Origin of the sequence: Geomonas ferrireducens, assembly GCF_004917065.1 — a bacterium.
GTDB classification, from domain to species: Bacteria; Desulfobacterota; Desulfuromonadia; order Geobacterales; family Geobacteraceae; genus Geomonas; species Geomonas ferrireducens.
The window spans coordinates 732,821-788,726 of record NZ_SSYA01000003.1; the positions used below are offsets into that span (position 1 = coordinate 732,821).

Annotated in this window: 57 protein-coding genes (1 of these 57 only partly in view); 39 read left to right on the top strand and 18 right to left on the bottom strand. The window is 61.3% G+C overall.

What is annotated here, in order from left to right; translation table 11 throughout:
• Positions 1-134 precede the first annotated feature (134 nt).
• Both E8L22_RS19030 and E8L22_RS19035 read left to right on the top strand, forming a co-directional pair.
• On the top strand, positions 135-413 hold the full coding sequence (locus tag E8L22_RS19030) for a YcgN family cysteine cluster protein (protein WP_136526687.1): 279 nt from the start codon (positions 135-137) through the stop codon (positions 411-413).
• 327 nt (positions 414-740) lie between these two features.
• Positions 741-1,991, top strand: a complete 1,251-nt coding sequence (locus E8L22_RS19035) for a DUF6178 family protein (protein WP_136526688.1) — start codon at positions 741-743, stop codon at positions 1,989-1,991.
• Between the two features lie 292 nt (positions 1,992-2,283).
• On the opposite strand, the gene mtaB is transcribed toward E8L22_RS19035, so the two are convergent.
• From mtaB to E8L22_RS19055, 4 genes are all read right to left on the bottom strand, one after another.
• Positions 2,284-3,576 carry a tRNA (N(6)-L-threonylcarbamoyladenosine(37)-C(2))-methylthiotransferase MtaB gene (gene mtaB, locus E8L22_RS19040; RefSeq protein WP_136526689.1) on the bottom strand — a complete coding sequence of 431 codons (1,293 nt, stop codon included), beginning with the start codon at positions 3,574-3,576 and terminating at the stop codon, positions 2,284-2,286.
• A 345-nt stretch (positions 3,577-3,921) separates the two neighbouring features.
• On the bottom strand, positions 3,922-4,590 hold the full coding sequence (gene cysE / locus E8L22_RS19045; RefSeq protein WP_136526690.1) for a serine O-acetyltransferase: 669 nt from the start codon (positions 4,588-4,590) through the stop codon (positions 3,922-3,924).
• A gap of 402 nt (positions 4,591-4,992) precedes the next feature.
• On the bottom strand, positions 4,993-5,937 hold the full coding sequence (gene miaA, locus E8L22_RS19050) for a tRNA (adenosine(37)-N6)-dimethylallyltransferase MiaA (RefSeq protein WP_136526916.1): 945 nt from the start codon (positions 5,935-5,937) through the stop codon (positions 4,993-4,995).
• On the bottom strand, positions 5,937-7,304 hold the full coding sequence (locus tag E8L22_RS19055; RefSeq protein WP_136526691.1) for a S41 family peptidase: 1,368 nt from the start codon (positions 7,302-7,304) through the stop codon (positions 5,937-5,939). Before E8L22_RS19055 ends, miaA begins: the two co-directional genes overlap by 1 nt.
• Before the next feature lie 480 nt (positions 7,305-7,784).
• Here E8L22_RS19055 and E8L22_RS19060 point away from each other — a divergent pair, with 480 nt between their 5' ends.
• The 7 genes from E8L22_RS19060 to E8L22_RS19090 all read left to right on the top strand — a co-directional run bounded on the left by E8L22_RS19060 (position 7,785) and on the right by E8L22_RS19090 (position 14,877).
• Positions 7,785-8,384 carry a DUF502 domain-containing protein gene (locus E8L22_RS19060; protein WP_136526692.1) on the top strand — a complete coding sequence of 200 codons (600 nt, stop codon included), beginning with the start codon at positions 7,785-7,787 and terminating at the stop codon, positions 8,382-8,384.
• Entirely contained in the window at positions 8,368-8,649 is a 282-nt protein-coding gene (locus tag E8L22_RS19065) for a hypothetical protein (RefSeq protein WP_136526693.1), read from the top strand. Before E8L22_RS19060 ends, E8L22_RS19065 begins: the two co-directional genes overlap by 17 nt.
• Positions 8,650-8,671: 22 nt before the next feature.
• Entirely contained in the window at positions 8,672-9,637 is a 966-nt protein-coding gene (locus E8L22_RS19070; protein ID WP_136526694.1) for a D-2-hydroxyacid dehydrogenase, read from the top strand.
• 382 nt (positions 9,638-10,019) lie between these two features.
• Complete coding sequence (locus E8L22_RS19075) at positions 10,020-10,253, top strand: hypothetical protein (RefSeq protein ID WP_136526695.1); 234 nt, start codon at positions 10,020-10,022, stop codon at positions 10,251-10,253.
• A gap of 117 nt (positions 10,254-10,370) precedes the next feature.
• The gene (locus E8L22_RS19080) at positions 10,371-12,020 is read left to right on the top strand and encodes an AMP-binding protein (RefSeq protein ID WP_136526696.1); all 1,650 of its coding nucleotides are present in this window, start codon (positions 10,371-10,373) and stop codon (positions 12,018-12,020) included.
• A 122-nt stretch (positions 12,021-12,142) separates the two neighbouring features.
• Positions 12,143-13,333, top strand: a complete 1,191-nt coding sequence (locus E8L22_RS19085) for a M24 family metallopeptidase (protein ID WP_136526697.1) — start codon at positions 12,143-12,145, stop codon at positions 13,331-13,333.
• 218 nt (positions 13,334-13,551) lie between these two features.
• Positions 13,552-14,877 carry a citrate (Si)-synthase gene (locus E8L22_RS19090; RefSeq protein ID WP_136526698.1) on the top strand — a complete coding sequence of 442 codons (1,326 nt, stop codon included), beginning with the start codon at positions 13,552-13,554 and terminating at the stop codon, positions 14,875-14,877.
• 215 nt (positions 14,878-15,092) lie between these two features.
• Here the strand turns inward: E8L22_RS19090 and amrA are convergent, their stop codons facing one another.
• Positions 15,093-15,641, bottom strand: a complete 549-nt coding sequence (gene amrA / locus E8L22_RS19095; protein WP_136526699.1) for an AmmeMemoRadiSam system protein A — start codon at positions 15,639-15,641, stop codon at positions 15,093-15,095.
• Between the two features lie 483 nt (positions 15,642-16,124).
• Between amrA and E8L22_RS19100 the strand changes: the two genes are divergently transcribed.
• The 15 genes from E8L22_RS19100 to coaBC all read left to right on the top strand — a co-directional run bounded on the left by E8L22_RS19100 (position 16,125) and on the right by coaBC (position 29,162).
• Positions 16,125-16,334, top strand: a complete 210-nt coding sequence (locus E8L22_RS19100; RefSeq protein WP_129126072.1) for a hypothetical protein — start codon at positions 16,125-16,127, stop codon at positions 16,332-16,334.
• 148 nt (positions 16,335-16,482) lie between these two features.
• Positions 16,483-16,896 (top strand): nucleoside-diphosphate kinase, encoded by a 414-nt coding sequence (gene ndk / locus E8L22_RS19105; RefSeq protein WP_136526700.1) that lies wholly within the window; start codon positions 16,483-16,485, stop codon positions 16,894-16,896.
• Positions 16,897-16,962: 66 nt separating this feature from the next.
• Complete coding sequence (rlmN, locus tag E8L22_RS19110) at positions 16,963-17,997, top strand: 23S rRNA (adenine(2503)-C(2))-methyltransferase RlmN (protein WP_136526701.1); 1,035 nt, start codon at positions 16,963-16,965, stop codon at positions 17,995-17,997.
• A 55-nt stretch (positions 17,998-18,052) separates the two neighbouring features.
• Complete coding sequence (gene mtnP / locus E8L22_RS19115; protein ID WP_136526702.1) at positions 18,053-18,916, top strand: S-methyl-5'-thioadenosine phosphorylase; 864 nt, start codon at positions 18,053-18,055, stop codon at positions 18,914-18,916.
• Positions 18,917-18,999: 83 nt separating this feature from the next.
• Positions 19,000-19,917 (top strand): PfkB family carbohydrate kinase, encoded by a 918-nt coding sequence (locus E8L22_RS19120; protein WP_136526703.1) that lies wholly within the window; start codon positions 19,000-19,002, stop codon positions 19,915-19,917.
• Between the two features lie 102 nt (positions 19,918-20,019).
• A complete protein-coding gene (locus E8L22_RS19125; RefSeq protein WP_136526704.1) occupies positions 20,020-20,772 on the top strand; it encodes a tetratricopeptide repeat protein in 753 nt (250 codons plus the stop codon).
• Position 20,773: 1 nt separating this feature from the next.
• A complete protein-coding gene (locus E8L22_RS19130) occupies positions 20,774-21,613 on the top strand; it encodes a helix-turn-helix domain-containing protein (RefSeq protein WP_136526705.1) in 840 nt (279 codons plus the stop codon).
• A gap of 262 nt (positions 21,614-21,875) precedes the next feature.
• Positions 21,876-22,256 (top strand): response regulator, encoded by a 381-nt coding sequence (locus tag E8L22_RS19135; protein ID WP_012530095.1) that lies wholly within the window; start codon positions 21,876-21,878, stop codon positions 22,254-22,256.
• 31 nt (positions 22,257-22,287) lie between these two features.
• Positions 22,288-22,731: a universal stress protein gene (locus E8L22_RS19140; protein WP_136526706.1), complete on the top strand. Its 444-nt coding sequence runs from the start codon at positions 22,288-22,290 to the stop codon at positions 22,729-22,731.
• An 88-nt stretch (positions 22,732-22,819) separates the two neighbouring features.
• A complete protein-coding gene (locus E8L22_RS19145; protein WP_136526707.1) occupies positions 22,820-24,010 on the top strand; it encodes a hybrid sensor histidine kinase/response regulator in 1,191 nt (396 codons plus the stop codon).
• 72 nt (positions 24,011-24,082) lie between these two features.
• Positions 24,083-24,490 carry a response regulator gene (locus E8L22_RS19150; RefSeq protein ID WP_136526708.1) on the top strand — a complete coding sequence of 136 codons (408 nt, stop codon included), beginning with the start codon at positions 24,083-24,085 and terminating at the stop codon, positions 24,488-24,490.
• A 10-nt stretch (positions 24,491-24,500) separates the two neighbouring features.
• Positions 24,501-26,075 (top strand): NAD(P)/FAD-dependent oxidoreductase, encoded by a 1,575-nt coding sequence (locus E8L22_RS19155; protein WP_136526709.1) that lies wholly within the window; start codon positions 24,501-24,503, stop codon positions 26,073-26,075.
• Between the two features lie 46 nt (positions 26,076-26,121).
• Entirely contained in the window at positions 26,122-27,306 is a 1,185-nt protein-coding gene (locus E8L22_RS19160; protein ID WP_136526710.1) for a 3'-5' exoribonuclease YhaM family protein, read from the top strand.
• 14 nt (positions 27,307-27,320) lie between these two features.
• On the top strand, positions 27,321-27,950 hold the full coding sequence (locus E8L22_RS19165) for an MBL fold metallo-hydrolase (protein ID WP_136526711.1): 630 nt from the start codon (positions 27,321-27,323) through the stop codon (positions 27,948-27,950).
• Between the two features lie 9 nt (positions 27,951-27,959).
• Positions 27,960-29,162 carry a bifunctional phosphopantothenoylcysteine decarboxylase/phosphopantothenate--cysteine ligase CoaBC gene (gene coaBC, locus E8L22_RS19170; RefSeq protein WP_136526712.1) on the top strand — a complete coding sequence of 401 codons (1,203 nt, stop codon included), beginning with the start codon at positions 27,960-27,962 and terminating at the stop codon, positions 29,160-29,162.
• Positions 29,163-29,211: 49 nt separating this feature from the next.
• Here coaBC and E8L22_RS19175 read toward each other — a convergent pair whose 3' ends face one another.
• Entirely contained in the window at positions 29,212-30,120 is a 909-nt protein-coding gene (locus E8L22_RS19175) for a zinc dependent phospholipase C family protein (protein WP_407925357.1), read from the bottom strand.
• A 46-nt stretch (positions 30,121-30,166) separates the two neighbouring features.
• Between E8L22_RS19175 and E8L22_RS19180 the strand changes: the two genes are divergently transcribed.
• Positions 30,167-30,847: a uracil-DNA glycosylase family protein gene (locus E8L22_RS19180; RefSeq protein ID WP_136526714.1), complete on the top strand. Its 681-nt coding sequence runs from the start codon at positions 30,167-30,169 to the stop codon at positions 30,845-30,847.
• Here the strand turns inward: E8L22_RS19180 and E8L22_RS19185 are convergent.
• Positions 30,844-31,257: a hypothetical protein gene (locus tag E8L22_RS19185; protein WP_136526715.1), complete on the bottom strand. Its 414-nt coding sequence runs from the start codon at positions 31,255-31,257 to the stop codon at positions 30,844-30,846. The two genes, E8L22_RS19180 and E8L22_RS19185, sit on opposite strands and share 4 nt — an antisense overlap.
• 151 nt (positions 31,258-31,408) lie before the next feature.
• On the opposite strand from E8L22_RS19185, the gene E8L22_RS19190 reads away from it, so the two are divergent.
• Positions 31,409-31,723: a BON domain-containing protein gene (locus tag E8L22_RS19190; protein ID WP_136526716.1), complete on the top strand. Its 315-nt coding sequence runs from the start codon at positions 31,409-31,411 to the stop codon at positions 31,721-31,723.
• Between the two features lie 47 nt (positions 31,724-31,770).
• Here the strand turns inward: E8L22_RS19190 and E8L22_RS19195 are convergent, their stop codons facing one another.
• The 11 genes from E8L22_RS19195 to treZ all read right to left on the bottom strand — a co-directional run bounded on the left by E8L22_RS19195 (position 31,771) and on the right by treZ (position 41,575).
• Entirely contained in the window at positions 31,771-32,070 is a 300-nt protein-coding gene (locus E8L22_RS19195) for a DUF2795 domain-containing protein (protein ID WP_136526717.1), read from the bottom strand.
• Between the two features lie 119 nt (positions 32,071-32,189).
• Entirely contained in the window at positions 32,190-33,998 is a 1,809-nt protein-coding gene (locus E8L22_RS19200) for a complex I subunit 5 family protein (RefSeq protein ID WP_136526718.1), read from the bottom strand.
• Positions 33,999-34,000: 2 nt separating this feature from the next.
• Positions 34,001-34,345 carry an NADH-quinone oxidoreductase subunit K gene (locus tag E8L22_RS19205; RefSeq protein ID WP_198420191.1) on the bottom strand — a complete coding sequence of 115 codons (345 nt, stop codon included), beginning with the start codon at positions 34,343-34,345 and terminating at the stop codon, positions 34,001-34,003.
• Positions 34,342-35,103 carry an MnhB domain-containing protein gene (locus E8L22_RS19210; protein ID WP_136526720.1) on the bottom strand — a complete coding sequence of 254 codons (762 nt, stop codon included), beginning with the start codon at positions 35,101-35,103 and terminating at the stop codon, positions 34,342-34,344. Before E8L22_RS19210 ends, E8L22_RS19205 begins: the two co-directional genes overlap by 4 nt.
• The gene (locus E8L22_RS19215; protein ID WP_136526721.1) at positions 35,100-35,342 is read right to left on the bottom strand and encodes a Na(+)/H(+) antiporter subunit B; all 243 of its coding nucleotides are present in this window, start codon (positions 35,340-35,342) and stop codon (positions 35,100-35,102) included. Before E8L22_RS19215 ends, E8L22_RS19210 begins: the two co-directional genes overlap by 4 nt.
• On the bottom strand, positions 35,329-35,679 hold the full coding sequence (locus E8L22_RS21435) for a cation:proton antiporter (RefSeq protein ID WP_162604876.1): 351 nt from the start codon (positions 35,677-35,679) through the stop codon (positions 35,329-35,331). The genes E8L22_RS19215 and E8L22_RS21435 overlap by 14 nt, the downstream gene beginning before the upstream one ends.
• A complete protein-coding gene (locus E8L22_RS21440) occupies positions 35,676-35,927 on the bottom strand; it encodes a monovalent cation/H+ antiporter complex subunit F (protein WP_162604877.1) in 252 nt (83 codons plus the stop codon). The genes E8L22_RS21435 and E8L22_RS21440 overlap by 4 nt, the downstream gene beginning before the upstream one ends.
• Complete coding sequence (locus E8L22_RS21445) at positions 35,924-36,409, bottom strand: hypothetical protein (protein ID WP_162604878.1); 486 nt, start codon at positions 36,407-36,409, stop codon at positions 35,924-35,926. The genes E8L22_RS21440 and E8L22_RS21445 overlap by 4 nt, the downstream gene beginning before the upstream one ends.
• Positions 36,402-37,661, bottom strand: a complete 1,260-nt coding sequence (locus E8L22_RS19230) for a cation:proton antiporter (protein WP_136526723.1) — start codon at positions 37,659-37,661, stop codon at positions 36,402-36,404. Before E8L22_RS19230 ends, E8L22_RS21445 begins: the two co-directional genes overlap by 8 nt.
• Positions 37,662-37,664: 3 nt before the next feature.
• On the bottom strand, positions 37,665-39,704 hold the full coding sequence (locus E8L22_RS19235) for an amylo-alpha-1,6-glucosidase (protein WP_136526724.1): 2,040 nt from the start codon (positions 39,702-39,704) through the stop codon (positions 37,665-37,667).
• Positions 39,701-41,575, bottom strand: a complete 1,875-nt coding sequence (gene treZ, locus E8L22_RS19240) for a malto-oligosyltrehalose trehalohydrolase (protein WP_198420192.1) — start codon at positions 41,573-41,575, stop codon at positions 39,701-39,703. The genes E8L22_RS19235 and treZ overlap by 4 nt, the downstream gene beginning before the upstream one ends.
• A gap of 518 nt (positions 41,576-42,093) precedes the next feature.
• Between treZ and E8L22_RS19245 the strand changes: the two genes are divergently transcribed.
• From E8L22_RS19245 to E8L22_RS19310, 13 genes are all read left to right on the top strand, one after another.
• Complete coding sequence (locus tag E8L22_RS19245; RefSeq protein WP_136526725.1) at positions 42,094-43,215, top strand: NAD-dependent epimerase/dehydratase family protein; 1,122 nt, start codon at positions 42,094-42,096, stop codon at positions 43,213-43,215.
• Entirely contained in the window at positions 43,212-45,263 is a 2,052-nt protein-coding gene (locus E8L22_RS19250; RefSeq protein ID WP_136526726.1) for an NAD-dependent epimerase/dehydratase family protein, read from the top strand. The genes E8L22_RS19245 and E8L22_RS19250 overlap by 4 nt, the downstream gene beginning before the upstream one ends.
• Positions 45,263-46,234, top strand: a complete 972-nt coding sequence (locus E8L22_RS19255) for an MDR/zinc-dependent alcohol dehydrogenase-like family protein (protein WP_136526727.1) — start codon at positions 45,263-45,265, stop codon at positions 46,232-46,234. The genes E8L22_RS19250 and E8L22_RS19255 overlap by 1 nt, the downstream gene beginning before the upstream one ends.
• 15 nt (positions 46,235-46,249) lie before the next feature.
• Positions 46,250-47,251: a Gfo/Idh/MocA family protein gene (locus tag E8L22_RS19260; protein WP_136526728.1), complete on the top strand. Its 1,002-nt coding sequence runs from the start codon at positions 46,250-46,252 to the stop codon at positions 47,249-47,251.
• A gap of 325 nt (positions 47,252-47,576) precedes the next feature.
• The gene (locus E8L22_RS19270; RefSeq protein WP_136526729.1) at positions 47,577-48,698 is read left to right on the top strand and encodes a glycosyltransferase family 4 protein; all 1,122 of its coding nucleotides are present in this window, start codon (positions 47,577-47,579) and stop codon (positions 48,696-48,698) included.
• Positions 48,699-48,724: 26 nt separating this feature from the next.
• Positions 48,725-49,822, top strand: coding sequence for a CgeB family protein (locus E8L22_RS19275; RefSeq protein ID WP_136526730.1), 1,098 nt, complete (start codon positions 48,725-48,727; stop codon positions 49,820-49,822).
• A 325-nt stretch (positions 49,823-50,147) separates the two neighbouring features.
• Positions 50,148-51,251: a CgeB family protein gene (locus tag E8L22_RS19280; protein ID WP_136526731.1), complete on the top strand. Its 1,104-nt coding sequence runs from the start codon at positions 50,148-50,150 to the stop codon at positions 51,249-51,251.
• The gene (locus E8L22_RS19285; protein WP_136514355.1) at positions 51,248-52,303 is read left to right on the top strand and encodes a CgeB family protein; all 1,056 of its coding nucleotides are present in this window, start codon (positions 51,248-51,250) and stop codon (positions 52,301-52,303) included. The genes E8L22_RS19280 and E8L22_RS19285 overlap by 4 nt, the downstream gene beginning before the upstream one ends.
• 33 nt (positions 52,304-52,336) lie before the next feature.
• Complete coding sequence (locus E8L22_RS19290; protein WP_136526732.1) at positions 52,337-53,116, top strand: TIGR04290 family methyltransferase; 780 nt, start codon at positions 52,337-52,339, stop codon at positions 53,114-53,116.
• Positions 53,117-53,347: 231 nt separating this feature from the next.
• Positions 53,348-54,160, top strand: a complete 813-nt coding sequence (locus tag E8L22_RS19295; protein ID WP_136526733.1) for a TOBE domain-containing protein — start codon at positions 53,348-53,350, stop codon at positions 54,158-54,160.
• 113 nt (positions 54,161-54,273) lie between these two features.
• Positions 54,274-55,140: a substrate-binding domain-containing protein gene (locus tag E8L22_RS19300; RefSeq protein WP_136526734.1), complete on the top strand. Its 867-nt coding sequence runs from the start codon at positions 54,274-54,276 to the stop codon at positions 55,138-55,140.
• A gap of 3 nt (positions 55,141-55,143) precedes the next feature.
• The gene (locus E8L22_RS19305; protein WP_136526735.1) at positions 55,144-55,842 is read left to right on the top strand and encodes an ABC transporter permease; all 699 of its coding nucleotides are present in this window, start codon (positions 55,144-55,146) and stop codon (positions 55,840-55,842) included.
• Positions 55,839-55,906: the 5' end (the start) of an ABC transporter ATP-binding protein gene (locus E8L22_RS19310; RefSeq protein WP_136526736.1), read on the top strand. Its footprint extends 1,033 nt past the window's final position; the window shows 68 of its 1,101 coding nt (coding positions 1-68); the start codon lies at positions 55,839-55,841; the stop codon falls past the right edge of the window. The genes E8L22_RS19305 and E8L22_RS19310 overlap by 4 nt, the downstream gene beginning before the upstream one ends.

Below are 55,906 nucleotides of genomic sequence, written 5' to 3' on the forward strand. Positions count from 1 at the left end.
AAAATCCTTTGTCTTTTAGGTTTTATCCCGTTCATCCCCTTCATCCCTGTTAAATAGTCTTTGTCTTAGGTTTCTTTGCGACTTTGCGTCTTTGCGTGACAGAGATTGTTGGTTTGAAAGGAAGGGAAGGTAACATGTCGGGGCATGAGATGGACCAGGCGCAGTGGGAGGCTCTGTGCGAGCAGTGCGGGCTCTGCTGCTTTGAGAAGATAGAGGACGAGGACGGCAGGATCCTGTTCACCTCGACTCCCTGCCGGTATCTGGATATAACGACCAGGCGCTGCAAGATCTACAAGAAGCGCTTCAAGGTCTTTCCCGAGTGCGTGCAGCTGACCCCGGAACTCGTAAAAGAGTTGAAGTGGCTGCATCGAAGCTGCGGCTACAAGAAGGCCATGCGCAAAGGAATCCTTTGAACCGATTCGAACAGGGATGAAGGGGATAAAGGGGATAAAGACTTACAACCCTTTTTCACGCAAAGCCGCAAAGACGCAAAGCAAAGACAAGCTTTAGGTTTAAACCAAAATCTTTTGTGTTTGCCGTTTATGCTTTAACCTTGCGACTTTGCGTCTTTGCGTGACAGTGGATTTGGGTCTTGTTTTTATCCCGTTCATCCCCTTCATCCCTGTTAAATAAGCCTTTGTTTTTGTTTTACTTTGCGACTTTGCGTCTTGAGTGAGCGTAGCGAACGGGCGTGAGGCGCTTTTTTGATGCATCTAAAATGATAGGAGTTGTCACCCACTATGTCGGATAAGAACCACGCAGTAACAGTCAGACTTTCGGAAGCTGATTTCCAGGCACTTTCCCTTCAGCAGAAAACCCAGTACCTGAAAACGCAATCCGGCAAGGAAAAGATGGACCTGATCCTCGCCGACTCCGATGCAAGAAGACTCGCCGCCTCTCTGGAGTCGCAGGAGTTCTTCTGGCTCATCAAAGAAGTGGGCGAGGCCGACGCGGTGGAACTCCTGCGTCTTGCTTCGGCGGAGCAGTGTGTCTTCATCCTCGACATGGAACTCTGGGAGGGCTGGACTTTCTCAGAGGATCGCGCCTGCCACTGGCTTACCTACTTCATGGAAGGGGGCGAGCCGCGCGTCCACGAACTGCTGAAGCATCTGGACTTCGAGCTTTTGCAGCTCTTGCTGAGCCGTGAAATCGTGGTGGGCGGTGGTATCGGCGATCAGGACAACGACGAGGAGCGCCTGGCGGATTACGACCACACCTTCGACGGCGTGTTCATGGTGACCTTCAAGAAACCGCAGCACAGTCAGTTGATCGGCTCGTTTCTCTCCATGCTGATCAAGTTGGACAACCCGCTCTATACGGCGCTTATGGAAGGGGTGAAAGGGGATGTCGACCTGGAGATGGAGGAGCAGTGCCAGCGTTTTCGCACCGGAAGGCTGCAGGACCTGGGATTCCCCCCGCTTGACGAGGCGCTATCGATCTACGCCCGCGTGCATCCGGACCATTTCCAGCTGGAGGGAGGGAAAGAGCTTGTCCCGGCAGGGGAGGGGGGGCACTTTCTTCCGGTCGCCGCCGACGAAGGGACGCTCTTCGCACGCGCCTTGAACCGCGCAGACTCGGAGATCGTCTATCAGGAGCTGAATTACCTCGTGAACAGTGCGCTCGTCGCGGAAGGAGAGGCGTTCCACGAGCCGGAGTCGATGCTCGCGGTGATGCACCGGGTGTGCGGCTACCTGAACATCGCGCTGGAGAAGGTCGCTGCCGGTGATGAGGAGGTGGCGGCGCGCATCCTGGTCGAGGAGGAATTGAAGCGGTTGTTTCAGCTTGGCTACAGCATCGTGCTGCAGCTCAAGTTCGCGGCGCGGGACATGGAGAGTGAGGACTACGCCACGGCGAAACTGCTTGCCGGGCTTAAGACGAAGCGTCCGCGCTACTACCGCGGGCTCGATGAGGATGGCATCGACGGTTACCGGGAGTTCCGGGATACCGGCGACGTGCAGCGCGTGGCGGAATTCATCCAGGCACACCACTAAAAACTGTCACCCAAAGACGCAAAGAAAACCAAGACAAAGACTTATTTAACAGGGATGAAGGGGATAAAAGGGGTAAAACCAAGGCAAAATTCTCTGTCACGCAAAGACGCAAAGTCGCAAAGGAAAACCTGAAAAACCTTAACAGGGATAAGGAATAAACCAGAGACAAAAGACTTTGGGGGTAAAACCGAAATTCTTTTGTTTCTGCTTGTCTTTGCGCCTTTGCGGCTTTGCGTGACAAAGGTTTTACGCCTTTATCCCGTTTATCCCCTTCATCCCTGTTTGAATAGGTTTACGCTTTTATCCTGCCTATCAGTTCCCCGCCTTTGGTGCCGGTGATCGCTACGTTCACCTCACGGTTCACCATTTCCTCGCTTCCGTCGATCTGCACGGTCAGGTAATTCCTGGCAAGCCCCCTGCGCCCTCCATCGTCTTTTTGCACAAGTACCTGTAGTTCACGTCCCACGAACTTGGCGGCATACTCTGCCTTCTTCCGCTCGGAGAGGAGCCTTAGTTTCTCGGCGCGCTCCTTGATCACCTTCGGCTGCACCTGGGCGGCCATGGTGGCGGCGGGGGTGCCGGGACGCTGCGAGAATGGGAAAACATGGAGGTAGGCGAGGGGGAGCGACTCGATGAACGCGAAGGTCTCGGCGAACTCCTCGTCCGTCTCCCCGGGGAAGCCCGCGATCACGTCGGAGCCGATGCATACGTCGGGGATGGCTGCGACCAGCGCATCGACGACACTGCGGAAAAGCTTCGTATCGTAGCCGCGGTTCATACGGGACAGCACGCCGTCGGAGCCGCTTTGCAGTGGTAGGTGCAGGTGCGGGCAGACGATTTTCGAAGTGGACATGAACTCGACCATCTCGGCGGGGACCTCGGTCGGCTCCACCGAGCCTACCCGCAGCCTCTGCACCACTCCCTGCTCTTCGGCAAGCTTCATAAGGCCCAAAAGGTCGGTCGGCGGGTCGAGGTCGAGGCCGTATGCGCCGAGATGGATCCCGGTCAGCACGATCTCCCGGAACCCTTTCGCTGCAAACGCGGCCATACCCTCGAGCGCTTCCGGCGGGGCGACGCTGCGCGAAGCGCCGCGCGCATAGGGGACGATGCAGTATGCGCAACGGGCGTCGCAGCCGTTTTGCACCTGCAGGAAGGCACGGGTGTGCTCGGCGAAGCTCTCCAGCGGCGTTCTCTCTTTCGACCTCTCCTTCGATATGTCGCTCACCACCGCCTGCGGCTCGTCCTTCAACCCCTCGATGAAGCCGACGATGTCTTTCTTCTCGGTGTTGCCGAGGATCAGGTTAACGCCGGGGAGTTTCAGAAGATCGTCGCCGGCCATCTGGGCGTAGCAGCCGGTGACCACGACGCGGGCCTCCGGGTTCATGCGGGAGGCGCGTCTGATCAGGCGGCGCGACTCGGCGTCGGTTTTGGCGGTGACGGTGCAGCTGTTGATGACGTAGATATCGGCCTTTTCGGTGAAGGGGACGAAGCTGTACCCTTGCTGCTCGAGGGCCTGGGTCATGGCGGCAGACTCGAACTGGTTGATTTTGCAGCCGAGGGTGGTGATGGCTATCTTCTTGTTCATGCAACCTCAAAATACATATTTAACAGGGATAAAGGGGATGAAGGGGATAAGGCCAAAAAACATTTGTAACGCAAAGGAGCTGAGACGAAAAGAAAAAAAGAACTAATACAGGGATGCAGGGGGGGATGGGATAAACCTAAAAGCTCCTGTCACGCAAAGACGCAAAGTCGCAAAGCATATTAACAGGGATGAAGGGGATGAAGGGGATAAACCAAAGACAAAAGACTTCGGAGGTTAAACCAAAGTCTCTTTAATTTCTGCTTTCTTTGCGCCTTTGCGTCTTTGCGTGACAAAGGTTTTATGCCTTTATCCCGTTCATCCCCTTCATCCCTGTTTGAATCGGTTTTAGCTGAGTTTCTTCTTGAGCGCTTCGTGCTCGGCGGCGAGGGCGTTGTACTTCCTCTCCAGCTCGCGGATCTGGTCGAAGAGGCAGGAGATCGCCTTCGCCTCGGGGTCCGGCATCTTGCCGTGCTCAAGGTCGAGACGGTCCTGCGGCTTTTCGGTGGCCATTACCACGCGCCCGGGTATGCCGACGACGGTGGAGTTGGGGGGGACTTCCTTTACGACGACGGAGTTGGAGCCGACCTTGCTGTCTTTTCCCACTGTGAAGGGGCCGAGGATCTTTGCACCGGAGCCGATGACGACGTTGTCCATCAGGGTGGGGTGACGTTTCACCTTTTCCCAACTGACACCGCCCAAGGTGACGCCGTGGTACAGGGTCACGTTGTCACCGATCTCGGCGGTCTCGCCGATCACGACGCCCATGCCGTGGTCGATGAAGAAGCCTTTGCCGATCTTCGCACCGGGGTGGATCTCGATGCCGGTGAAAAAGCGCCCGAAGTGGGAGGTGAGGCGTCCCAGGAAGTAGCAGTCGTGGACCCAGAACCAGTGTGCCACCCGGTGGAACCAGAGAGCGTGCAGTCCCGGATAACAGAAGATCACCTCGAGCACGCTTCTTGCCGCCGGATCCCTGTCAAAGACTGCCTTTATGTCTGATTTCAACCTTGTGAACATCGGTTCCCTCCCTGGTTTCATGTCTTTTTGTCGTAACATACCACACCGAATACGTCAATAATTAACATGAAACCCGAAGTAAAAAGCAAAACAGAAGCTTAAACCGGTTCACGCAAAGACGCAAAGTCGCAAAGGAAAATCAAAAAAAAGGCTTATTTAACAGGGATGAAGGGGATGAAAGGGATGAAAGGGATAACATCTAAAACAAGATCTGGTGTCACGCAAAGACGCAAAGACGCAAAGGAAAACCTGAAAGACATTTAACAGGGATAAAGTGGCGGAAAGGGATAATCAAGATAAGAAAGGCTTTGGGGGTAAACCAGAATCTTTTGTTTGTGCTTGTCTTTGCGCCTTTGCGTCTTTGCGTGACAAAGGTTTATGCTTTTATCCCGTTTATCCCCTTCATCCTTGTTCAGATCGGTTTTGTTTGAAACGGTTTTGCAGCAGTTCGAGTGCCTCGTTCAGCGGGTCCCCGGCGCCTCCGACCCAGTTGATCTCGGTACCACGGCTTTGCATCTTTTTGAACCAGTTCTCCTGCTTCTTGGCAAAATCGTGGATCGCGGCGTTCAACTTCTGAAACATGTCATTGCGGGAGAGTTCTCCCTTTAGGTACCGGGCGAGGTAGCGATACTCCAGACCGTAAAACTCGAGCCGCTCCCAGCTCGTCCCTGCCTCGTGCAGACGACGCACCTCCTCGACCATCCCGGCTTCCATGCGCTCCTTGAGCCTGCGGGTGATCCGCTCTCTTATCACGGCTCGATCCCAGCGGATACCGATGGTGAACGGCACGATGTCGGGCCACGGCTCACTTGCCTCGCCATTATGCTCGGCGATCTCGATGGCACGCACGAGACGGCTGCGCTCGGTAAGATCTGTGGTGTTGTGCAGGGTGGGGGCGGCGCGGACCAGCCTCTCGGCAAGCTCTTCCATGGAAAGCGGCGCAAGTTCGTCCCTCAGCTCAGGGTTTTCCGGAACCTCGGCCAGGCGGTAGCCGCGCAGCACGCAGTCGAGGTACATGCCGCTCCCACCCACCAGGATCGGCAGTTTGCCGCGTTCTGAGATCTCGGCAAAGCAAGCGAGAAAGTAACGCTGGAACTGGAACAGGTTGAACTCGGAGCCGGGAGGGGCTATGTCGATCAGGTGGTAGGGGATGCCTTCGTACTCGTGCAGGTCCTTGCCGGTGCCCAAGTCCATGCCGCGATAGACCTGGCGCGAATCGGCTGAAATGATCTCACCGTCGAACCTGTCGGCCAACTGCACCCCAAGCCGCGTCTTTCCCGAGGCGGTGGCTCCGAGGATGACCAGCAGGTTGGGGCTGCCGGACGTCTTGCTGCTGCCGGATACCATCAACGGCCGGCGCTCTTTTGCAGGACGTTGACTCCTTTCAGCAGGTCGAGGGCGCGAGCGAGTTGATTGTCCTTTTGCAGAAGCTCTTCATTGCTGAGCTCCGGACTCTTCCCGTTGCTGCGGGAGGGGAGTTGCCGCGGCGCGGTTTTTTTCGGCGGCGCCGGGGCCGGATGCCCCGCCTCGGGGACCTCCTCCATGTGCCCGTCCAGGTCCCGCTCACGGACATCGGCCTCCTTCTCCTTATTGAGCGCCGGTTTTGTGGCGAACTCGACGACGATGTCGGGGGTGATCCCTTTGGCCTGAATGGAGCGCCCGTTCGGGGTGTAGTAACGTGCGGTGGTGAGCTTCAGCCCATCGCCGTTGTTGAGGGTCATCACCGACTGCACGCTTCCCTTGCCGAAGCTCTGCGTACCCATGATCACGGCGCGCTTGTGGTCTTGCAGCGCGCCGGCGACGATCTCGGAGGCGCTCGCGCTGCCACCGTTTATGAGCACCACCATCGGGTAGTTCGGCTCCTTCTTCCCTATCGTGGCGGTTAGCGTGTTGGTCATCCCGGGCTCGCGCCCTCTGGTGCTGACGATGTCGCCGTTGCCGAGCCCCTCGCCGATGAAACGGTCGGCGACACGGTAGGCCTGGTCCACGAGTCCGCCCGGGTTGTAGCGCAGGTCGAGCACGAGACCGGAGAGCGGTCCTCCGTTGTCCGCGGCCAGGGTTTTCAGGGCTCTCTCGAAGTCCTCGCCGGTCCTTTCTTGGAACTCCGCGATACGGACGTAGCCGAAACCTGGCGCAACGAGGCGGGCCTTGAGGCTCTTGGTCTTGATGATGGCGCGGGTGAGGCGGAAGGTGAGCGGCGCTGCGGCCCCCTCTCTCTCTATGGTCAGGGTGACCGTGGTCCCCGGGGTGCCGCGCATCCGGTTGACGCACTCGTTGATGGGGAGATCCTTGGTCGGCTTGCCGTCGATGAGGGCGATGTGATCGCCGGACAGGATGCCTGCCTTGAAGGCCGGGGTGTCCTCGATAGGCGCGTTGACCATGAGCTTGCCGTTACGCATGTCCAGCTCGATCCCCACGCCGCCGAAGGCGCCGGCCATGTGCACTTTCATCTCGGAGAAGTCCGAAGCGGGAAGGTAAACGCTGTGCGGGTCGAGCGCGGCCAGCATCCCGTTGATGGCGCCGGTCATGAGCTTTTTGTCATCGACCTTGTCGACGTAGCTCTCTTTGACGATGTCCACCACTTCCTTGAACATGGCGAGGTATTCCGCCTCGCTGCGGCGGGCACGCTCTTCCTTATCAAGAAGCGGTGCCAGGAAGAAGAGGGAAGCGAGGATGGCGGCGACGGCCGATATGACGAAACCTTTTTTCAGCATCCAGGTGGGCCTTTGCTAGTTTTCGGGATGAAACGGCGACTGTTACTGTAGTTTTTGCGTCGTTAGTTGTCAAGAATTCCGGGGAGGCCAATACATGAGCTACGAAGCGCCGTCCTTGAACCTAGCGTTCCCCCCTTTGCGAAGGGGGCAGGGGGGATTTGCCGTGGCCGGACCATACAAGCGCCTGCTGTTGCTGCGATCACGCACCCTGCAATAGCAAATGACAGATAACGAACAACTTGCCCGTGAGGGAAGCGACTCCGTTCAACCGATTAGAACCAATGGATGACAATCAAATCCCCCCCGTCCCCCCTTCGCAAAGGGGGGAGCTCTAAGGCCACCGTTCTCAGCAAGAAAGAACAGCGATTGCCAGAAACGGTTCTTCCCCGGGATTAAGGAATGAACATCGCTACGGTGGGGAACACCGTTGACATTTCGGCCGCTTTTGTAGCATAACGCAAACGGAAGATAGGAGGCACAATGGAAAAACTCATCAAACATTTCAAGGGGCGCTTCATCACGGGCCTGTTCGTGGTCGTTCCCCTGGGCATCACCATTTTTATTCTGAAGTTCCTGTTCAACTTCGCGGACGGCATCCTCGGGTCGTACCTTGATTCGTTGCTCACCGCCCTGATCAACGACCACACCTATATCCCCGGCCTTGGCATGCTGACCGGGGTGATCGTCATCTACCTTTCCGGGCTTCTCGCCACCAACGTGATGGGAACGAGGATTCTCAGGTGGTGGGACGATCTCTTTTCGCGCATCCCCCTGGTGAAGTCGATCTACGGCTCCAGTAAGCAGCTCACCCAGGTTTTCAAGGACGGCAAGACCTCCTATCGTCGTGCCGTGTTCGTTGAGTGGCCACGAAAGGGGGTGCGTGCCGTCGGCTTCGTGACCGCTGAGGTCGAGCATGACGGCGAGAGGATGGTTGTGGTGTACGTGCCGACCATGCCGAATCCGACCTCCGGATTCGCACTCTTTTTCCATGAGGACGAGGTCGAGGACTGCGGCATGACGGTGGAGGACGCGGTTAAGTTCGTGGTTTCCGGCGGCGTCGTGGTTGAAAAAAACCTTTAACCAAAACCCGGCTCGCGCAAAGACGCAAAGCAAAACAAAGACAACAAAATCTCTGTCACGCAAAGACGCAAAGTCGCAAAGTCGCAAAGTAAAACCCGAAAGCCATTTAACACGGATGAATGGGATGAAAGGGATAAAACCTTTAAAAAAAAGAGACTTTGGGGTTAAACCAGAATCTTTTGTTGTGCTTGTCTTTGCGCCTTTGCGTCTTTGCGTGACAAAGATTTGTGCCTTTATCCCCTTTATCCCCTTTATCCCTGTTTGAATCGGTTTTGAGTGAGGTGGTCATGAAGATCGTGGTGCTGGACGGACACACCCTGAACCCCGGTGACAACCCGTGGGACGAGGTCGCTGCTTTCGGCGAACTCACCGTGCACGACCGCACCCCGGAGCATCTTGTTGCGGAGCGCTCCCGCGGCGCGCAGATCATACTCACCAACAAGACGCCGCTCACGGCAGCTACCCTGGCCCTGCTCCCCGAGCTTAAGCTTATCTGTGTCCTTGCTACCGGCTACAACGTGGTGGATCTGGCGGCCGCGGCGCGGCTTGGCATTCCGGTGGTGAACGTGCCGGAGTACGGCAGCGATTCGGTGGCGCAGCACGCCATCGCCCTGATTTTGGAGCTCACGAACCGGGTGGCGCATTATAGCGAGGCGGTTCACAGGGGGGATTGGACCCGCTCGGCGGACTTCACCCTCGTCGGGGAGCCGCTCACCGAACTCTGCGGCAGGACGATCGGGATCGTCGGGCTCGGACGCATCGGTGCGCGCGTCGCGGCCGTCGCACATGCCCTTGGCATGCAGGTCATCGCGTACAACCCGCGTCACCGTGCCGCACCCGGTGGATTTCCTGTTACATGGGTCGAGCTTCACGAGCTTTTTGGTCGTTCCGACGTGATAAGCCTGCACTGTCCGCTTACCGAGGATAATGCGGGTATGGTGAACGCGGAGCTTCTCTCGCTCATGCAGCGCCACGCGCTTCTTATCAACACCTCGAGGGGCGGGCTTGTAAACGAGGGGGACTTGGCCGATGCCCTGAACCGTGGCGTCATCGCCGGAGCCGCCGTGGACGTTGCCGCCTCAGAGCCGATCCCTGACGACAGCCCGCTTCTCACCGCAAGAAACTGCATCATCACCCCGCACATCGCCTGGGCCACCATGGCCGCCCGCCAAAGGCTCATGGCGACTACGGCGCAAAACATCGCCGCCTTCCTCGAAGGTTCCCCTCAAAACGTCGTGAACCAAAACCTGTAAGCATCTCACGCCCGTTCGCTTTGCTCACTCAAGCCGCAAAGTCGCAAAGATAATCAAAAACGAGGAAACCATTTAACAGGGATGAATGGGATAAAAGGGATGTACCAAGACAAAAGACTTTGGGGTTAAACCAAAATCTTTCGTTTCTGCTTGTCTTTGCGCCTTTGCGCCTTTGCGTGAGAAAGGTTTATGATTTTATCCCCTGTATCCCCTTCATCCCTGTTTGAATAGGCTTCTCCCCAAGGCTATGCGTCTTTGGTGTTTACGGCATAACCGGCTCCTGGTGAAGAGGGCCCGAGTCCTCCCCTCCCGTTTAACTGCCCGTTCGACCGCGTAAAAATGAGGTTTTCCGGCCCGCTCCACACCTTTTGTGGAAAGCGCTGTGGAAAAGACGTTGAAGGAGGGAGAAATGCTTTTTAAATTGGCGGTCTCTGCGTTTTGCCTAAAAAATAATCAGGTTGCTGCGAACGACGTTCCAAACATAGTGCCAATGATTTCAATGACTTACCCTAAAGTGGCGGAGTGGCGATGGAAAATCGTGTCAAGCTTTTTTTGCGCCGGAGTGGTGCCTGTTTCGGGCATGGTCCTTTCCCTGCTCAAACAAGCAGCAGGCTGACGAGCCATAAATCTTGACATGCCGCAGGTGCCTATGTTAATTGGACAAACCTTTTTTTTATAATGACTTTTTTCGGTTTTAACAACCGTTTGATACGGTGAAACACAGGGGGTGCCCATGACGCAAGAGATCAATCTGACAGTCGGAGCTTTGCTGGACGACATAGCGGGCAAATTTCCCGACAACGAGGCGCTGATCTACGTCGAGCGCGGCCTGCGCTACACCTGGCGCGAGTTTAATGAGCGCTGTCGCCAAGTGGCGAAGGGGCTTTTGCGCTTAGGGGTGAAAAAGGGCGATCACCTGGCGATCTGGGCCTACAACGTCCCTGAGTGGGTGACCCTGCAGTTCGCCACCGCGAAAATCGGGGCGGTGCTCGTTACCGTCAATACAAGCTATAAGTCCGCCGAGCTCGAGTACCTCCTTCGGCAGTCCGACTCGCGCGTTCTTTTCATGGTGCAGGGGTTCAAGGATACCAACTACGTCGAAACGCTGTCGAGCGTGGTTCCGGAGCTTGCGACGAGCAAGCCCGGTGAGCTTTCAAACGCGACACTTCCCTGTCTGCAGCACGTCGTCTTCATTGGGGATGGAGCCCCTGACGGGATGATCAACTTCGAGAAGATCGTCGAGCTGGGGCGCGATGTGTCAGACGCCGAACTCGCGGCCGTGGAGGCAACCCTGCACGTGAACGAGGTGATCAACATGCAGTACACCTCGGGCACCACCGGTTTCCCGAAGGGGGTGATGCTGACCCACCACAACGTGATCAACAACGGCTTCAACATCGGTGAGTGCATGCGCTTCACCGAAAATGACCGCCTCTGCATCCCTGTTCCCTTCTTCCACTGCTTCGGCTGCGTTTTAGGGGTCATGGCCTGCGTCACCCACGGCACTACCATGGTCCCGGTGGAGATCTTCGACCCCCTGAAAGTGCTGCAGGCGATTGAGAAGGAGCGCTGCACCGCGGTGCATGGCGTTCCGACCATGTTCATCGCCGAACTCGAACACCCTCGTTTCCAGGAGTTCGATCTCACCTCGCTTAGGACCGGCATCATGGCCGGCTCCAACTGCCCGATCGAGGTGATGCGCCGCGTCATCCGCGATATGCACGCAAGCGAAATCACCATTGCCTACGGTCAGACCGAATCGTCGCCGGTCATCACCCAGACCCGCACCGATGACCCGATCGAGCTTAAGGTCTCCACCGTCGGCAGGGTGCTTCCCAACGTGGAGCTGAAGATCGTCGACATCGAAACCAGCGCGGAACTCCCGCCGGGCAAGCAGGGCGAACTCTGCACCCGGGGATACCTGGTCATGAAGGGGTATTACAAGATGCCCGAAGAGACCGCGAAGGCGATCGACACGGATGGCTGGCTCCACACCGGGGACCTCGCGGTCATGGACGAAAACGGCTACTGCAAGATCACCGGGCGGATCAAGAACATGATCATCCGCGGCGGCGAAAACATCTATCCCCGGGAGGTCGAGGAGTTCCTTTACACCCATCCGAAGATCTCTGACATCCAGGTCTACGGCGTGCCGGACCGAAAGTACGGCGAGCAGGTCATGGCGGCCGTGGTGCTCAAGCAGGGGTGCGAGATGACCGAGGAAGAGGTGAAGGAATTCTGCCGCGGTAGGATCGCCAACTACAAGATTCCGAAATACGTTCGCTTCGTCGACTCCTATCCCATGACGGCAAGCGGCAAGATCCAGAAATTCAAGCTGCGCGAAATGGCGATACGCGAACTGCAGCTTGAGGAAAATGTCTGATCTTTACTGCAGATTCGCTAATAACCCCTTGATCTTACTGGTGTGCAAGGGTTGACGCGGCGCAGATTGTGAGTTATCTTTGCCTCTCTCCTCATGAGCATCATGAGGAGAGAGGAGGGGATATGCGGCTTACGCCGAAGAACGAACTGGAATACCGTTACAGGAAACTGCAAGTCGAGATGGCGGCCGCGGGCATGGACGCGGTCCTCATGGTGCAAAACGCCGACCTTTTCTATTTCACCGGTACCGTTCAGGCCGGTGTCCTCTACCTTCCCGTCTCAGGAAAACCGATCTACCTCGTGCGCCGGGACTTCATGCGCGCACGCATGGAGAGCGCCCTGGAAAATGTGGTGCCGCTTCCCTCGCTGGACCGGCTCCCCTCCCTGATCGCCGAGCACGGCGGTTGTGCGCCGCAGCGTCTGGGTCTTGAACTCGACGTCCTGCCGGTCAATCTCTACCACAGATACCTTTCACTTTTCCCCGACGCAAAGCCCATGGACGCCACGCCTCTCATCCGGCGCGTGCGCATGTGCAAGACCCACTACGAGATCCACATTCTGCAGGACGCGGCCGGTCAGGCCGACAAGGCTTACCGTCGCGCGCGGGAGGTGATCCGCGAGGGTATGAGCGAGGTTGATCTCGCCGCCGAGCTGGAACATGTCATGCGCGTCGAGGGACACCAGGGGTATGTAAGGATGCGGGCCTTCAACGGGGAGATCTCCGGCGTACAGGTCCTCTCCGGTGCCGATGCCGCCGCTCCCGCCTGCACCAATACTGCCTTGGGCGGCATGGGGCTTACCCCGGCGTTCGGCCACGGCGCGAGCTACAACAGGATTCGGCGCGACGAAGCGGTGGTGGTGGATTTCGCAAGTTGTTTTGACGGCTACCTGGTGGATCAGACCAGGATCTTCGCTATCGGTTCCGTTTCGGACCGGATGCGGAAGGGGTACGAGGACATGCTCCGCATCGAGGAACTGATGATGGAGATGGCCGTCGAGGGCGCCAGTTGGGGCTGTATCTATCGCGCCTGTCTTGAGCGTGCCCATGCCATGGGATACGCCGACGCGTTCATGGGCACCCCGGGCTGCCAGATATCATTCATCGGGCACGGTCTCGGCATCGAGATCGACGAATATCCGTTCATCGCCAGAGGGTTCGATGAGGAAACCCTGGAGGTGGGGATGGCCTTCGCCTTTGAGCCGAAACTGGTGTTTCCCGGGGAGGGCGCCGTTGGCATAGAAAATTCCTTTTATCTGTCAGAACAGGGGCTTAAACGACTCACTTTCTCAAATCAGGAACTGGTACTGCTCTAGGTTGGATTAAAATGTATGCAAAATAGTAAAACGGGATTTTTTTGTATTGAAATTGAGTCGGCTCAATGGTATACATTTGAAAAATCTTTGTATACAGTATACCTACCTCACGCAACCGGCCGAAAGTCAGTGTCAAAAGGCACGGTGTCCGCGGGCGATTTGATCAGTTAACTCGATCAGTATGTACCTCAACCCCAACAGAAAAGGAGATCTGGCACATGACGCAATTGAAAGAGAAGTTGTTTGAGAAGATCCAGGCACACCGCCCCCGTATCACCAAGCTGACCAAAGAGTTCGGCTCCGTCATCATCGACAAGGTGGACATCGGCCAGTGCATCGGCGGCGCCCGCGACATCAGGTCGCTCGTCACCGACATCTCCTACCTCGACCCGCAGGAAGGCATCCGTTTCCGCGGCAAGACCATCCCCGAGACCTTCGAAGCACTGCCGAAGGCGGCAGGCTCCGAGTACCCGACGGTCGAGTCCTTCTGGTACTTCCTGCTGACCGGCGAGGTTCCGACCCTGGAGCAGGTTGCCGCCGTTGAGGCCGAGTTCAAGACCCGTCAGGTGGTGCCCGAGTACGTGTACACCGTCGTGCGCTCGCTGCCCAGAGACAGCCACCCGATGGTCATGCTCTCCGTCGGCATCATGGCCATGCAGAAGGAGTCCAAGTTCGCTGCCTTCTACAGCGGCGGCAAGTTCAACAAGATGGATGCCTGGGAGTACGTCTACGAGGATGCAAGCGACATCGTCGCACGTATCCCGGTTCTCGCAGCCTTCATCTACAACCTGAAGTATCGCGGTGACAAGCAGATCGCCATCGATCCGAAACTCGACCTGGGCGCCAACTTCGCCCACATGATCGGTCAGAGCGAGCAGTACAAGGACGTGGCAAGGATGTACTTCATCCTCCACTCCGACCACGAGTCCGGCAACGTCTCGGCTCACACCACCCACCTGGTGCACTCCGCTCTCTCCGACCCGTACTACGCGTACGCCGCCGGCCTGAACGGCCTTGCCGGTCCGCTGCACGGCCTTGCCAACCAGGAAGTTCTCGGCTGGATCATGGAGTTCCAGAAGAAACTCAACGGCGCCGAGCCGACCAAAGAGAACGTCACCAAGGCTCTCTGGGATACCCTCAACGCAGGCCAGGTTGTTCCGGGCTACGGCCACGCCGTTCTCAGGAAGACCGACCCGCGCTACACCGCGCAGCGTGAGTTCTGCCTCAAGACTCCGGGCCTCAAGGACGACTCGCTGTTCAAACTGGTCGCCATGATCTTCGAGACCGCCCCGGGCGTTCTCACCGAGCACGGCAAGACCAAGAACCCCTGGCCGAACGTCGATGCGCAGTCCGGCGTCATCCAGTGGTACTACGGCCTCAAGGAGTGGGACTTCTACACCGTTCTGTTCGGTGTTGGTCGTGCCCTTGGCTGCATGGCGAACATCACCTGGGACCGCGGCCTTGGTTACGCGATCGAGCGTCCGAAGTCCGTTACCACCGACATGCTCGAGAAGTGGGCTGCAGAGGGCGGCAGGAAGATGTAATTCGCCGCTTAACGGCAAAGTTGAACAGGAAGGGGGCGCGTTTGCGCCCCCTTTTTTTTTAGCTGGCGGCTCGGCTGATGGCTGATGGCTGATGGGAGTGATGGGAGTGATGGGAGTGATGGACTCGGCGAGGACAGGGGTAGGTTAGGGCTAAAGCTAAGGCTAAAACTAGGTGGGGAAGGTGGGACCGCCGGTGGGGCGGCCCCATATCTGCATCACTGTTCTGCGAACACCTGGGCGCTAAAGACGTAAAGATCGGCTCCCTCTTTCCAGTCGTCTCTCTTCAGACCGGCCTTCAGCGCCGTCTGCATCAGGAAGGTCTCGCGATCCCATTTGTGCTCCACTGCTACCTGGGGCAGGAGCACCCCGCGCGAAAAGTTCTTCTCCAGATACAGGCCGTGTTTGCCAACCTCCACCTCTTCGGGGGACTCTATCTTGCTGAGGGGCGAGAGCACCGATATCTCCAATTCGAACTCAGCCAGGTCGTCCTCCTTCATCGGGTAGAAACGGGGATCCCTGGTTGCTGCGGAGGCGGCCATCTCCTGGACTAATTGATATAAGGGCTTGTCTGAGGTGAAGTTGCCAATGCAACCTCTAAGCGCCCCTTGTTTCTTGATGGTGACGAAACACCCCTGGGGCGCCAGCAGCCTTTCCCCGGTCACCATCTGCATCTTGAGTTTTCCGGTCTGGACCGTAGACGTTACCGCTTCGCGGGCCAGATGGAGAAGAAGTTTCTTGTCTGAGGAATTGAGCGTTTCGTTCACGGGTCCCCCTTGGTGGCGTAGCTCCGGCGCGGGGCGGAGAGAGATTGGTCTAAAGTAATATATTCAGTCTCTGTTTACAAGAACTATGCACCCTTCTTCCACCGTTTTTCGCCTTTATCAAACCCGATCATGACCGTGAGGGGGATGTCGGAGGGCGACACGTGGCAGCTGTCTTCCCGTGGCCACCTGTTGGACGCTTTTCATTCCCCTGGGTGTTGCTCCACGACCCGGTTTCGGGGGAGGAGTCATCCGCAGTAGGTTGCTTTCCTTCGCATTTATCGCAATATTGTAGAGTTTGCATATTTGCGCTGGCCGATCAAAAAGTTTACAAAACAGGCGTTAATAATTTTTTGCATTCCCCACCTTTAAAAAGTGTTGACTTTTACAGGAATGCTAGTATATTCGCCATTTGTTGTCGTACGAAAAAAACCATGCGCTTTGCGCAGTAATGGTAAATCCAAAAGAAAAGAGGTGATATCGTCAATGAAAAAACTGATCTCCTTCGCACTTTGCCTGGCCCTGGCCCTGTCCTTCGCTGCTGGCTGCAAGAAGAAAGAAGAGGCTCCGGCTCCGGCCGCTGAGCAGGCTGCTCCGGCTGCTCCGGCGCAGGCTCCGATGTCCTCCGCTAAAGCTCCGGAAGCTGCTCCGGCTGCTCCGGCTGCTCCGGCTCAGGCTCCGGCTGAGAAGAAGTAAGCTGAAACAGGGTCGCCCTGTTTCGCGAAGCCCACAGATCGCTCTGTGGGCTTTTTTTGTACCTCTATCCGGCCATTTGCCTTGACAACGGCGGAGCCGGAATGCTAATTAGATGGGTCGTCTACTATAAATAATCTCGGAGGAAACAATGGAAAGAACATTTGCCATCATAAAGCCTGACGCAGTCGAGAGAAACGTGACCGGCAAGGTCCTCGCCATGATCGAAGAAGGTGGCTTCAAGATCGTCGGCATGAAGAAGATCCTGCTCTCCAAGAGCCAGGTCGAAGGGTTCTACTACGTTCACAAAGAGCGTCCGTTCTTCGGCGACCTCTGCGCGTTCATGTCCCGCGGCCCGGTGATCACCCTGGTGCTGGAGAAGGAAAACGCCATCGCCGACTGGCGTACCCTCATGGGTGCAACCAACCCGGCCAACGCCGCGGAAGGTACCATCCGCAAGTCCCTGGGTGTCAGCATCGAGGAGAACACCGTACACGGCTCCGATTCCCCCGAGTCCGCTTCCTTCGAAATCCCGTATTTCTTCAACCAGCTGGAACTGGTTTAATCCGAAGCCGGTTCAGGACAGACCAAGAGCCCTTCGCGAGAAGGGCTTTTTTAGTATCAAGTGGGCATGGAAAAGACCGATATCAAGAATTTGACCCTGCAGGATCTCGAGGCGTACATCTCGGGGCTCGGCAAGGAACGCTTCCGCGCGAAACAGATCTTCAAGTGGCTCTACCAGATGGATGCCATGAGCTTCGACGAGATGACCAACGTCTCCAAGGAGTTCAGGGCCGTTCTGCAAGAGCGTGCCGAGATCAGCAACCTCATCCCCGAGGCGGTCGAGGCTTCCGCGGACGGCACGAGGAAGTACCTCTTCCGTCTTAAGGACGGCTCCGCCGTGGAAAGCGTACTCATCCCGGACGAGGGGAGAAACACCCTGTGCATCTCCAGCCAGGTCGGCTGCGCCATGAAGTGCGCCTTCTGCCTGACCGGCACCTTCGGCCTTGACAGGAACCTGACCACCGCCGAGATCGTGAACCAGGTTTGCGCGGTGAAACGCGAACACCCGGTGAACAACATCGTCTTCATGGGGATGGGGGAGCCGCTGCACAACCTTGGCGGCGTCATCCCGGCGGTGAAGATCCTCACCGACCCGGACGGCTTCCAGCTCTCCACGCGCAAGGTGACCGTCTCCACCTCGGGGCTCGTCCCTGAGATGGCGGAGCTTGGACGCGGCTGCACGGTGAACCTTGCCGTCTCCCTGAACGCCACGACGGACGAGGTGCGGGACCAGATCATGCCGATCAACCGGCGTTACCCCCTGAAGGAGCTCCTGGCCGCCTGCAAGGCGTTCCCGCTTCCCTCCAGGCGCTGGATCACCATGGAGTACGTCATGATCCGGGACCTGAACGACACGCTGGAGGACGCGAAAAGGCTCGTGCGCCTGATCAGCAACATCCCCTCCAAGGTGAACCTGATCCCGTTCAACGAGCACGAGGGGTGCGGCTTCAGGACGCCGACCCAGGAGAGCATCGACCGGTTCCACAAGTACCTTTTGGACAAGAACGTCACCGTGATCACCCGCTCCAGCCGCGGTGGGGATATCTCCGCCGCCTGCGGGCAGTTGAAGGGGAAGTTGGATAAAAAGGACGAGGCAGACTAGCGCCGCCTGAAGGGGCGCTCCGTTTATATTAATTCAATGACGCTGGGAGGAAGCTATGGCTAACGAAGTAATCGGTGTGATCGGCGGCAGCGGACTGTACGAGATGGAAGGGATGACCGGGGTGAGCCAGGTCACCGTGGATACCCCGTTCGGCAGGCCCAGCGACGAGTACGTCACCGGTACCCTTGACGGCGTACAGATGGTCTTCCTGCCGCGCCATGGCAAGGGGCACCGCTTCACCCCCTCCGAGGTGAACTACCGCGCCAACGTCTACGGCATGAAGAAGCTCGGCGTCACCCGCATCATCTCCGTCTCGGCGGTGGGGAGCCTGAAGGAGGAGATCGTCCCCGGGCACATCGTCGTCCCGGACCAGTTCATCGACCGCACCCGCGGTTTCCGTAAGGACTCCTTCTTCGGCAACGGCGTGGTCGGCCACGTCCAGTTCGCGGACCCCGTCTGCGGCGAACTCTCCGACATCCTGTACCGGGCGGCCGGTGAGGTGGGGGCTACCGTGCACAAGGGGGGATGCTACGTCTGCATGGAGGGACCGGCCTTCTCCACCCGCGCCGAGTCGCACCTGTACCGCTCCTTCGGCGCTTCCATCATCGGCATGACGAACCTGACCGAGGCGAAGCTCGCCCGCGAGGCCGAGATCTGCTACGGCGTCATAGCCCTCTCCACCGATTACGACTGCTGGCACGAGTCCCACGACGACGTCTCGGTGGAGGCTATCATCGAGATCATCAAGAACAACGTGGCCACCGCGAAAAAGATCATCCGCCAGGCGGTGGCGCAGGTTGCCGCCGGCCGCGGCTGTGCCTGCGGCGAGGCGCTCAAGTACGCGGTGATCAGCGATACCTCGGTCATCCCCGTCGAGACCCGCGAAAACCTCGAGCTCATCCTCGGGAAATACCTGTAGAACGACAACGTGCCGCCGGGGCTTCCCGGCGGCTTCTTCTTATCCGCAGTCGCACCCCATCCCGCACCACACCGGAGGCTTTCATGAGCATACTTGTCGTAGGCTCCGTCGCACTTGATTCCGTAGAGACCCCGTTCGGGGTAAGAGACCGCGTCCTTGGGGGCTCCGCCACCTATTTCGCCACTTCCGCCAGCTTCTTCACCGACGTGAACCTCGTGGCCGTGGTCGGGGAGGACTTCCCTGAGGAGCACACCCGCTTTCTCTCCTCGCGCAACATCGATCTTACCGGCCTCTCCCGGGTCCCCGGCGAAACCTTCCACTGGAAGGGGCGCTACGGCTACGACCTGAACGAGGCGCAGACCCTGGAAACCCACCTGAACGTGTTCGAGAGCTTCAAGCCGGTGATCCCCGAAGCTTATGCGGACGCGCAGTACCTGATCCTCGCCAACATCGATCCCGAGCTGCAGATGGAGGTGCTGAACCAGGTGAAGAGCCCGCGCGTGGTCGCCTGCGACACCATGAACTTCTGGATCTCCTCGAAGCCTGAGGCGCTCAAAAAGGTGATCAGCCGCGTCGACTTCCTGATCATCAACGAGGGGGAGGCACGCCAGCTCTCCGGCGAGGCGAACCTGGTAAAGGCCGCCCGCGCCATCATAGGCCTCGGCGTGAAGAACCTCATCGTGAAGCGCGGCGAGTACGGGGTGCTCATGTTCAACGGGCACTCGGTCTTTGCCGCCCCCGCGTTCCCGCTCGAGGAGGTCTTCGACCCGACCGGCGCAGGCGACACCTTCGCCGGCGGTTTCATGGGGTATCTCGCCAACACCGGTAACCTCTCCGAGGAGGGGATCCGTCAGGCCGTCATCTTCGGCTCGGTGATGGCCTCCTTCAACGTGGAGGACTTCAGCCTCGAACGTCTGAAGACCCTCAGCTACCCCGAGATCGAGGCGCGTTACCGCAGCTTCAAGAACATGACCCATTTTCAGGGCGTAGGTGAGCTGTAGCGCCGCATCTGGAGCGCCGCCGATTACCGGCTTCTCATTGACAACGATCACCACATCTGTTAATTTTTCCTGGTGCAATTTCGCGGGTTTCCTGTGAGGTATATGAATCGTCCCACGTTCTTCATGCTTGCCGTCACCGTCCTGCTCGCCTCGGGGTGCGCCCTGAGTCAGGCCGACAGGAACCTGGCCGTCTACCACTTCCAGATGGGGCAGTCCTTCTATGCCGAGAGCAACTTCACCGGCGCCCTGAAGGAGCTGACCGCCGCCGAGAAGCTCACGCCAAAAGACCCCGAACTTCTGAACCTTTTGGGGCTCGCCTATTTCCGCAAGGGACACTACGACCTCGCCGAGGAGAAGTTTCTGAAGGCGGTCTCCCTCAGGAAGAACTTCTCCGATGCGCGCAACAACCTGGGCGTCAACTATCTGGAGATGAAGCGCTGGGATGACGCCATCAACCAGTTCAAGGTGGTGCAGGACGACATCTTCTACCAGGGACAGGACAACGCCGCCATAAACCTGGGGCTCGCCTACCTCGGGAAGGGGGATTACCCCCATGCCCTTGAGGTGCTGCGCGGCCAGGTCGGCAAAAACGGCAACGATCCCCGTACCAGGCTGAACCTCGGACGCGTCTACTTCGCCATGGACAAGACCGAGCTTGCCGTAGAGGAGTACCAGAAGGCGCTTAGGCTTGCGCCGACCTACGCGAGCGCCCATTACCACATGGGGCTAGCGCAGATGAAGCTCAAAAACGCCGAAGCGGCCAGGAACGCGTTTCAGGATGTTGTGCGTCTGGCCCCGGATTCCGAGATCGGGCAGCTCTCCAGGGAGTACCTGGACCTGCTCAAGGTGAGGTAAAGTGGCTGAGCCAGAGTTGGAAAACGGCGCGGAGCTCCCGGTCGGGGAGTACCTGCGCAGGGCCCGCGAGGCGAAGGGGCTTCAGTTGGAAGACGCCGCCCGCGTCACGAAGATCGGGAAGAACTACCTGGTCGCCATCGAGGCGGGACAGTTTGAAAAGCTCCCCAATGCGGCGTATATCAAGGGGTTCCTGCGGCTTTACGCCGGGTACCTCTCCCTTTCCGGTGACGATATCGTGGCGCGGTACGAGAAGGGGCTCGCTCCTCCTCCCGGCCTACAGCCTACCGCCACCAACACCACAGAGGCCGAATCAAAGCGGCCCGGAATCGTGAGCCTGGAGCGGGTCAGGGTGGCCGGTCCCGGACGGTGGGCGGTGCCTGCGCTTTTGCTAATAGCTGTGGTTGTCGTGGCTGTTTTCATCTCCGAGGATGAGCGTCCTGTAGCCCCCCCTCCGGCGGCACCCCCTGCGCCGGCAGCCGTTCCCGCGCCTGCACCCCTTGCCGTTCAAAAGCCGTTAAGCTCAAGCCGCGGCGCTCTTCCCGCGCCCCCAGCGGAAGGGGAGAGCACAGCGACGCCGCCCGGCAAAAAGGGAGGCATCGTGCTGAAGCTGCGCTTCACCCAGGACAGCTGGCTCAGCATCACCATCGACGACAGCATCTCGCAGCGCTACGACCTGAAGGCCGGCGACATCATCGAGTGGAAAGGGGAGCGTTCCTTCGTTCTCGATCTCGGTGACGGTGGCGCGGTCGAGGGTGAGTTGAACGGCCGCCCCCTCAAGGCACTGGGTGAGTCGGGAAAGCCTGCGCACGTGGAGTTGACCGGTCGCGAAGCGGGACAGTGAGACCGGAAACGATGCGTCGCCTTCCCGGGTACGGCAGGTTTGGGCCGGGAGACGGTAAGAAGTGACTGTGACTGGCGTTAATGTGAAGGGGGCTGCTGCGAGTTGGATTGCGCGGGGATGCCCCCGCTTCGTCTTCGCCGCGTAAGACCATTCACTACGACCAGTTACGGAATCTTGTGAAGAGGGCTTACCCGCCCTTGACAGCGGGTTCCCTAGTGTTAGAATCAATCCTGCAGATTTTAATAAGAATATGGAGCCGATCTTGCCAAAGCAGCCGAAGAGAATACTGGTGGTAGACGACGAGGAGAACGCTCGCATCGGCCTCTCCCGACTACTTGCCAAGGAAGGCTTCCTGGTAGACAGTGTTGCGAACGGGTTCGAAGCGCTCAACTACTTGCGCGAGCAGGAAGTGAACCTGATCGTCACCGATATCAATATGCCCGAGATGAACGGCATCACCTTCCTGAAGGAACTGAACAGGAGCTATCCGTCCAGCAACGTAATCATGATCACCGCCTACGGCGGGGTGGAATCCTATATAGAGGCGATGAACCTGGGGGCCTTCGAGTACATCAACAAGCCGGTGAAGATCGACGAGCTTAAGTCGATCCTCAAGAAGATCTTCAAGGAAACGAGCCACTGACTCTGATCGCCGAAAACCGGGGAGGGTCCAGATGCCAAACTTCGACAAGATACTTTTCGCCACCGATTTTTCCGAAAGCTCCGGCCACGCCTTTACCTACGCGCTGACCCTTGCCAAGCAGTTCAACAGCCGCCTGACCATCATGCACGTGATCAACGAGCCGGTCGACCTGCGCGGCTTCTACGTACCCCACGTCTCCTTTGAGAACCTTGAGAAGGAGATCGAGGAGGGTGCGCAGAAGATGATGAGCACCTTTATCACCCAAAACATCGCCGGCTTCGCCAATTACGAGACCGCCATCGTGACCGGGGTACCCTGGGAAGAGATCATGAGACGGGCCGAAACCGACGGCTCTTCCTGCATCGTTCTGGGCACCCAGGGGAGAAGCGGTATCGACCACCTGCTTTTCGGTTCGACCGCTGAGCGCGTGGTGCGCAAAGCGCATTGCCCGGTGGTCACGGTGAGGCTTCCCTGATAAAAACGGCATACATCCATGCGGGGCAGCGTTCGCTGCCCCTTTTTTTTGATGTTTTTGATCCTATACGGAAGGAGCAGGACCTGAAATGAGCGATGTGGAAAAAGCGCCGCGCGGCCGCGTCCTGATCGTCGACGACGAGAAGGTCATCCTTGATCTTACCGGCATCATCCTGAGAAACCGCGGCTACCAGGTCTACACAGCCCTCAGCGCGCAGGAGGGGTTGGAGACCATAGAGCGGGAGCGCCCGGAGCTGGTCCTTTTGGACTACATGATGCCCAACATGGACGGTCTCACCGCCCTGAGGGAGATCAAGCGGCTCTACAGCGACACCTACGTCATCATGTTCACCGGCAAGGGAAGCGAGGAAATCGCCGTCGAGCTGATGAAGGCGGGGGCGTCGGACTACATCCTCAAGCCCTTCAACAACCAGGACCTCGTCGAGCGGATCGAGAGCGTGCTGAAGCTGCGCGGTATCGAGCTGCAAAACCGCGCACTCTTGAGCGAGCGGGAGCGGCTTTTGGCCGAGATCGCGGACTGGAACCGGGAACTCGAGGCGCGCGTGCAGGAAAAGAGCGAGGCGCTTTCCAGGGCCCAGGCCGAGGTGGTGCAGTCTGAGAAGCTCGCCTCGCTTGGCTACCTCTCCGCCGGGATGGCGCACGAGATCAGAAACCCGCTCAACTCGATCGCGCTCTTCGTCCAGTTGATTAAGAGCGGGCTGGACGAGCCGGAGCGCGAGGAGTACGTCGACAAGATCCTCAAGGAAGTGGACCGGATCGACAACATCCTCGGCAAGCTCCTCGACGCCGCGAAGCGCCCGAAGTTCGAGATCAGCGAGGTCCGGGTGGACCGGGTTCTCGAGCACACCCTCGATGCCTTCACCCCGCAACTGCGCCAGAAGCGGATCAAGGTGGTGCGCGACTTCAGAAGCCTTCCTCCCGCCATAAAGGCCGACCCCATGGAGATCGAGCAGATCTTCACCAACCTCTTTTTGAACTCGATCCACGTCATGCCGGAGGAGGGGACCCTCACCGTGTCCCTCGAGGAGGAACAGGATTTCCTCACGGTGCGTGTCGCCGACACCGGTCCCGGCATCCCCCCCGAGAACCTTCCCAACATCTTCGATCCCTTCTTCACCACGAACAGCCGCGGCACCGGTCTCGGGCTCTCGGTTGTGCTGCGCATCGTCAAGACCTACAAGGGCAAGATCGAGGTGGAAAAGAGCGACCCCGCCGGCACCACCTTCGCGGTGCGCCTGCCGCTTAACGCGCCGAGATAAAAGGGTGCTTTCCGCTTTTCTTTTCGACCGCATTTTTGTATGATGTCGCATTCCACACGCCTTGAGGTCGAAATGACAGCAGAGAGCAGGGGCCGCATCCTCCTGGTAGACGACGACAAGTTCTTCCTGAAGGTGATGTCCGACGCCTTCACGGGTGCGGACTTCGCCGTAGTGACCGCAGAGGATGGCCTGTGCGGCGTCGAGGCCTATGCCGCCGGCGATTTCGACGTTGTCATCCTCGACCTCATCATGCCCCGCATGGGAGGGGTGAGCGCCTCCCTGGAGATGGGGCGCCTGGCGAGGGAGCCGGAGCCGATCTTCATCCTGTTGACCTCGATGTTCCAGGGCGCCCCGCACGAACACCCGATTCCCGAAATGGGAGCAAAGGTGCACATCCCGAAATCAACCTCTCCTCTGGACATCGTCATCATCGTCGAGCAGCTCCTGGAAAGAAAACGGCGCGGCGCCGGCGCCGCCTGACGGAAACCCCATGCCATTTTTGTTACGTAACCTCACCCTGAGCCCGGGCGTCGAGGAGAGTGCGCTGCGTCCTTTGGCCGCCGCCGGCCTGGGCGTGCGCGAAGCAGAGATCACGGAGCTCACCCTGGTGAAAAAGGGTGTGGACGCCCGGAAGAAAGGGGCCATCAAGCTGGTCTACACGGTCCGGGTATCGCTCGCCGACGAGTCGCGGGTGAAGCCCAAGGGGGACGTGACGCGGGTGGAGCCGCCTGCCGCGCCCCGCTTCCCGCGTCTCTCCTCTTCCGAGCGCATCGTCATCGTCGGCATGGGCCCGGCGGGGCTTTTCGCCGCGTTGAGACTCGCCGAGTACGGCCTTACCGCCCGGATCCTCGAGCGTGGGCGCGACGTGGAGCGGCGCGCGAAGGACGTCTCCCGTTTCTGGCGCCTGGGTGAGCTGTGCGCAGAGAGCAACGTGCAGTTCGGGGAAGGGGGCGCCGGCACCTTCTCGGACGGGAAACTCACCACCCGTGTGAAGGACGCGAACTGCGGCTGGGTGCTCCAGCGCTTCGTCGACTTCGGAGCGCCGCCCGAGATCCTCTACGCGTCGAAGCCGCACATCGGCACCGACCGGCTGCGCGCGGTGGTGCGCGGCATCCGCGAGCGGCTCATCGCCTCGGGCTTTTCCGTCGGCTTCGAGCAGAGGCTGACCGGGATCGGGATGGCCGCCGGCCGGGTGGCGAGCGTCATGGTGAACGAGACCGGCGAGGAGCCGTGCGACACGCTCGTGCTGGCACCCGGGCACAGCGCACGCGACACCTACGCCCTGTTGCACGCCATTGGGGTCAACATGGAACAAAAGCCGTTCGCGGTGGGGCTCAGGGTGGAGCACCCGCAGGCCCTGATCAACGAGATTCAGTACGGCCGGAACGCGCACCCCTCGCTCCCCGCGGCGGAGTACTTCCAGGCCTACAACAACGAGCGAACCGGCCGCTCCGCCTACTCCTTCTGCATGTGCCCGGGCGGGGTGGTGGTGGCATCCTCCTCGGAGACCGGCGGGGTGGTGGTGAACGGCATGAGCGGCTACCGCAGAAACGGCCCCTTCGCCAACAGCGCCCTCGTGGCGACCGTCGGGCCCGCGGATTTCGCCGGGGCTTCCCCGCTTGCCGGGGTCGAGTTCCAGCGCGAGTTGGAGCGGCGCGCCTTCAACGCCGGTGGGGGAGGGTACCTCGCCCCGGCCCAGAGCCTCATGGGCTTTCTCGGCAAGGGTGTGGGGCGGATACACGCGAGCTACCGCCCCGGTGTTACCGAGTACGACCTCGTCTCGCTGCTTCCCGCGCCGGTTGCGGCGACGCTAAGGGAGGGGATCGAGTACTTCGACCGGAAGATGCGCGGCTTCATCTCGGCCGAGGCGACGCTTACCGGCGTGGAGACGCGGACCTCTGCCCCGTTGCGCATCGTGAGAGGGGAAGATCTGCAGTCGAAAAGCCATAACGGCCTCTACCCGACCGGGGAGGGGGCAGGCTACGCCGGCGGCATCATGAGCGCTGCTCTCGACGGCATCCGGGTGGCCGACGCCATCGCGGCGAGGATCGCCGCCGGGCGCTAGAGCTGCCGCACCGTATCAGCATGATTTTTATTACAAGGAGCCCTACTTGAAAAAGACCGTTGCCGAAATAAAAGACCGCGACATCGTAGAGGCGGTCTTCCTGGTCAAGGAAAAGATCGTCGCCATGGCCAAGAACGGCAAGCCGTACCTCACCCTGAGGCTGATGGACAAGACGGGGGAGGTGGATGCCAAGATCTGGGACAACGCGGACCAGGTCGGCTCTTTGTTCGACAGAAACGACTTCCTCGCCGTGAAGGGGAAGGCGAGCGTCTACCTCGGCAAGATGCAGCTCATCGTCTCCGAGCTGAAGCGGGTTCCCGAGGAAACCGTGGTGCTCGCCGATTTTCTTCCCGAGACCGACAGCGACATAAAGGGCATGGAGGCCGAACTGCACGCCCTGATCGCCAGCATGGCCGACCAGGACCTCGCCAGGCTGCTCCGCTCCTTCTTCGAGGACCCGGAGCTCATGGCGCAGTACCGCACGGCACCTGCGGCGAAGGGGATGCACCACGTCTACCTGGGGGGACTCCTGGAGCACTCGCTTTCCGTGGCGCGGCTCGTGGACGCCATGGTGCCGCTCTACCAGGGGCTCAACCGCGACCTCCTCGTCGCCGGCGCGCTGCTGCACGACATCGGCAAGGTGCGCGAGATGACCTATCTGCGCTGCTTCGACTACTCCGATGAAGGGAAGCTGCTCGGTCACATCACCATCGGCGTCGAGATGCTGCATGAGCGGATCGCGAAGCTCCCGGATTTTCCGGCCGAGCTCGCCATGCTCCTTAAACACATGATCCTGTCGCACCACGGTCAGTACGAGTACGGCTCGCCCAAGCGTCCTAAGACCCTGGAAGCGACCATCCTCAACTACTTGGACGACCTCGACTCGAAGATCAACGGTATCCGGACCCACATAAGAAAAGAGCCGGACAACCCGTCCCGCTGGACCGCTTATCACCGCCTCTACGACCGCTACTTCTTCAAGGAGAAGCCGGCCGTTGCCGAGGGGGAAGCGGGAGCGTGCCTCGAGCCCTCCGAACTGCTTGCGGAGACGGTAACCGCGCCGGAGCCGCCTAGCCCGGCCGACCGGCCTGAAACGGCTACGCAGCAACGCCAGGACCAACGCCAGGACCAACGCCAGGACCAACGCCAGGACCAACGCCAGGACCAACGCCAGGACCAGCGCGAGCGGAAAAGCTTCAGCAACAACCCGTTCGCCATCCTTAAGAAGTGACGGGAGGAATAGCCATGCTATTTGAAACCATAGTCGTCGGACCGCTCGGGGTGAACTGCTTCATCCTGGGGGACAAGCAGAGTAAGGAAGGGATGGTGGTGGATCCGGGCGCGGACTGCGACATCATCCTCGCCACGGTGGCCCAGTTCGGCATCAACGTGAAGTACATCGTCAACACCCATGGCCACTTCGACCACATGGGGTGCAACCGCAGGCTCAAGGAGAAGACCGGAGCGCCGCTTCTGGCGCACAAGGAGGACCTCAACTTCCTGGTGCACGCGTCACGCTCCGCCACGAAGTACGGGCTCACCGTGGAGGACTCGCCGGAGCCGGACCTTTTCCTCACCGACGGGATGCAGCTTCAGCTCGGTGCGCGCGTCATCGAGGTGCTGCACACCCCCGGGCACACCCAGGGCGGCTGCTGCCTCTATCTCGCCAACGAAAAGCTGGTGCTCACCGGCGACACCCTCTTTGCCGACTCGGTCGGGCGCACCGACCTCCCGGGAGGAAACCACGACCAGCTCATCACCTCGATCCGCACCAAGCTGATGGCGCTCCCGGACGATACCATCGTCTGGCCCGGGCACGGCCCCTCCAGCACCATCGGGCAGGAGCGCCGCTTCAACCCGTACCTCAACGACTAGGGGGACGCCATGCTCAAGGGGAAAGAGATCGTTCTCGGGGTGACCGGCGGTATCGCTGTCTACAAGGCTGTGGAGCTGCTGCGTCTTTTGGTCAAGGCGGGAGCCCATGTCCACGTGGTGATGACCAAAGCGGCCACCGAGTTCGTGACGCCGCTCACCTTCCAGACGCTCTCCGGGAACCCGGTGCATCTGGAGCTCTTCAACCTGATCTCCGAGGAGAAAATCGGCCACATCGCGCTCGCCGATCGCGCTGACCTTTTCATCATCGCCCCGGCCACGGCCAACTGCATCGGGAAGATCTCTCACGGCATCGCGGATGACCTCCTCACCACCACGGTGATGGCGACGAGGGCACCGGTTTTGATCGCGCCGGCGATGAACGTGAACATGTACCGCAACGCGATTTACCAGGAGAACGAGGCGCGCCTGAAGGCACACGGCTACCTCTTTGTGGCCCCCGCCTGCGGCATGCTGGCGTGCGGCTACGAGGGTGAAGGGAAACTGCAGGCGCCCGAGGTGATCCTCGAGGAGGCGGTGGCGGCCCTGACCCCGAAGCGGCTAGCGGGGACGCGCATCCTGGTGACGGCCGGACCGACGCTCGAGGAGATCGACCCGGTGCGCTTCATCAGCAACCACTCCTCTGGGAAGATGGGGTACGCCATCGCCCGGCAGGCGCGCCTGCGCGGCGCCGAGGTGACCCTGGTGACCGGACCGACCTGTATCGCGCCGCCGCTTGGGGTGGACGTGGTCCGCGTGCAGAGCGCGCAGCAGATGCGGGACGCGGTGCGGGAGCGCCTCGAGAAAACCGACGTCGTCATCAAGGCGGCCGCGGTCGCCGATTACCGCCCGAAACTGCGTGCCGGCAACAAGATGAAGAAGGAGGCGGAGAGCCTCACCATCGAGCTCGAGAAGAACCCGGACATCCTGGCGGAGCTCGGTGCGAGCAAAGAAAAGCGGATCCTGGTCGGTTTCGCCGCCGAGACGCAGGACCTCGTACGCAACGCCGGGGTGAAGCTGGAGAAGAAGAACCTGGACATGGTGGTGGCGAACGACGTCTCGCAGGAAGGGGCGGGTTTCAACGTGGACACCAACATCGCGAAGCTTCTCTTCCGTGACGGCCGGGTGGAGGAACTCCCCATCATGGAGAAAGAGGACCTCGCCTGCGTGATCCTGGAGCACGTGGAACATCTGCGCGGCGGGGAGCGCGGCTAGCAAGGCTTAATTGCGGCGGGAAGGGGTGTTTAGGCAGGACGGCCGGGAGCTATTTAGAGAGGATCTGCAGCAGCAGTTCCGGCTCGCAGATCGCCTCTTTCAGCTTCAGCTTGATCTCGTCGAGCTCGGCGTACGCCTGGTCCTTGGTGATCTTGCCGGTGCGGTAGAGAAGGCGCAGGTTCTTGCGCACCGCTTCGGCGGCGGCGAGCGCCCGCTCGCCGGTTGGGTCGGCGTGGAAGAAAGGTGAGGAGTCGTCGTTGTTTAGGAAGTCGAAGACCGCTTCCTGGGCGAGGCGCATGTACTCCTCCCGGTCGTCCTCTTCGAGCTGATAGCGCGAGGTATCGGACAGGGTCGACAGGAGGCTCTGCCACTTCTCGAGGCGGCTCACCAGCAGGATGGAATTGAAGATCCGCTTATTGGTGCCGAAGGAGAAGATGGTATCCGAGAGCACCTTGCGCAGCAGTTCATCGTTGCTGCTGAAATGCTCCTGCGCCACTTTCTTCGCGGTGTCCCAGATCTCCTTATCCACGTAGTTCTCGAAACGCATCTCCCAATAAGCGTGTTTCAGGGTTAGCGATGAGAAGCTCCGCATCACCTTGAAGGGGACGTAGTAGTTGTGCGCGATGCAGTCGGCGGCCAGGTGGCTCAGGTAGCCGTAGGCGCAGGCCTGCTGTGCGGGATCGCCGGCCTTGTCGAGAACCCGGTGCCCTATGCGCCAGCGGTGGCAGTGTTGCAGGTAGTGGGTGAACTTCTTCCCCAGGGTGATGTCGGCCGCGATGGTGCCGTAAAGAAAATCGTACGGGTGTGCTGCGATGACGGCGGCTACTGCGGGTTTGAGGACGTCGAGGTTGTTCAGGACGTTCATGCCGAGTTGAAGATGCACCCCGGCCCCCCAGGCAAGTGCCTGCTCGGGGAGCGCCAGAAGTATCAGGGCTGTGGCGAGAATCAGTAGCGGCATGCTTTCGAGCATAGTTAATGAAACGGGAAATGTAAAGGGGTTTGCCATGGCGGAGATGGAGGAGCGGGAACTGCTTTTACGCTCGCTCAAGGGGTACCTGACCGGTCTGGCGGAGAGCGGTGTCGACGAGCTTCTCTTCGAGGCCGCCCCGCTTGAGGAGCTGACTGCTGCTTCCAGCGGTGCAGACATAGTTGCGGCTACTGCCACGGCCGGCGACATCCCCCTTGCAGCAGCCGAAGGCGCAGGTACGGGCGCGGCAACCTCGGAACCTTCCCCGGCGGCCCCTGCGTCCGCTGCCGCAGAACCGTCTCTGCGCCAGGAGGGGCAACCCGGTTCCGGTCTTCTCTTCCTTATGTCCGGGGAAGGTTTTGCCGGAGCGCCGGGAGGACTCCTTGCCAAGATCATCGCGGGGATGAAATTCAAGCGGGATGAAGTTTGCCTGGTGAGCTTCGAAGCGGGACAGGATCAAGACGCCATGGCGCGGGTCCTGTCCGCGAAAATTGCAGAACTTGCTCCCCAAGTGGTCGTGTCACTTGGAGAGGAAGCGACCTCGCTCTTTCTGAACGACCGAACTCCCCTGGTGCGGCTGCGTGGCCGTTTCCGCGAGCTGCAGGGGATGGCTGTCATGCCGACGCTGCACCCGGAGGCGCTCCTTGCTGACGAGGGACTAAAGCGCCACGTTTGGGAAGACATGAAACTCGTTATGCGCCGCCTGGGCAGAGGCTAGCGCGGCGAACTGCACGACTTTAAACGGCCGTTCTCGAAGAGCGAGATCGGCTGCTGCTCCACGCACGTCTTGCCGTCCACCTCCACCCGCGTGGCCAGGACGCATCCCTCCAGCTTGCCGGACTGGTAAAAGCTGATAGCCCCGTACTCATTGCAGACCAACCCCTCGTAGTAGAAGAAGTCCTTGGTAACACAACTCTTCAACATCCCCTGTTCGTAGAACTCGGCCTCCGCCAACAAGTTGCACCTGACCCCGCTCAGGATGGTGATGTCCTTCAGGTTGCAGGACTTCAGGTCGCCGTTCGGGTAGTAGATTGCCGTCGACCCAGGATTGCAGATGGACGGGTCAACGGCGAGGGCGTCGCTCACCCCGGGCACCAGCAGTACAAGTAGTAACAGAGCGCACTTCATGATTGACCTCCTGTGTAGCGGCTTCCCCAGAGCCATCGCCAAGTATAGTGTCGTGATTAATAAATTCAAATTTATCTTCTTGCGATGCACTGGTTGGTTAGATATGCTTAACCGGCTTCGGCCGAACCAATCCAGCACAAAGGAGATCATTATGGCTAAGATTAGACGCATCGTTACTGTCCTGCTCTGTGCCTGCATGCTCGCCTCGTTCACCGGCTGCACTACCACGCCAAAGCGCGAGTCGGCAGGAGAGTACGTGGATGACTCGGTGATCACCACCCGGGTCAAGGCCGCCATCTTCGACGAACTCGCCCTGAAGACGTTCCAGATCAACGTCACCACCTACCGGGGTGTGGTGCAGTTGAGCGGCTTCGTGGATTCGGCGGAGAACGCGAGGAAAGCGGGCGAGATCGCCCGCGGCGTGAAGGGTGTCCAGGAAGTTAAGAACGACCTCATAACGAAGTAGAGGGAATAAAAAAAACCCCTCCCGGAAGGGAGGGGGTGGGATTAGGGTCAATGATGGGAAGACCTGCTGTGGGATTTACCTTGGCCTGCCTGTCCGCCTGATTGTTGTTTGCTCCTGCCAGATTTAGAGCTTGATTCTTCGCTCCCCTCTTTACCGAATGCTTTCATGACGTCCGCCATGCTGCCATATTCCTTTTCTTCCATTTTCTGGATCTCGTCGAGAACCACTTTCTCTGCTTTCATGTGTTGAGCGTGTTTTAAAAGATCCTGTTTCTCTGCCGGGAAGTCGATCCCTTTCAGATGCTTGGTGACGTTTGCCGGTGAATGACCTGTGCCACGCGTTGCCATAACTTCCTCCTTTTACGGCCTTTTTATCTCCCATACACAAGTCGATTATATGGAATTGATTTTTTTTAATCAATTGAAAAGGCCGCTGTGACATAGGCCGCAAACTGCCCCCGTAAGTCTCACCAGGAAAGGAGGGCAAGCAGAGTCAGAGCGGCCGTACCCACGGTGAACCAGACGACGTAGTCCCCGATATAGCCGCTGTGCACCCGGCGCAGGAGAACAACCGGCCCCCTGACGATGGACTTGATCCGCTTCGTTGCGCGGCCATGCAGCGGCCCCGGTGCCAGAAACAGCGTGGCAAGCGCGACCGCTCCGGCTGCTGCGATGAGGCCGCCTCCCAACCCGGGACGCGCGACGCGTGACAGAGGGGGCGTCATACGCCGCTCTCCCGCCAAGACAACATGCCGGTATCCATCGCGATCCACGAAGCGCGCCGCGGCCAGCGCTGCTACCTGCTGCCCCTGCGGCAGAAGCCCGACACCAAGAGAGCTCAAAAGGAGCAGGGCCATGGGAAGGATCATGATCACCGGCGTGGGCCCCCTCGACTTTTCCGCTTCCGCGCCTTCCTCACCGGAGGCGGGTGCGGAACTGGAGAAGGGATCGAGATGCCCGAGGCCGAAGAAGATCCCGCCCCCCGCGCGCAGGACCGCTCCCCCAGTGAGCACGGACCCCAGGGCGAAAAAGGGGACAAGCCAGCCGTAGCCGAGCCCGCGCGCGCTCTCCTCGATGATCCCTTTGCCGGCCCAGGTGCCGAAGGGGGGGAGCCCGGCGAGGGCCAGTCCAGCAAGGAGGAAGAGGACCCCGGTGATCTTCAGCCGACGGCACTTGCCGTGCAACTGTTTCTCGTCCACGGAGCGGAAGTGGTAGACGAGGATACCGGTGGCGATGAAGAGCCCCCCCTTGATTAAGCCGTGCCCGAAGATGTAGAGAAGGGTCCCCTCTAGGGCCTGCCGCTCGTGCAGTGCAAACCCGGCAAGGATGAGACCGCTGTGACTAACCGTCGAGTAGGCGAGAAGGCGCTTCAGGTGGCGCTGCAGGCAGGCCATGGCGCCACCGGCCAGCAGCGTCACGATGCCGATGCCGAGGAAAGCAGATTGCACCGGAGCCTGGGCGAGCACGTCGCTGAAGACCACCCAGTAGATGCGCGCCACCGCGTACAGGCCAAGCTGCACCATGATGCCGGAGAAGAGGACGGAGGCCGGGGTGGGGGCTACCGAGTGGGCATCGGGAAGCCAGAAGTGGAACGGGAACACGGCCCCCTTGACCAGGAAACCGACGGACAGGAGCATGAAGGCGACGCCCACAGGCGCCGTGACCGGTTTACCGTGCAGGGCGGCTCCGATCCAGGCGAGATTCAATCCCCCGGTCTTGGCGTACAGAAGTCCGATGCCGAGTAGCACCATGAGCCCACCGAGGCTGTTCATCACCGCGAAGTTGAGTCCTCCCTCCAGGGGACCGCTTTCCTCGATCTTGTACCCGGTCAGGGCGTAGGCGGCGACACCCATCAGCTCGAAAAAGACGAACATGTTGAAGAGGTCGCCGGTGAGGGCGAACCCCTGCAGCGAGGCGAGGAAAAGGAGCATCAGCGTGTGGTAATAGGTGCGGACGGCGTGGAAGTGGTGCCAGGAGAAGAGCAGGGCGGCAACTGTCAGAAGGGAGGCGAGCAGGGCCAAAAGGGCTGCGGCCGGGTCGATGACGAAGGCGATGCCGACGGGAAAGCCGCGCATCAGGCTCCAGTCCCCGAACCAGTAGACCAGTGTGGCGGCCAAAGAGCGCTCCAGAAGCAGGAGGTCGAAAACCACCACGGCAAGGGCGGTCAGAAGGGAGAGGACGTCGAGCACACGGCGCCGGGAGCGCAGCTGTTCCAGAGCAGCCAGAAGCGCGGCCATGAAGAGCGGCAACACAACGGGAAGGGGAGGAGTATTCATGGTCAGCCCCGCATGGGGGGCTCGCTCTTCGGATCGAGCGTCCCGCTGCGCTTGTGGCGCTGAAGGGCGAGGGCGAGGAGCAGGGCAGAGACCGTTGCCCCGACGACGATGTCGGTCAAGGTGAGCGCCTGCACCACCGGGTCGACCATGATCCGTGTTCCCGGGATGTCGCCGGTAATGGGCGCGGTGCCGTTGTTCACGTAGCCGACCGAGAGCAGCAGCAGGTAGCCTGAGGACTGGGCGACGAAGAGAGCACTCACCAGGTAAATGCTGTTCCTGCAGGTGGCGATACCGTAAAGGCCTACCACCAGGAGCCACACTACAACGAGGAAGGGGAGCGCGTTCACGATTTCTTCTCCCTGCGGATCACGAGGACCTGGCGCAAAAAGGCCGCGATCAGAAGCACGAAGGCCGAGGCCACCTCGATACCGACGGCTGTGTTCAACAGTGGCAGCGTCCCGGTGGAGAGGAGTTCCCCCGAGACTCCGAGCGGAAAGAGGTTGCGCATGTAATGGTAGTCGGAGAGGAGGGGGAGTGCGCCTATCATGGCGTAGCTCATGGCGCCGGCGGCCTCCAGGTGGGAGGCCAGATGGTCGCGCTTAATCTTCAGGAGGTCGCCGTATTCGCCGCTCAGGTAGACGTAGTAAAAGGCGGTAGCCACCAGCACCCCGCCCTGGAAGCCGCCGCCGGGCGTCAGGTGACCGTGCAGGACGACGTAGATTCCCAGCAGCAGGGTGAAGGGGAACATGACAACGCCAAGCCCGAGAACGGCCGGTGCGGCCACGATGCCGGCGCGGTCCGGTGCCTGGTCCGTCGGTTCGCGGGTTTCTTCGTCCTCCTGCCGCCTGAGCAGCAGTAGCCCTCCCGCTACCGCGGCGAAGAGGATGAACTCTTCGGCGAGCGTGTCGAAACCGCGGTAATCGAAGGTGACGGCGGCGACCGCTTGCTGGGCGTGCCGCATCGGTTCCATGCTCTCCAGCACCAGCGCCCGGTAGGCCCCGCTTTGACGGCCGAAAGTGGGGAGGGAGGTGAAGGCGGCGACGAGGCACCCGGCAAGGAGCGCGGCAGCCAGCGCGAAAAGCGTGTTGCGCAGGCGATCGTTCATCGCGCCCCCCTGGAGCGGGTCTTCGCCACGGTAAGGAGCACCATGAGCGGGAAGGCGACCGCCCCGACGACCATTTCGGAAAGGGCGACGTCAGGCGCCTGCAGCACCAGGAAAAGGATGCTGAGGGTGAGCCCGAAAAAACCGGCGATGATCGACTGGGGGAGAGGATCGCGCGTCGCCACCACCGCCCACCCGGATGTCGCCACCAGCAGAAACGCCACCGCCTCAATGGGCCCCATGGTCATCCTCCTCTCCCTGATCGTCGGTGGGCTTCTTCACGTCTTTCGCCTCGCGCAGGTAATGCGCCCGTGCCGCGGCGAAGGTGATCACCGGATTGCCGACCACCATGACCGCGAAGACGAGCCACGCCTTGATGGTGGGGGCGGACATCCCTTCCTGGATCGTTATCGCCGTTGCCATTGCCCCCGCCGCGAGCACCGCCGGGGGAGAGAGGTAGTGCAGCTTGGCGTAGACCCCCTTCATGACGGCGACGCCGGCACAGCTGAAGGTGCAGACCAGCAGGGCGAAAACGAGAAGCCCGATGACGACAGCTCCGGCGGGGAGGTCGGGGCTCACAGCCAGCGCTCCAGAAAGCGGAGGTAAACAAGTCCCGAGGCGAAGGAAAGGACGGCCAGCACGAGCGAGAGATCGAAATATATGGCGCGGCGGTACCCTTCGGCGAGGAGCAGGATGGCGAGCACGGCGAAAAGTTGCGCGAGCTGCAGCGCCACGAAACGCTCCATAATCGTGCCGCGAAAGCAGAGCCAGCCGCATGGGGCCATGAGCAGGAGCAGGGCAAGTGCGCAGAAAAGCCAAATGTTCATGACAGCTCCACGAAAAGGCGGTCGATGGTTGAGATTTCCCTCCCCACTAACTGCCGGATCACCACCTGCCGCCGCTCCCGGTCCACGAAGACGAGGTAGCTGTTGGGGGTGATGCATACCCCGAAGGTCATCCAGGCGCGCCGTGCGGACTCGTGCCGGTCCGCCAGAAACTCGAAGGGGTGCTCTATGGTGACACCGGTGCTTTCTTTGCCGCGCAGCTCCCTGATGAGAGTTACCATCAGCAGCCAGGACTCTGAGAACATGGCGGCAGGCAGGCGCCAGACCAGGAGCAGCCAGGTGGGCTTCACGCGCAGCGGGCTTATGAACGAGTCGCGCAGCATTCCGACAAGCTTCAGGGCGAGGAGGGCCGCTGCTCCCCCGGCAACCGCCTCCAAGGGGTCCGCTTTGCCGCAGAAGAGCATGTACAGCCCGAGAAAGGAAAGCCATGTCACGATGGCGGTGCCGACTCTGCTTTTATTCATGGGAGCCTCCCCCCTCGCTCGAGGTCTGCGCCAGCAGAAGCCCGAGGGTGGGGCCCTGCACCAGGATCGAGAAGAGCACCACGATGTAGGTCGCGACGAGCAGGATATGCAGCCCCTCGTTTTGCGGAAGCGACATGGCGAGGGCTATGGCGATCGCCCCGCGCAGCCCGCTCCAGGTCATGATGGAGGCGTCCTTCAGGGAGAAGGGCTCACGCATCCGAACCAGTCCCCCCACCGCCAGCACCGACAGAAACCTTCCGAGCAGCACCACCGGGATGACTAGGAGACCGGTGCAGAGATGGATCAGGCTCAGCCGGTTGCTGAGCACCAGGAGCTCAAGACCTATCAAAGTGAAGAGGATGGCGTTCAGGTATTTCTCCACCAAGTCCCAGAACTGGTCCAGGTGCATGCGGGTGTGCTCAGACATGGCGAGTTTGCGGCCGCGTCCGCCGATGAAAAGACCGGCAACCACCATGGAGAGAGGGCCGGAAACCCCTATGAGGAGCGCGAGGGAGTAGCCGCCAAGGACGAGCGCCAGGGTGATCAGGATCTCGAGACGGTAGTTGTCGATGCTTTTTATGAGCAGAAAGCCGAGCCACCCGAGCAGGGAGCCGAAGGCGAGCCCCCCGGCGGTCTGGATGACGAAGGTTCTTAAAACGGACATGACGCCCGGCGCGGAGGCGTTCACCGCCGCGGCATGAAGTGCCAGGAAAAGGACGATGCCGATGCCGTCGTTGAAGAGCGCTTCTCCGGCGATCCAGGCGTTAAGCCGGTCCGGGATGCCGAGCCGGCGCAGGGTGGGGAGCACGGCCACCGGATCGGTGGGGGACATGATGGCCCCGAAGAGCAGGGCATACTCCAGTCGGACCGGCAGCTCCAGCAGGAGGGCGAGGAGGTAGAAGCCCCCTCCGATCACCCCCGCCGAGACCAGGACACCGGCGACCGCGAAGAGCGCGATGCTTAGTTTCACGTTGAGGAGCTCCTCGACCTTCACGAAGAGCGCCCCGGCGAAGAGCAGCAGGCTGAGGATCCCCTGCAGGAAGAGGACGTCGAAGTCGATGCGGTCCATCAACTGCCGCGCCGGGGTAACCACGTCGACACCCACCGCTATGGAACTCCACAAGAGCAGAGAGAAGAGGAGGCTCAGCAGCATGAGCCCCACGGTCGGCGGCAGCTTGAGGAAACGGTGGTTCAGGTAGGCAAAGGTTGCCGTCAGCGTGGTCAAAAGCGCCGTGATCTGGAAGCCTCGCATCGACTACTGCGCCGTCTTGAGCCAGCACCGGAGCAGTTCGGCGACGCTCCAGGCCTGGGCGATGCAGCCGCGCGGGTTGTACGGCGCCTCCGCATCGCAGATCTCGCTGATGGAGCCGATGCACTGCTCGTTCATCTGCTGCGCGAGCCCCTCGAGGAAGCCGCGGGCCTCCACGACCTCCTCGGGGTGGAGCCTCAGCCATGCGTCGATGAAGGGACCGATGAGCCAGGGCCAGACCGTTCCCTGGTGGTAGGCGGCATCGCGTGCCCTCAGGTCGCCGTGGTAGGTCGCCTTGTAGTCCGGGTGTCCCGGGGCGAGGGTGCGCAGGCCGACAGGGGTCAAAAGGCGCTGGCGCACCGTTTCCACCACCCGCGGCCAGCGATCCCGCTCGAGAATCGGGAAGGGGAGCGCGATGGATAAGAGCTGGTTAGGACGGCAGGCGCTGTCGTCGCCCAGTTCGCCGTCCACCACGTCGTAGAGATATCCACCCTCCTCGTACCAGAAGCGCTGGTTGAAGGAGCGGTAGGCCTGGTCGGCGAAGGAGCCCAACTGCCGGGCGTACTGGTCGTCTCCATCCTGCTCGGTCCACTGCTGCATGAGCCTCAGCGCGTTGTACCAAAGGGCGTTCAACTCGACCGCCTTGCCCCGGCGCGGCGTCACCACCCAGTCCCCCACCTTGGCGTCCATCCAGGTGAGTTGGTACCCCTCGGCCCCCTGCCTTAGGAGCCCGTCGGAAGGATCGATCCCGATGCCGAAACTCGTGCCGGAGAGGTGGTGGTCGATGATCTGGCGCATCTGGGGCATGATCATGTGCAGCGTAGCGCGGTCGTTCGTGTACTCTAGGTAGCGGTTCAGGGCATGGAAGAACCAGAGGCTCGCATCGGCCGTGTGGTAGAGCCCCTCGTTGTGCCCCTCGGGGAAGAGGTTGGGGATCAAGCCGTTTTTCACGTAATGCGCGAAGGTGCGCAGGATCCATCCCGCCTCGGTGTGGCGCCCGGTGGCGAGGGTGAGCCCCTCCAGCGAGATCATGGTGTCGCGCCCCCAATCGGTGAACCAGTGGTAACCGGCGATCACCGTGCAGACCTCGTCTCCCATGGCGTGGGCGCGCACGGCGTCCTTGTGGCGCCCAGCCGGGGTGATGATGAACTGGTCGGTGGCTAGAACGAGTTCGGCGGGGAGCCCCTGGCGCGCGCGAGGGTCTGCGGCGGAGAGCAAAAGCCTGCGCCGCTCCCGCTCCATCTCCAGGGATGTGGCGGGGGGGAGCGCCGCGATGGTCTCCCAGGTCTCGGTGGAGGCGGTAAGCGCCGCGTCCTGTCCCGACGCGAGGTCGACGGCGAAGTAACCGGCGGTCCAGAGCGTTCCTAGCGAATCGTAGCCGCGCGCGTTTTCTACGTCGTAGAAGATGTCGGTGCTGTGCTTTTCCTCGAGGGTGAAGTTGCCCCGGCCGCCGTTGATTACGAGTCGCAGTTGCGGCGAGTTAGGCCCGGAGGAGATCTGGTAGCGGTTTTGCACCGCGGTGAACATGTATGGATCCTCGGAAGCGACGTCTACCGAGGCGTCGTGGGGGCGAAACTGCAGGTAGGGCTGCAGCTTTAGGCGCACCATTTTTTCCCCCGAGACGAGACGGTAGATGAGGTGGACCGTGTTCTGCCGATGCACCATGACCAGCTGCTTCTCGATCACGGTCCCGTTGATGTCGTAGCGCCAGACCGGGAGGCCGTCCTCCAGGCGAAAACCGGAGAGGTACTCCATGCCGTGGAACTCGAGCCCCGCCTCCTTCTGGTCCCCTCCGAAGCGGAACATGGTCCCATCCGGGAAACGGATCGCCTCGGTCAGCCGGTTCAATAAGACCATGCGCCCGAGGGGAGAGGGGTAGGCCGCTATGAGAAGGCCGTGGTAGCGCCTCGTGAGCGCGCCGCAGACCGTGCCGGAGGCGTAACCGCCGAGGCCGTTGGTCAAAAGCCACTCCTGTTCCAAAAGCTGCCGGGTCCTCGCTTCCTCGTCGTGGCGGTCGAAATGGAATTCTCTTGTCACCGTGGTCATGGGGTCTCTCCTTCCGGCGCGGGCGCCAGCGCAACCGCCGCGTAACCCTGCAGGCGCCAGAACCTTTCCGTTTCCAGCCTGGGTGTACCAGAACCGCCGAATTCGACCTTCTCGCTGCTCCAGAGGATCTCCCACCGGCAGCGGGATGGGGGCGCCAGCATCGGCTCGGGGATCGGCACCAAGTGCAGCTCGCGTCCGAGGTTCACGAGCAGAAGGCGCTGCTCATCCTCCAGGAAGTAGCGCAGCAGAAAGCCCGCCTGCCCGAGCACCGCCCCCTCGATGTGGCAGGCATAACCTCGGCTGAATACCGGATCCTCGCGCCGCAGCCTGATCAGATCGCGGTAGAGCGCGTAGACCTTGCCGTGGCGCTCGCGCTCCTTCAGGTCGAGGCGGGACTGCTGGAAGGTTTCCAGTTCGTACGGCTTGTCGATGGTGTCGATTACCTCGGGAGAATCGATGTTGGTGAACTGCTTCAGATACTCGATGCGTCCGTGGTGCACCTGCTGCGAGATTTCCGGACTAAGGTCCGCGAAATACAGAAACGGAGAACCCGCGGCAAACTCCTGCCCCTGGAAGATCATCGGGGTCTGTGGGAGTAGGAGGTAAAGGGCGGCCATCGCCCGCAATGCGGCGGGGTTGGTGAGTTTGTCGATGCGGATACCCCAGGCGGAGTTGTCGATCTGGTCGTGGTTTTGGAGGTAGTTGATGTAGCGGCTCGGGCTGTGACCTAAGGTGGAGGAGCCGCGCCGCTTACCCTGCCAGAAGTAGAATTGCCCCTGGTACAGGTAGCTCCACTTGGCGCAGGAGATCATCTCCTGCGGCGAGCCGAAGTACTCCGAGTAGTAGGCGTCGTGGTACCCGGTCAGGGCGACGTGGGCGCTGTGGTGGAAGTCGTCGTTCCATACGCCGTCCATGCCGAAGCCTCCTTCTTCTCTCGGGCGCATGCAACGGGCGTCCTGACTTTCATTTTCCGCGACGAGGAAGAGCTTACGCCCGTTGGCCGCCATCCTCGCACGGGTGGTGATGTCCCCCAGGATGTGTACTTGCGAACCGTCGATGATGGCGTGGGTGGCGTCGAAACGCAGCCCGTCGATGTGGAACTCGTCGATCCAGTAGCACGCGTTGGCGATGAAGAACTCCCGCACCGATTCGCAATGCTTCCCGTCGAAGTTGATCATCTTCCCCCAGTCACTCTCGTTTTCACCGTAGTAGTAATCGGAAAACTGCGCCAGGTAGTTTCCCTCCGGCCCGAAGTGGTTGTACACCACGTCCAAAAGCACGCCGAGCCCGAGCGAGTGAGCCCGGTCCACGAAGCGGCGCATGTCGTCCGGAGTCCCATAGAGCCTCGTCGGGGCGAAATGGTTCACCCCGTCGTACCCCCAGCCGAACCGTCCGGGGAAATCGGCCACCGGCATGACCTCGACCAGGGTGATGCCGAGGTCCCGTAGTGCAGACAGCTGCTCTTCGGCGGCCTTCCAGGTCCCTTCCATGGTGAAGGTTCCGACATGGATCTCGTAGATGACGTGCCCTTCGGGCTCGATGCCCTGCCAGCCGGCGTCACTCCAGGGGAAGCTCCCCGGGTCGACCACTTGCGATGGACCGTGCGGCCCCTCGGGCTGGAAGCGTGAGGCGGGATCAGGGTAGTTATCTTTGTCGTCCAGGCGGTAGCGGTAGCGGGTTCCCGCACGTGCTACCGGGCAGGTGCCGGAATGGTACCCGTTCTCTTCCAGGTCCATGGGGAACTCCACTACCTGCGGCGCTCCCTCCAGTTGTATCGATACCTTCCTGCACCGGGGAGCCCAGACCCGGAAATGCACGCCGTCCGGCATCACCTCCGCTCCTACCGGCATTCTTCGCTGTACTGCTGTCACGGTAACCTCCGGAAATTCATAAATAGGTGCAGACGGTAAGTCCGGGGAGCTTGGTGTCTGTTCCCACGAAGCGCCTCATGGGCCCAACGTCCCCCCCTTTGCGAAGGGGGGAGCGCGATGTCACCTGCGGCGCTTCGTTGGCAACTGCACCTCCTGTTCCTGGTATTCCATGCAGGACCTTTGCAAAGGGAGGGACGCTTGGGCCATGCCACGCTCAAAAATTAACAGGCTCTAAAAATAACACGTAACGCGAATTTTAAAACCGAAGCGGGGAGGGGCGGTTTTCATTTGGCAGATGCGGGGAAGAGAAGGGGGGCAAAAGTGACGCAACTGCTACACCGCTTGAGGAAGCTACCATCCCATCTCCTCCATCTTATTGGGAGAAAGAACGCTTTTTTTCGCAAATCGTTTGACAGAAAAACCGGCACTGCTAGTATTGGGTATTGCTAATGTGTATGAACTAATTCTTGGTTTATTAGACGAGCCCGCAGACATCCCACCGCTCCAAGGAGGATCCCATGGCAGGAACCGTTCTCATAACGGGTGGAGCCGGCTTCATCGGTTCCCACCTGGCGGACGAGTTGCTACGTCACGGTTACCGGGTGCGCGTTCTGGACAGCCTGGTGCCGCAGGTGCACGGCCCCGGCGGTAGGCGCCCGGCCTATCTGGACCCGGAAGTCGAGTTGATCAAGGGGGACGTGCGGGACGCGAGGGCGGTGAAAAAGGCGCTGGCCGGGACGGCGGCGGTCTTTCATTTCGCGGCCATGGTCGGGGTCGGCCAGAGCATGTACGAGATCGAGCAGTACACCTCGGTCAATAACTGCGGCACCGCGGTGCTCCTCGAGGAGATGGCGCGCGCGAGGGGATCGAGGAAACTCATCGTCGCCTCGAGCATGAGCATCTACGGGGAAGGGCGCTACCGCGACGGGAGCGGAAACAGCTACGACGACATCATGCGCGACATCGAACAGTTGCGCTGCGGGAGCTGGGAGCCATGCGCCGCGAACCGCGAGCCGCTCGTCCCGGTCCCGACCCCGGAGGAGAAGGCCCCCTCGCTCGCCTCGGTCTACGCTCTCTCGAAATACGACCAGGAGCGGATGGCCCTCATCGTCGGAAACTGTTACCGCATCCCGGTGGTGGCGCTACGCTTCTTCAACGTCTACGGCACGCGCCAGGCCCTCTCCAACCCGTACACCGGGGTCCTCGCCATCTTCGCCTCGCGCCTGATGAACGGAAACGCCCCGCGCATCTTTGAGGACGGCCTCCAGCAGCGCGATTTCGTGAGCGTGCGCGACGTGGCGGTCGCCTGCCGCCTAGCCATGGAGGTTGACCCGAAGAAGCAATCCCTCTTCAACATAGGAAGCGGCGCGAGCATCTCGGTTTTGCAGCTCCTCGAGCGCTTCTGCCGGGTGCTCAACTGCACCACCATCGAACCGGAGATCACCGGGAGTTACCGGGCGGGCGACATCCGGCACTGCTTCGCCGACATCACCGCGGCGCGCGAGGTGCTTGGCTACGCGCCACGGGTCGGCTTCGAGGAGGGGCTCACCGAGCTCGCCTCGTGGCTCGAAGGGGAGGTGGCGGTAGACAGGGTGGCCGAGGCGCACGCCGAGCTCGCCCAGCGGGGACTCACGCTATGAGCCGCACATCCGTGGAACGGCTGCCGGAGCACCTGGGGCTGGTCGAGTGGTTTCGCCCCGGCGAGCGGGACCGGGTGGAGCGGGTGCTTGCCGACCTAGAAAAGCTCGGCGTGAAGCGCCTCAGGACCGGCATCTCCTGGGCGGACTGGTACACGAGCGAGGGGAAAAGCTGGTACGAGTGGCTCATCCCGCGCCTGTCCGGCGTCGTGGAGCTCCTCCCTTGCGTCCTTTACACGCCCCCCTCCATCGGCATCGAGCCTAAAACCTCCTCACCGCCTAGGCGCGCCCGGGACTACGCCGACTTCATCGACCTTTTCATCACCTCCTTTGGCGAACACTTCGAGTACGTAGAGCTCTGGAACGAGCCCAACAACCTGAGCGAATGGGACTGGACCCTCGACCCGCACTGGAGCGGCTTCGGCGAGATGATCGGGGCCGCCGCCTACTGGGCCAAAAAACGCGGTAAGAAAACCGTGCTGGGGGGCATGAGCCCGATCGACGGGCACTGGCTTTGTCGCATGTTCGACCTGGGCGTGATGGACTACATCGACGTGGTGGGAATCCACGGCTTCCCGGACATCTTCGACTACACCTGGAAGGGGTGGGCGCGCAACATCGCCATGGTGCGGGAGATCCTGGACGAGCGTGGCGCCGCCTGCGAGATCTGGGTCACCGAGGCGGGGTTTTCCACCTGGCAGCACGACGAGTTCAAGCAGGCCCGGGTCTTTCTGGAACTTCTCGGTGCCCCGGCGCAGCGCATCTACTGGTACGGCGCCGACGACCTCGACCCGGCGCTCGCTGCCGTGGACCGCTTCCATCTGGACGAGCGGGAATACTTCTTCGGCTTCAAAAAGGCGGACGGCACCCCGAAGCTCCTCTACCGGCTGCTGGAAAAGGAGAGCGTCACCGCGCTGAAGCGGATCGACCAGGCGGCTCGCACATGCGCCACGGCCGGTCCGGGGAAGGCCATCCTCGTCACCGGCGGCGCAGGCTTCATCGGGACGAACCTCGTACACCGCCTGACGCGGGACGGCCACCGGGTCATCGTCTACGACAACCTCTCGCGTGAAGGGGTGGAGGAGAACCTTCTCTGGCTCACCGAGAACTGCGGCGACCGGCTCGAGGTGCGGATCGCCGACACCCGGAACCACCTGGCACTCCAGGACGCCATCGCCCGCTCCTCGCACGTCTACCACTTCGCGGCGCAGGTTGCGGTGACCACGAGTGTCGACAACCCGTCCGCCGACTTCGCGGTGAACGGGCAAGGGACCTTCGCGCTCCTCGAGGCGATCCGCACCGCCAAGGAGCCCCCCTCGCTTCTGTTCACCTCGACCAACAAGGTCTACGGCGGGATCGAGGGATGCCGCATCCGCAAAAGCGGCTCGCGCTACGAACCGACCGACCCGGCGCTGCGTGAACGCGGCTTCGGCGAGGGAACCCCGCTCGACTTTTTGAGCCCGTACGGCTGCTCCAAGGGGTGCGCCGACCAGTACGTGCTCGATTACGCCCGCAGCTTCGGGATCCACGCCGCCGTCTTCCGGATGAGCTGCATCTACGGACCGCACCAGTACGGCACCGAGGACCAGGGGTGGGTGGCGCACTTCGCCATCCGCACCCTCAAGGGGGAGCCGATCACCCTGTACGGCGACGGCTGTCAGGTGCGCGACCTGCTCTTCGTCGAGGACCTGGTGGAGGCGATGTGCCGGGCCCGCGAGGAGATGCCGCGCCTCACCGGGCAGGCTTTCAACATCGGGGGAGGCCCCGAGCGCACCATAAGCCTCTTGGAACTTCTGGAGTTGTTGCGCGGGCTGCACGGCCGCCTGCCGCAGGTCTCCTTCGATGCATGGCGCACCGGCGACCAACGCTATTACGTGTCGGATATCGGCAAGTTCAACGGCGCCTGCGGCTGGACGCCGCGCCACTCGGTCGAGGAAGGGGTGGAGCGGCTGTACCGGTGGCTCTGTGCGTCGATGCGCCTTGAGCCCGAGCGGACCTCGGGTAAGGCGGGAAGAAAACGGTACCCGGCTTCGGGTGTGGAGGCGATGTGATGGGCGAGACCATGGACGCGGCGGTGATCACGGGACCGGGTGAAGCGGAGGTGAATAGGGTGCCGCGCCCCGAACCGGGTGCTGGCGAGGTGCTGGTCGCCCTTGAGGGGTGCGGCGTCTGCGCCTCGAACCTGCCGCTTTGGCAGGGGCGCCCCTGGTTCAGCTATCCGGCCCTTCCCGGCGCGCCGGGCCACGAGGGATGGGGAAGGGTGCAGGCGCTGGGGGACGGGGCGCAGGGTGTGAAGGTTGGGGACCGCATCGCCTTTCTCTCCAACAACGCCTACGCTCAGTTTGATCTGGTGCGCACCGACGCCCTGGTGAAGATCCCGCCATCCCTGGACGACCAGCCTTTCCCGGGCGAACCGGTCGGGTGCGCCATGAACGTCTTTCGCCGCAGCTGCATTGAGCCAGGGCAGACGGTGGCGCTGATCGGCGCCGGTTTTCTTGGGGCCATCTTCACTTCCCTTGCCGCCGCGCGCGGCGCACGGGTCATTGCCATCTCGCGTCGCAGCTTTGCGCTTGAGCTCGCCAGGCGCTGCGGCGCCGAAGAGACCGTGCTGCTCGACGACCACCAGCGGGTGATGGACCGGGTGCGGGAGATAGCCGGCGAGCGTGGGTGCGACCGCGTCATTGAGGCGACCGGTCATCAGTGGCCGCTGGACCTTGCCGGAGAGCTGGTCCGCGAGGGGGGCAAGATCATCATCGCCGGGTACCACCAGGACGGTCTGCGCCAGGTGAACCTCCAGCTCTGGAACTGGAAGGGGATCGACGTCATCAACGCGCACGAGCGCGACGCGCGGGTCTACCTGGAGGGGATGCGGGCGGGGATCGCCGCCGTTGAGTCGAGGATGTTCCCGCTCGGCGAACTCATCACGCACAGCTTTCCGCTTGCGGGGCTGGCACGCGCCTACCGGATCATGGAGGAGCGTCCCGACGGTTTTCTGAAGGGGATGATCCGCATCGGCCAGTAAAGGAAAGGGGAAAGGATGAAGAAGAAAATGGCATTGCCCAGGGTGGGTTTTCTGGGAACCGGCTGGATCGGCCGTCACAGGATGCAGGCCATTGCCTTGAGCGGCGAGGCGGAGGTCGCCGCGATCGCCGATCCCTGCGAGGAGAACGCGCGGGAGGCGGCGAAGCTTGCCCCCGAGGCGGTGCTGGTCGAGGACCTCGATGCGCTCTTGGAGCTCGACCTCGACGCAGTGGTGATCGCGACCCCTTCCGCCGGGCATTGCTACCAGGCCCTGCGCGCCCTGGACCGTGGGCTTGCCGTATTCTGCCAGAAGCCCTTGGGGAGAAACGCCGAGGAGGCCCAGCTCGTGGTGCATGCGGCCCGGTCGATGAACCGGCTTTTGGGGGTCGATTTCTCCTACCGTTTCGCCGACGGGATCATGAAGATCCACCAGTTGGTCAGCTCCGGTGAAATCGGTCAGGTCTACGCCGCTGACCTCACCTTCCACAACGCCTACGGCCCGGACAAGCCCTGGTTCTACGATCCCGAGCTTTCCGGTGGTGGCTGCCTGATTGATCTTGGCAGCCATCTGGTCGATCTCGCGCTCTGGTTTTTCGGCTACCCCGAGGTCCGCAGCGTCTCCAGCTCGATCTTCGCGGGCGGGGAGAGGTTGAAGACTGGGAGCGGCAAGGTCGAGGACTATGCGGTGGTGTCGCTCGTGCTGGAAGAGGGGCATGCCGTGCGCCTTGCCTGCTCCTGGAACGTCTCCGCGGGGCGCGACGCCGTCATCGAGTCGAGCTTCTACGGCACCCGCGGCGGCGTCAGCTTCAAGAACGTCCAGGGCTCCTTCTACGACTTCGTCGCCGAACGCTTCCGTGGCACCGCCTCGGAGACCATCTCCTCGCCTCCCGATGAGTGGGGTGGGCGCTGTGCCGTCGCCTGGGCGAGGCAGTTGCGGTTAGGCAAAGGCGCCTTCGACCCGCAGGCCGAGCACCTCGTGCGCGTGGCCCAGGTGCTGGACCAGGCGTACGGGAGATAGCGCGCGGTTCGTCTGGGGAATTCATGAAGGTATCTCTCAATGAAACCACGAAGCGCTGTCCGTGAATTCGCGTCCTCCCCTTTGCGAAGGGGAGACAGAGGGGATTTGCCTTGGGTTGACTCCTGAAACGGCTGCAGTGCTGGAAGAGATATTTCGTACATGCCGACGAAGAGCAAATCCCCCCTGTCCCCCCTTCGCAAAGTGGGGGACGTAAGGGCTCTTGCCGCGCTTCGTGGGCAGTTGAACTCTACGCTTCCGACCTTCCGGCAAAAACCACGCAATAAGGTTGGCTAAGGCGGGACTTACTTTGAGAGGCGTGTTGTTCATGAACGAACCGGTCCACACAGCAGGGAAGGGGGGCAAAATCACGCCGCCGGGACTCGTCCTGATGACGGCCGACCCCATCGGCGGGGTCTGGAATTACGCCCTCGAACTCGCGCGCGGGCTCTCGGTCCATGGCGTGCAGGTGGCGCTGGCGACGATGGGGCAGCCGCTCTCACCGGAACAGCGGCGTGAGGTGGCCGAGGAGGGAAACTTAACCCTCTACGAAAGCGGGTACCGCCTCGAGTGGATGGACGATCCCTGGCGCGACGTCGAGTTGAGCGGGGAGTGGCTTTTATCGCTCGAGGCGGAACTGCAGCCTGATCTCGTGCATCTGAACGGCTACGTCCACGCAGCACTCCCCTGGCGAAGCCCCTGCTTGGTCGTCGCCCACTCCTGCGTTCTTTCCTGGTATCAGGCGGTGCGCGGTAAAGAGGCGCCGCAGCGTCTGCACGAATACCGCGACCGGGTGACCCGAGGACTCGCCGCGGCAGGACTGGTCGCGGCCCCATCGGCGGCCATGCTGGAAGCAATACGCCGCATCTACCTCCCGCTGCCGGACGCGCAGGTGGTCTACAACGCGCGGGCACGCACCCGCTTCCGTCCGGGGAGGAAGGAGGATTTCATCCTCACCGTGGGACGGGTATGGGACGACGCGAAGAACATAGCGGCGCTCGTGAAGAACGCCTACGACCTGCCGTGGCCGGTGTACGTGGCGGGTGAGATCAACCGCCCAGACGGCGGGTCCGCTGCGGTGGAAGGGGTGAATCGCCTCGGCGTCCTCGCTCCCGACGCGCTTGCCCCCTGGTACGCGGCGGCGTCGGTCTACGCGCTCCCCGCGCGCTACGAGCCTTTCGGACTCACCGTTTTGGAGGCGGCCCTCTCGGGGTGCGCCCTCGTTCTCGGCGACATCCCGAGCCTGCGTGAGCTGTGGGATGGGGCGGCCGTATTCGTCGACCCGGAGTCCCCCGAGGCACTGCAAGGCGAGCTCTGCGCTCTCTGCGCCGACCGTAACCGCCAGGCGCGCCTTGGGGAAAAGGCGCTGGAACGAAGCCGCAGCTTCTCCGCCGCCAGAATGACCGCCGGCTACCTCGACCTCTACGACCGGCTCCGGGAGCAGGCGTAACAAATCACGCGACTACGGAAGGCCCCATGCACATCGTAATGTTCTACCACTCCATCGTTTCGGACTGGAACCACGGCAATGCCCATTTCCTGCGCGGCGTGGTCACCGAACTGCGCCTCATGGGGCATGAGGTCGCGGTGTACGAGCCCGAGGAAGGGTGGAGCTACCGGAACATGTTGCGCGACAGCGGCGAATACGCGCTGCAGGAGTTCGAACAGGTCTACCCGGGGCTTGTCGGGATACGTTACCGGCTGGATGAGCTGGATCTGGACCGGGCCCTCGCGCAGGCGGACCTGGTGATCGTGCACGAATGGAACGACCCGGAACTCGTCCGGCTGATCGGCCTGCACCGCAAGGGGGGCGGGCACTACCGGCTCCTCTTCCACGACACGCACCACCGAAGCGTCACCGATGCCGAGGGAATGGCCGCCTGTGATCTCTCAGGTTTCGACGGCGTCCTCGCCTATGGCGGGAAAATCAGGGACATCTACCTCGACCGCGGCTGGGCGAAAAGGGTGTGGGTCTGGCACGAGGCGGCGGACGTGAGGGTCTTCGCCCCGGTAGAGGGCGCTGACAAGGTGGGGGACGTGGTCTGGGTGGGCAACTGGGGCGACGACGAGCGCAGCGAGGAGATCCGCGAGTTTTTCGTCGAGCCGGTGCGACGCCTACATCTGAAAGCGGCGGTGTACGGGGTGCGCTACCCGCGCCAGGCGCTGCAGCTCCTCGCCGAAAGCGGGATCGGCTACGGCGGCTGGCTCCCCAACTTCAACGTCCCAAGGGTTTTCAGCAGGTTCCGGCTCACCGTTCACATACCGCGCCGCCCTTACATGGAGGCGCTCCCCGGCATCCCCACCATCCGCCCCTTCGAGGCGCTTGCCTGCGGCATCCCGCTCCTTTCCGCCCCGTGGGTCGACTGCGACGGGCTCTTCGAGGCGGGTAAGGATCTTCTCTACGCCCGCGACGGGCGGGAGATGGAAGCCCGGATGAAGGCGCTGCTCGAGGACCCGGGCGAGGCGCACCGACTCGCCGCGCACGGGCGGCAGACCATCCTCGCACGGCACACCTGCCGGCACCGCGTCGACGAACTGCTCGGCATCTGCCGCGAGTTTGGGGTGGCAGATTAGAAGTTCCGTGGGTATGGCTAAAAGGTCGTCCACGAAGCGTCGCAGGTGACCTTTTGCTCCCCCCTTTGCGAAGGGGGGCCGGGGGGGATTTGCTTTTTGTTGGCAGGTCCGAACAGAAGTTGCGCAGCATCTGCGATCAACTGCGCACTTTGCAGGAATGGTCTCGGTTGCATGGCAGAAACAAGGCAAATCCCCCCTTGCCCCCCTTCGCAAAGGGGGGGACGCTGGGCCCGCTTTCTGCTTCGTGGGAACACACATTGGTTCCCCGGATTCCCGGTCGAACCTCGGAATGCTCCGAAGAACTGCATAGAAAGGAAATAACTGCATGGCCGCACCGCTCAACATCTCCTTTTTCGCCTCGAGCCTGGTATCCGCCTACTGGAACGGTGCCGCCACCTATTACCGCGGCATGGTGCGGGCGCTCGCCCGCCTGGGGCACCGCGTCACCTTCTACGAGCCGGACGCCTACGGGCGACAGGCACACCGCGACATGGAGGACCCGGACTGGGCGACCGTCGTGGTCTACCCGGCGACCGAGGAGGGAGTGTTTAGTTCCCTCGAGGCGGCCCGCGGCTCGGATATCGTGGTGAAGGCGAGCGGAGTCGGGGTCTTCGACGCGCTGCTCGAGGCCGAAGTGCTCGGTCTGAAGCGGGAAGGAACCCAGGTGATCTTCTGGGACGTGGACGCACCGGCGACCTTGGAGCGGATCGGTACCCACCCGGCGGACCCGTTTCTCCCACTCGTGCCGCGGTACGACATGATCCTCACCTACGGCGGCGGCGACCCTGTCGTGCGGGCCTACCGGGGCTTCGGAGCGCGGGAGTGTATTCCCATCTACAACGCGCTCGACCCGGACACACATCACCCGGTCAGTCCCGACGAGCGCTTGCGCGCCGACCTCTCCTTCCTGGGGAACCGTCTGCCGGACCGCGAACGGCGCGTCGAGGAGTTCTTCCTGTCCGTAGCCGAAAGGCTACCCCGGCGCAGTTTCCTTTTGGCCGGCAGCGGCTGGGAGGACAAGTCCAAAAGCGAGAACGTCCGCTACATAGGACACCTCGGCACCGGCGACCACAACGCCTTCAACTGCAGCCCGATGGCGGTCCTCAACGTGAGCCGCGACGGCATGGCGAGATACGGCTTTTCCCCTGCCACCCGCGTTTTCGAGGCGGCGGGCGCAGGCGCCTGCATGATCACCGACCTATGGGAGGGGATCGGCGAGTTTTTCGAGCCGGAACGCGAGATCTTGGTCGCCGCGAACGGCGAGGAGGTGGCGCAGATCCTGGAGCGACTCACTCCCGCGCTTGCCGCGGAGGTGGGTAGAAAGGCGCGGGCGCGGGTACGTGCCGAGCACACCTACACGCACCGGGCAAGGCAGTTCGAGGAGATCTTCTCCGCCGGATCGGCGCGGCGCATCGGGAGGTTGCCATGAAGATAGTCGTCCTTGGGCTCTCCATCACCTCTTCCTGGGGAAACGGTCACGCCACCACCTACCGGGGCCTTTTGCGCGAGATGGATCGGCGCGGACACGAGATCCTCTTCCTCGAGCGCGACGCGCGCTGGTACGAGGCGCACCGCGACCTCCCGGAGCCGCCATTTTGCAGGACGCTTCTCTACGGCTCACTCGACGAGCTTTTCTCCGAATACGGCCCGGAGATCTGTGATGCCGACTGCGTCATCGTCGGCTCCTACGTCTACCAGGGGATCGAGGTCGGGAAGTGGGTGAGCCGGCACGCACGGGGGATCAAGGCCTTCTACGACATAGACACCCCGGTGACCCTGGCCGCCCTTGCCAGGGGGGAGTGCCAGTACCTGAGCGAGGACCTTATCCCCTGCTACGACCTCTACCTCTCTTTCACCGGCGGCCCGACCCTCGACCATCTTGAACGCCACTACGGCTCGCGTGCCGCGCGCCCCCTTTACTGTTCCGTCGACCCCCTGGTGCACTTCCCGATGCCGGTGACGCCGCGCTGGGATCTGGGCTACCTCGGCACCTACAGTGACGATCGGCAGCCCGGTCTGGAGCAGCTCCTTTTTCAGCCAGCCTTCCACTGGCGCAAGGGGCGTTTCGTGGTGGCAGGGGCGCAGTACCCCGCCTCGCTCAAGTGGCCTGAGAACACGCACCACATCGAGCATCTTCCTCCGGAGTGTCACAGCGAGTTCTACAGCTCGCAGCGCTTCACGCTCAACCTGACCCGCAGACAGATGCTAGTCGCGGGCTATTCCCCGAGCGTGCGCCTCTTCGAGGCGGCCGCCTGCGCCGTTCCCGTTGTGTCGGACCGCTGGCCTGGCCTTGAAGAGTTCTTTACCCCGGGCGAAGAGATCCTCGTAGCCTCCAGCGCCGAGGAAATGCTCCGCTTCCTGCAGCGCTTCCCCGAGGAGGAGCGCCGCGCCATCGGGGAGCGCGCCCGCGCCCGGGTACTCGGCCACCACTCAGCCGCCTGCCGGGCGGAAGAACTCGAAGAATACCTGACCGCGCTGTAGCGGCGGGGAAAACAATTCACGAAAGGTAGCCGCATGACCCACGCCAAAGCAAGAACGCTGGAAGACGACATCAAGGAACTCTCCCCCTGGTTTCACAACCTGCACCTGCCGGACGGCACCGAGACCGCCCCGGACCACTTCCTGGGAGACTTCCCTTCCTTCAAATGGCGCGAGATCGCCGAATGCATCCCCGAAGACCTGAGCGGCTGGAGCGCGCTCGATATCGGCTGCAACGCAGGCTTTTACAGCTTCGAGCTAGCGCGCCGCGGGGCACGCGTCCTGGGGATCGACTGCGACGGGCACTACCTCGAGCAGGCCGACTGGGCCGCCGAGCAGTACGGCCTGCGCGATCGCGTCGAATTCCGGCAGATGCAGGTGTACGACCTGGCGCGCATCAAGGGGAAATTCGACCTCGTCCTCTTCATGGGGGTCTTCTACCACCTGCGCTACCCGATGCTCGCCCTCGACATCGTGGCCCAGAAGACGGCGGGGATGCTCGTTTTCCAGGCCATCACCATGCCCGGCCGCGAGGTGGCGGGGCAGCACGATTTCTGGATCAACGAACGCGACGCCCTCCTCGAACCGGGGTGGCCGAAGATGTCCTTCATCGAGGAGCGCTTCGCCGGCGATCCTACCAACTGGTGGATCGCGAACCACGCGGGTATCGAGGCGATGCTCCGCTCCGCGGGTCTGCGCATCACCGGCCATCCCGGCGATGAAACCTACCTTTGCCAGCCCGATCCCATCCATCCTTCCTGCATGACCACCTGGAACCGGGCGGAATACCTGTCGGCTACCAATGGCGTTGGGTGAGGCACGGGTCGGGATTCCTCACTGACCATGTAAAATGTATACGCCTCCTCCCGTTTCCTTTTCTTGTTTACGCTATGTCGTTTGTGATATAACGTCTGCCTTCCTTGTTTTGTAAAACTCAGTCATAGATAAGCTTTACACAGTGGTCTCATGGCATATAATGTCTAAGCTTCCAGCGCAGACAGAGTAATGGACCTGTCTCTGCCATAGGAAGAACGACGAGGTGTTATTTTGAGTCAGGGCGCAAAACACGGCATTGAGCTTGAGGGGGCTCTCTGGTTCCACAAGGATGACCAGAAGTTCCTTGGGCTGGACCGGATCAAGCTGCTTGAGAAGATAGACGAGCTAGGCTCCATCACCAAGGCGGCGAAGGCGGTGGGGATCAGCTACAAGAACGCCTGGGACTTGGTCAACATGATCAACAACCTCGCCGAGAAACCGCTTGTCGAGCGGGTGACCGGCGGCAGGGGGGGCGGTGGGACGACCCTCACCCCGTACGGCAAAGATGTGGTGAAGCAGTACGGCGTGCTCCAGGAAGAGCACCGTAAATTCCTGGAGAATCTCGAGGGGAGGCTGGGCGACACAGCAAGCCTGTACCAGCTCCTGAGGAGGATTTCCATGAAAGTAAGCGCCCGCAACGTTTTGTCCGGAATCATCACCAGTATCACCCGGGGGCCGGTTAACGCCGAGGTCATCCTCACCCTCACCGGCGGGGCCCCGCTTGTCGCCGTCATCACCAACGGCGCCGTCGACAACCTTGCCCTCAGGGAAGGTGGCTCCGCCTACGCCATCATCAAGGCGAGCTCGGTCATGGTCGGCACCGACCTGCACGACGCGAAGATCAGCGCCCGCAACGTCATGTGCGGTACCGTCGTCAAGGTCATCGAGGGAGCGGTCTCCACGGAAATCGACGTCGAGGTGGGGGGCGGCAACACGATAAGCGCCGTGATCACGCACGAAAGCGGGACCACCCTGGGCCTCAAGGTCGGCGGACACGCCTGCACCCTCTTCAAGGCCTCAAGCGTCATCCTCGGCGTAAGCTGAAACCAGTAAGGGGACGAGACACACCGTCCCTTTTTCCGCGCGTGTCGCTATATCGGGAGCACTATCACGCTTCCCGGTACACATAAAAAAACATTTAAAAAGGAGTTGCCTGCATGAATCGAATCCTAAGAATGCTTCCCCTGTTCGTCGCCCTGTTCCTCCTGAGCGCGGTCGCCTCGGTCTCCACCGGTTGGGCCGCCGAGCAGAAGAACCTCATCCTCGCAACCACCACCTCCACCCAGGACTCCGGTCTTCTCGACGTGCTGATCCCGCTCTTCGAGAAGCAGACCGGCTACTTCGTGAAGACCATCTCGGTCGGTTCCGGCCAGGCCATGAAGATGGGTGAGAAGGGTGAGGCGGACGTGCTCCTCGTGCACTCCCCGGAGGCGGAGAAGAAGTTCATGGAAGGTGGCTTCGGCCAGAACAGAAAGCTCGTCATGCACAACGACTTCATCATCCTCGGACCTGCCAACGATCCCGCTAAGGTCCGCGGCACGAAGACCGCTGCCGAGGCGCTGAAGACCATCGCGAAGACCGGCTCCCTCTGGCTCTCCAGGGGCGACAACTCCGGGACCCACGCCAAGGAAAAGGGGCTTTTGAAGGCAGCCGGCATCAACGCCGAAGGGCAGAAGTGGTTCCAGCAGACCGGTCTCGGCATGGGTGAGACCCTGAACGTCGCCGCCGAGAAGAAGGGGTACCTCCTTTCCGACCGCGGCACCTACCTCGCCCTCAACAAGAAGGCGCATCTCGGCCTGCAGATCATGGTGGAAGGCGAGCCGAAGCTCCTCAACGTCTACCACGTCATCGAGGTGAACCCGGCCAAGTGGCCCAAGGTGAACAACGCCGGCGCCAAGGCGTTCGCCGACTTCATGGTCTCCAAGAAGGTCCAGGGGATCATCGCCACCTTCGGCAAGAAGGAGTTCGGCGCTCCGCTCTTCTTCCCGGATGCCGGCAAAGACCCGAAAACCCTGGGCCTGTAATTAATGGACGTAATCCTCGAAGGGATCTTAAAGGCCGCCCAGCTCCTCGCCTCGCTCGACAGCGAGGTGCTGGGCATCGCCTTGCTGTCGCTCAAGGTCTCCGGGCTCGCCACGCTCTTCTCTCTTGTCATAGGCATCTTGGTGGGGACACTGGTCGCCCTGACCAGCTTCCCCGGCAAGAAGATCCTGGTGAGCGTGGTAAACACCGGGATGGGCCTGCCGCCGGTGGTGGTGGGCCTTTTCGTCTCCATCATGCTCTGGAGAAACGGCCCCCTGGGCTACCTGGAACTCCTCTACACCCCGACCGCCATCGTCATCGCGCAGACCGTCATCGCCACCCCCATCGTCATGGGGATCACCATTGGCGCCATGCAGAACCTCCCGGCGAATCTGAGACTGCAGATTCTGGCCCTTGGCGCTACCAGGACCCAGATGGTCAGGATGCTCATACGGGAGGCGAGGCTGCCGCTCATGGCAGGCGTCATGGCCGGTTTCGGCGGGGTCATCTCCGAGGTGGGCGCCTCCATCATGGTCGGCGGCAACGTGCGCGGCTACACCCGCGTCCTCACCACGGCGACGGTGATGGAGACCGGGCGGGGCAATTTCGACATCGCCATTGCCCTGTCGGTGATCCTTCTGCTATTCTGCTTCGCGGTCAACTACATCCTTACCTACATCCAGCAGCGAGAAAGGCCTAGATGACACAGCAACAAAACGTGCTCGACCTGAATGGGCTGAGGGTGGATCGAGGCGGCGTGCCGGTGCT

What these genes read in the sequence shown, in the direction of transcription:
- E8L22_RS19215 (WP_136526721.1), bottom strand. Translation starts at nt 35,342, where the DNA reads ATGGGGCCCATTGAGGCGGTGGCGTTTCTGCTGGTGGCGACATCCGGG.
- E8L22_RS19145 (WP_136526707.1), top strand. Translation starts at nt 22,820, where the DNA reads ATGAGCGATGTGGAAAAAGCGCCGCGCGGCCGCGTCCTGATCGTCGAC.
- rlmN (WP_136526701.1), top strand. Translation starts at nt 16,963, where the DNA reads ATGGAAAAGACCGATATCAAGAATTTGACCCTGCAGGATCTCGAGGCG.
- E8L22_RS19035 (WP_136526688.1), top strand. Translation starts at nt 741, where the DNA reads ATGTCGGATAAGAACCACGCAGTAACAGTCAGACTTTCGGAAGCTGAT.
- E8L22_RS19245 (WP_136526725.1), top strand. Translation starts at nt 42,094, where the DNA reads ATGGCAGGAACCGTTCTCATAACGGGTGGAGCCGGCTTCATCGGTTCC.
- E8L22_RS19195 (WP_136526717.1), bottom strand. Translation starts at nt 32,070, where the DNA reads ATGGCAACGCGTGGCACAGGTCATTCACCGGCAAACGTCACCAAGCAT.
- E8L22_RS19285 (WP_136514355.1), top strand. Translation starts at nt 51,248, where the DNA reads ATGAAGATAGTCGTCCTTGGGCTCTCCATCACCTCTTCCTGGGGAAAC.
- miaA (WP_136526916.1), bottom strand. Translation starts at nt 5,937, where the DNA reads ATGGTATCCGGCAGCAGCAAGACGTCCGGCAGCCCCAACCTGCTGGTC.
- E8L22_RS19290 (WP_136526732.1), top strand. Translation starts at nt 52,337, where the DNA reads ATGACCCACGCCAAAGCAAGAACGCTGGAAGACGACATCAAGGAACTC.
- E8L22_RS19150 (WP_136526708.1), top strand. Translation starts at nt 24,083, where the DNA reads ATGACAGCAGAGAGCAGGGGCCGCATCCTCCTGGTAGACGACGACAAG.
- mtnP (WP_136526702.1), top strand. Translation starts at nt 18,053, where the DNA reads ATGGCTAACGAAGTAATCGGTGTGATCGGCGGCAGCGGACTGTACGAG.
- E8L22_RS19125 (WP_136526704.1), top strand. Translation starts at nt 20,020, where the DNA reads ATGAATCGTCCCACGTTCTTCATGCTTGCCGTCACCGTCCTGCTCGCC.
- E8L22_RS19275 (WP_136526730.1), top strand. Translation starts at nt 48,725, where the DNA reads ATGCACATCGTAATGTTCTACCACTCCATCGTTTCGGACTGGAACCAC.
- mtaB (WP_136526689.1), bottom strand. Translation starts at nt 3,576, where the DNA reads ATGAACAAGAAGATAGCCATCACCACCCTCGGCTGCAAAATCAACCAG.
- E8L22_RS19250 (WP_136526726.1), top strand. Translation starts at nt 43,212, where the DNA reads ATGAGCCGCACATCCGTGGAACGGCTGCCGGAGCACCTGGGGCTGGTC.
- E8L22_RS19180 (WP_136526714.1), top strand. Translation starts at nt 30,167, where the DNA reads ATGGCGGAGATGGAGGAGCGGGAACTGCTTTTACGCTCGCTCAAGGGG.
- E8L22_RS19085 (WP_136526697.1), top strand. Translation starts at nt 12,143, where the DNA reads ATGCGGCTTACGCCGAAGAACGAACTGGAATACCGTTACAGGAAACTG.
- E8L22_RS19255 (WP_136526727.1), top strand. Translation starts at nt 45,263, where the DNA reads ATGGGCGAGACCATGGACGCGGCGGTGATCACGGGACCGGGTGAAGCG.
- E8L22_RS19210 (WP_136526720.1), bottom strand. Translation starts at nt 35,103, where the DNA reads ATGAACGATCGCCTGCGCAACACGCTTTTCGCGCTGGCTGCCGCGCTC.
- E8L22_RS19230 (WP_136526723.1), bottom strand. Translation starts at nt 37,661, where the DNA reads ATGCGAGGCTTCCAGATCACGGCGCTTTTGACCACGCTGACGGCAACC.
- E8L22_RS21445 (WP_162604878.1), bottom strand. Translation starts at nt 36,409, where the DNA reads ATGAATAAAAGCAGAGTCGGCACCGCCATCGTGACATGGCTTTCCTTT.
- E8L22_RS19120 (WP_136526703.1), top strand. Translation starts at nt 19,000, where the DNA reads ATGAGCATACTTGTCGTAGGCTCCGTCGCACTTGATTCCGTAGAGACC.
- E8L22_RS19030 (WP_136526687.1), top strand. Translation starts at nt 135, where the DNA reads ATGTCGGGGCATGAGATGGACCAGGCGCAGTGGGAGGCTCTGTGCGAG.
- E8L22_RS19300 (WP_136526734.1), top strand. Translation starts at nt 54,274, where the DNA reads ATGAATCGAATCCTAAGAATGCTTCCCCTGTTCGTCGCCCTGTTCCTC.
- E8L22_RS19060 (WP_136526692.1), top strand. Translation starts at nt 7,785, where the DNA reads ATGGAAAAACTCATCAAACATTTCAAGGGGCGCTTCATCACGGGCCTG.
- E8L22_RS19235 (WP_136526724.1), bottom strand. Translation starts at nt 39,704, where the DNA reads ATGACCACGGTGACAAGAGAATTCCATTTCGACCGCCACGACGAGGAA.
- E8L22_RS19270 (WP_136526729.1), top strand. Translation starts at nt 47,577, where the DNA reads ATGAACGAACCGGTCCACACAGCAGGGAAGGGGGGCAAAATCACGCCG.
- E8L22_RS19090 (WP_136526698.1), top strand. Translation starts at nt 13,552, where the DNA reads ATGACGCAATTGAAAGAGAAGTTGTTTGAGAAGATCCAGGCACACCGC.
- ndk (WP_136526700.1), top strand. Translation starts at nt 16,483, where the DNA reads ATGGAAAGAACATTTGCCATCATAAAGCCTGACGCAGTCGAGAGAAAC.
- E8L22_RS19200 (WP_136526718.1), bottom strand. Translation starts at nt 33,998, where the DNA reads ATGAATACTCCTCCCCTTCCCGTTGTGTTGCCGCTCTTCATGGCCGCG.
- E8L22_RS19155 (WP_136526709.1), top strand. Translation starts at nt 24,501, where the DNA reads ATGCCATTTTTGTTACGTAACCTCACCCTGAGCCCGGGCGTCGAGGAG.
- E8L22_RS19055 (WP_136526691.1), bottom strand. Translation starts at nt 7,304, where the DNA reads ATGCTGAAAAAAGGTTTCGTCATATCGGCCGTCGCCGCCATCCTCGCT.
- E8L22_RS19260 (WP_136526728.1), top strand. Translation starts at nt 46,250, where the DNA reads ATGAAGAAGAAAATGGCATTGCCCAGGGTGGGTTTTCTGGGAACCGGC.
- E8L22_RS19175 (WP_407925357.1), bottom strand. Translation starts at nt 30,120, where the DNA reads ATGCCGCTACTGATTCTCGCCACAGCCCTGATACTTCTGGCGCTCCCC.
- E8L22_RS19190 (WP_136526716.1), top strand. Translation starts at nt 31,409, where the DNA reads ATGGCTAAGATTAGACGCATCGTTACTGTCCTGCTCTGTGCCTGCATG.
- E8L22_RS19080 (WP_136526696.1), top strand. Translation starts at nt 10,371, where the DNA reads ATGACGCAAGAGATCAATCTGACAGTCGGAGCTTTGCTGGACGACATA.
- E8L22_RS19165 (WP_136526711.1), top strand. Translation starts at nt 27,321, where the DNA reads ATGCTATTTGAAACCATAGTCGTCGGACCGCTCGGGGTGAACTGCTTC.
- E8L22_RS19280 (WP_136526731.1), top strand. Translation starts at nt 50,148, where the DNA reads ATGGCCGCACCGCTCAACATCTCCTTTTTCGCCTCGAGCCTGGTATCC.
- E8L22_RS19070 (WP_136526694.1), top strand. Translation starts at nt 8,672, where the DNA reads ATGAAGATCGTGGTGCTGGACGGACACACCCTGAACCCCGGTGACAAC.
- E8L22_RS21440 (WP_162604877.1), bottom strand. Translation starts at nt 35,927, where the DNA reads ATGAACATTTGGCTTTTCTGCGCACTTGCCCTGCTCCTGCTCATGGCC.
- cysE (WP_136526690.1), bottom strand. Translation starts at nt 4,590, where the DNA reads ATGTTCACAAGGTTGAAATCAGACATAAAGGCAGTCTTTGACAGGGAT.
- E8L22_RS19100 (WP_129126072.1), top strand. Translation starts at nt 16,125, where the DNA reads ATGAAAAAACTGATCTCCTTCGCACTTTGCCTGGCCCTGGCCCTGTCC.
- E8L22_RS19185 (WP_136526715.1), bottom strand. Translation starts at nt 31,257, where the DNA reads ATGAAGTGCGCTCTGTTACTACTTGTACTGCTGGTGCCCGGGGTGAGC.
- coaBC (WP_136526712.1), top strand. Translation starts at nt 27,960, where the DNA reads ATGCTCAAGGGGAAAGAGATCGTTCTCGGGGTGACCGGCGGTATCGCT.
- E8L22_RS19305 (WP_136526735.1), top strand. Translation starts at nt 55,144, where the DNA reads ATGGACGTAATCCTCGAAGGGATCTTAAAGGCCGCCCAGCTCCTCGCC.
- E8L22_RS19140 (WP_136526706.1), top strand. Translation starts at nt 22,288, where the DNA reads ATGCCAAACTTCGACAAGATACTTTTCGCCACCGATTTTTCCGAAAGC.